Origin of the sequence: Corynebacterium gottingense, from assembly GCF_007559235.1 — a bacterium.
Lineage (GTDB): Bacteria > Actinomycetota > Actinomycetes > Mycobacteriales > Mycobacteriaceae > Corynebacterium > Corynebacterium gottingense.
This window is the reverse complement of record NZ_VMHH01000011.1, coordinates 1-57389: the sequence shown is the minus strand read 5'-3', so window position 1 is coordinate 57389 and position 57389 is coordinate 1. Positions and strand designations below refer to the sequence as shown.

Annotated in this window: 53 protein-coding genes (1 of these 53 running past the window's edge); 22 read left to right on the top strand and 31 right to left on the bottom strand. The window is 66.7% G+C overall.

The genetic code is table 11. From position 1 onward, the window contains the following. From FPH17_RS12165 to dnaA, 4 genes are all read right to left on the bottom strand, one after another. Positions 1-510 carry the 5' portion of a DciA family protein gene (locus FPH17_RS12165; protein ID WP_154880435.1) on the bottom strand. It extends 114 nt beyond the left edge of the window, so 510 of the gene's 624 nt are visible here — the first part of the coding sequence; the start codon lies at positions 508-510; the stop codon falls past the left edge of the window. Continuing rightward, positions 491-1675, bottom strand: coding sequence for a DNA replication/repair protein RecF (gene recF, locus FPH17_RS10545; RefSeq protein ID WP_154880433.1), 1185 nt, complete (start codon positions 1673-1675; stop codon positions 491-493). The genes FPH17_RS12165 and recF overlap by 20 nt, the downstream gene beginning before the upstream one ends. Positions 1676-1742: 67 nt before the next feature. Continuing rightward, positions 1743-2942 carry a DNA polymerase III subunit beta gene (gene dnaN / locus FPH17_RS10540; RefSeq protein ID WP_095278663.1) on the bottom strand — a complete coding sequence of 400 codons (1200 nt, stop codon included), beginning with the start codon at positions 2940-2942 and terminating at the stop codon, positions 1743-1745. Positions 2943-3535: 593 nt separating this feature from the next. Next, on the bottom strand, positions 3536-5164 hold the full coding sequence (gene dnaA, locus FPH17_RS10535; protein WP_154880431.1) for a chromosomal replication initiator protein DnaA: 1629 nt from the start codon (positions 5162-5164) through the stop codon (positions 3536-3538). Positions 5165-6106: 942 nt separating this feature from the next. Here dnaA and rpmH point away from each other — a divergent pair. From rpmH to FPH17_RS10490, 9 genes are all read left to right on the top strand, one after another. Further along, positions 6107-6244 carry a 50S ribosomal protein L34 gene (rpmH, locus tag FPH17_RS10530; protein ID WP_095278661.1) on the top strand — a complete coding sequence of 46 codons (138 nt, stop codon included), beginning with the start codon at positions 6107-6109 and terminating at the stop codon, positions 6242-6244. Between the two features lie 36 nt (positions 6245-6280). Then, entirely contained in the window at positions 6281-6661 is a 381-nt protein-coding gene (gene rnpA, locus FPH17_RS10525; RefSeq protein WP_095537778.1) for a ribonuclease P protein component, read from the top strand. Continuing rightward, entirely contained in the window at positions 6661-7011 is a 351-nt protein-coding gene (yidD, locus tag FPH17_RS10520; protein ID WP_203085440.1) for a membrane protein insertion efficiency factor YidD, read from the top strand. Before rnpA ends, yidD begins: the two co-directional genes overlap by 1 nt. Positions 7012-7020: 9 nt before the next feature. Further along, on the top strand, positions 7021-8001 hold the full coding sequence (yidC, locus tag FPH17_RS10515; RefSeq protein ID WP_154880429.1) for a membrane protein insertase YidC: 981 nt from the start codon (positions 7021-7023) through the stop codon (positions 7999-8001). A gap of 169 nt (positions 8002-8170) precedes the next feature. After that, positions 8171-8791: a 16S rRNA (guanine(527)-N(7))-methyltransferase RsmG gene (gene rsmG, locus FPH17_RS10510; protein WP_244288106.1), complete on the top strand. Its 621-nt coding sequence runs from the start codon at positions 8171-8173 to the stop codon at positions 8789-8791. Positions 8792-8803: 12 nt separating this feature from the next. Next, on the top strand, positions 8804-9805 hold the full coding sequence (locus tag FPH17_RS10505; RefSeq protein WP_122085942.1) for a ParA family protein: 1002 nt from the start codon (positions 8804-8806) through the stop codon (positions 9803-9805). A 3-nt stretch (positions 9806-9808) separates the two neighbouring features. Further along, positions 9809-11017: a ParB/RepB/Spo0J family partition protein gene (locus FPH17_RS10500; protein ID WP_154880425.1), complete on the top strand. Its 1209-nt coding sequence runs from the start codon at positions 9809-9811 to the stop codon at positions 11015-11017. A 28-nt stretch (positions 11018-11045) separates the two neighbouring features. Continuing rightward, positions 11046-11738: a hypothetical protein gene (locus tag FPH17_RS10495; protein ID WP_167496818.1), complete on the top strand. Its 693-nt coding sequence runs from the start codon at positions 11046-11048 to the stop codon at positions 11736-11738. Between the two features lie 207 nt (positions 11739-11945). Further along, on the top strand, positions 11946-13181 hold the full coding sequence (locus FPH17_RS10490; RefSeq protein ID WP_244288105.1) for an RNA/DNA-binding domain-containing protein: 1236 nt from the start codon (positions 11946-11948) through the stop codon (positions 13179-13181). Between the two features lie 53 nt (positions 13182-13234). Here FPH17_RS10490 and FPH17_RS10485 read toward each other — a convergent pair whose 3' ends face one another. From FPH17_RS10485 to FPH17_RS10455, 7 genes are all read right to left on the bottom strand, one after another. After that, a complete protein-coding gene (locus tag FPH17_RS10485; protein ID WP_154880422.1) occupies positions 13235-14416 on the bottom strand; it encodes an N-acetylmuramoyl-L-alanine amidase in 1182 nt (393 codons plus the stop codon). A 102-nt stretch (positions 14417-14518) separates the two neighbouring features. After that, complete coding sequence (gene trxA, locus FPH17_RS10480) at positions 14519-14842, bottom strand: thioredoxin (protein ID WP_095554444.1); 324 nt, start codon at positions 14840-14842, stop codon at positions 14519-14521. Between the two features lie 145 nt (positions 14843-14987). Then, a complete protein-coding gene (trxB, locus tag FPH17_RS10475) occupies positions 14988-16016 on the bottom strand; it encodes a thioredoxin-disulfide reductase (RefSeq protein ID WP_154880420.1) in 1029 nt (342 codons plus the stop codon). A gap of 113 nt (positions 16017-16129) precedes the next feature. Next, positions 16130-16684: an RNA polymerase sigma factor gene (locus FPH17_RS10470; RefSeq protein ID WP_154880418.1), complete on the bottom strand. Its 555-nt coding sequence runs from the start codon at positions 16682-16684 to the stop codon at positions 16130-16132. 124 nt (positions 16685-16808) lie between these two features. Then, positions 16809-20528 (bottom strand): murein biosynthesis integral membrane protein MurJ, encoded by a 3720-nt coding sequence (locus tag FPH17_RS10465; RefSeq protein WP_154880416.1) that lies wholly within the window; start codon positions 20526-20528, stop codon positions 16809-16811. 13 nt (positions 20529-20541) lie between these two features. Then, positions 20542-23187 (bottom strand): hypothetical protein, encoded by a 2646-nt coding sequence (locus FPH17_RS10460; protein ID WP_154880414.1) that lies wholly within the window; start codon positions 23185-23187, stop codon positions 20542-20544. Next, the gene (locus FPH17_RS10455; RefSeq protein WP_154880412.1) at positions 23184-24164 is read right to left on the bottom strand and encodes an NUDIX hydrolase; all 981 of its coding nucleotides are present in this window, start codon (positions 24162-24164) and stop codon (positions 23184-23186) included. Before FPH17_RS10455 ends, FPH17_RS10460 begins: the two co-directional genes overlap by 4 nt. 155 nt (positions 24165-24319) lie before the next feature. On the opposite strand from FPH17_RS10455, the gene FPH17_RS10450 reads away from it, so the two are divergent. The 8 genes from FPH17_RS10450 (at position 24320) to FPH17_RS11960 (ending at position 30556) form a co-directional block, all read left to right on the top strand. Continuing rightward, positions 24320-25744, top strand: coding sequence for a CCA tRNA nucleotidyltransferase (locus FPH17_RS10450; protein WP_414437243.1), 1425 nt, complete (start codon positions 24320-24322; stop codon positions 25742-25744). 39 nt (positions 25745-25783) lie between these two features. Beyond that, positions 25784-26500 (top strand): AzlC family ABC transporter permease, encoded by a 717-nt coding sequence (locus FPH17_RS10445; RefSeq protein WP_238397036.1) that lies wholly within the window; start codon positions 25784-25786, stop codon positions 26498-26500. Continuing rightward, positions 26500-26838 carry a branched-chain amino acid transport AzlD family protein gene (locus tag FPH17_RS10440; RefSeq protein WP_154880410.1) on the top strand — a complete coding sequence of 113 codons (339 nt, stop codon included), beginning with the start codon at positions 26500-26502 and terminating at the stop codon, positions 26836-26838. The genes FPH17_RS10445 and FPH17_RS10440 overlap by 1 nt, the downstream gene beginning before the upstream one ends. A 165-nt stretch (positions 26839-27003) precedes the next feature. Next, positions 27004-27438 (top strand): hypothetical protein, encoded by a 435-nt coding sequence (locus FPH17_RS10435; RefSeq protein WP_154880408.1) that lies wholly within the window; start codon positions 27004-27006, stop codon positions 27436-27438. A 497-nt stretch (positions 27439-27935) separates the two neighbouring features. Then, complete coding sequence (locus tag FPH17_RS10430) at positions 27936-28142, top strand: hypothetical protein (protein WP_154880406.1); 207 nt, start codon at positions 27936-27938, stop codon at positions 28140-28142. A 311-nt stretch (positions 28143-28453) separates the two neighbouring features. Beyond that, positions 28454-28915, top strand: a complete 462-nt coding sequence (locus FPH17_RS10425; protein ID WP_154880404.1) for a hypothetical protein — start codon at positions 28454-28456, stop codon at positions 28913-28915. Positions 28916-29246: 331 nt separating this feature from the next. Continuing rightward, positions 29247-30419: a hypothetical protein gene (locus FPH17_RS10420; RefSeq protein WP_154880402.1), complete on the top strand. Its 1173-nt coding sequence runs from the start codon at positions 29247-29249 to the stop codon at positions 30417-30419. Next, entirely contained in the window at positions 30383-30556 is a 174-nt protein-coding gene (locus tag FPH17_RS11960) for a hypothetical protein (RefSeq protein WP_167496817.1), read from the top strand. Before FPH17_RS10420 ends, FPH17_RS11960 begins: the two co-directional genes overlap by 37 nt. A 5-nt stretch (positions 30557-30561) precedes the next feature. Here FPH17_RS11960 and FPH17_RS10415 read toward each other — a convergent pair whose 3' ends face one another. Continuing rightward, positions 30562-30882 carry a hypothetical protein gene (locus tag FPH17_RS10415; RefSeq protein WP_095278643.1) on the bottom strand — a complete coding sequence of 107 codons (321 nt, stop codon included), beginning with the start codon at positions 30880-30882 and terminating at the stop codon, positions 30562-30564. A 6-nt stretch (positions 30883-30888) separates the two neighbouring features. After that, positions 30889-31863, bottom strand: a complete 975-nt coding sequence (locus FPH17_RS10410) for a bile acid:sodium symporter family protein (RefSeq protein ID WP_154880400.1) — start codon at positions 31861-31863, stop codon at positions 30889-30891. A 23-nt stretch (positions 31864-31886) separates the two neighbouring features. On the opposite strand from FPH17_RS10410, the gene FPH17_RS10405 reads away from it, so the two are divergent. Continuing rightward, the gene (locus tag FPH17_RS10405) at positions 31887-32987 is read left to right on the top strand and encodes an NADH:flavin oxidoreductase/NADH oxidase (protein WP_238397035.1); all 1101 of its coding nucleotides are present in this window, start codon (positions 31887-31889) and stop codon (positions 32985-32987) included. A 79-nt stretch (positions 32988-33066) separates the two neighbouring features. Here the strand turns inward: FPH17_RS10405 and FPH17_RS10400 are convergent, their stop codons facing one another. The 8 genes from FPH17_RS10400 to FPH17_RS10365 form a co-directional block, all read right to left on the bottom strand. Next, complete coding sequence (locus tag FPH17_RS10400) at positions 33067-33441, bottom strand: Rieske (2Fe-2S) protein (protein ID WP_095278640.1); 375 nt, start codon at positions 33439-33441, stop codon at positions 33067-33069. Next, complete coding sequence (gene trpA / locus FPH17_RS10395) at positions 33438-34295, bottom strand: tryptophan synthase subunit alpha (protein WP_154880396.1); 858 nt, start codon at positions 34293-34295, stop codon at positions 33438-33440. The genes FPH17_RS10400 and trpA overlap by 4 nt, the downstream gene beginning before the upstream one ends. A 1-nt stretch (position 34296) precedes the next feature. Then, positions 34297-35544 carry a tryptophan synthase subunit beta gene (gene trpB, locus FPH17_RS10390; protein ID WP_154880394.1) on the bottom strand — a complete coding sequence of 416 codons (1248 nt, stop codon included), beginning with the start codon at positions 35542-35544 and terminating at the stop codon, positions 34297-34299. After that, positions 35537-36958, bottom strand: a complete 1422-nt coding sequence (gene trpCF / locus FPH17_RS10385; protein WP_154880446.1) for a bifunctional indole-3-glycerol-phosphate synthase TrpC/phosphoribosylanthranilate isomerase TrpF — start codon at positions 36956-36958, stop codon at positions 35537-35539. Before trpCF ends, trpB begins: the two co-directional genes overlap by 8 nt. Before the next feature lie 10 nt (positions 36959-36968). Next, positions 36969-37997: an anthranilate phosphoribosyltransferase gene (gene trpD / locus FPH17_RS10380; RefSeq protein ID WP_154880392.1), complete on the bottom strand. Its 1029-nt coding sequence runs from the start codon at positions 37995-37997 to the stop codon at positions 36969-36971. Next, entirely contained in the window at positions 37984-38610 is a 627-nt protein-coding gene (locus tag FPH17_RS10375; protein ID WP_154880390.1) for a glutamine amidotransferase-related protein, read from the bottom strand. The genes trpD and FPH17_RS10375 overlap by 14 nt, the downstream gene beginning before the upstream one ends. Then, positions 38607-40193, bottom strand: a complete 1587-nt coding sequence (locus tag FPH17_RS10370; protein WP_154880388.1) for an anthranilate synthase component 1 — start codon at positions 40191-40193, stop codon at positions 38607-38609. Before FPH17_RS10370 ends, FPH17_RS10375 begins: the two co-directional genes overlap by 4 nt. A 312-nt stretch (positions 40194-40505) precedes the next feature. Continuing rightward, positions 40506-40967, bottom strand: coding sequence for an SdpI family protein (locus tag FPH17_RS10365; RefSeq protein WP_238397034.1), 462 nt, complete (start codon positions 40965-40967; stop codon positions 40506-40508). A 233-nt stretch (positions 40968-41200) separates the two neighbouring features. Between FPH17_RS10365 and FPH17_RS10360 the strand changes: the two genes are divergently transcribed. Beyond that, positions 41201-42427: a dicarboxylate/amino acid:cation symporter gene (locus FPH17_RS10360; RefSeq protein WP_154880386.1), complete on the top strand. Its 1227-nt coding sequence runs from the start codon at positions 41201-41203 to the stop codon at positions 42425-42427. 44 nt (positions 42428-42471) lie between these two features. Here the strand turns inward: FPH17_RS10360 and FPH17_RS10355 are convergent, their stop codons facing one another. The 9 genes from FPH17_RS10355 to FPH17_RS10315 all read right to left on the bottom strand — a co-directional run bounded on the left by FPH17_RS10355 (position 42472) and on the right by FPH17_RS10315 (position 52270). Continuing rightward, the gene (locus FPH17_RS10355; RefSeq protein ID WP_154880384.1) at positions 42472-43230 is read right to left on the bottom strand and encodes a chymotrypsin family serine protease; all 759 of its coding nucleotides are present in this window, start codon (positions 43228-43230) and stop codon (positions 42472-42474) included. A 64-nt stretch (positions 43231-43294) separates the two neighbouring features. Next, positions 43295-44053: a chymotrypsin family serine protease gene (locus FPH17_RS10350; protein ID WP_154880382.1), complete on the bottom strand. Its 759-nt coding sequence runs from the start codon at positions 44051-44053 to the stop codon at positions 43295-43297. Positions 44054-44406: 353 nt separating this feature from the next. After that, entirely contained in the window at positions 44407-45030 is a 624-nt protein-coding gene (locus FPH17_RS10345) for a MusI family membrane protein (protein ID WP_414437242.1), read from the bottom strand. Positions 45031-45433: 403 nt separating this feature from the next. Beyond that, a complete protein-coding gene (locus FPH17_RS10340; protein ID WP_095548014.1) occupies positions 45434-46333 on the bottom strand; it encodes a carbohydrate ABC transporter permease in 900 nt (299 codons plus the stop codon). Positions 46334-46337: 4 nt separating this feature from the next. After that, positions 46338-47183, bottom strand: coding sequence for a carbohydrate ABC transporter permease (locus FPH17_RS10335; protein ID WP_095278628.1), 846 nt, complete (start codon positions 47181-47183; stop codon positions 46338-46340). 18 nt (positions 47184-47201) lie between these two features. Continuing rightward, the gene (locus FPH17_RS10330; RefSeq protein WP_154880378.1) at positions 47202-48557 is read right to left on the bottom strand and encodes an ABC transporter substrate-binding protein; all 1356 of its coding nucleotides are present in this window, start codon (positions 48555-48557) and stop codon (positions 47202-47204) included. Between the two features lie 100 nt (positions 48558-48657). Further along, on the bottom strand, positions 48658-49932 hold the full coding sequence (locus FPH17_RS10325) for a DUF4032 domain-containing protein (RefSeq protein WP_154880376.1): 1275 nt from the start codon (positions 49930-49932) through the stop codon (positions 48658-48660). A gap of 9 nt (positions 49933-49941) precedes the next feature. Next, positions 49942-51060 carry an ABC transporter ATP-binding protein gene (locus FPH17_RS10320; RefSeq protein ID WP_154880374.1) on the bottom strand — a complete coding sequence of 373 codons (1119 nt, stop codon included), beginning with the start codon at positions 51058-51060 and terminating at the stop codon, positions 49942-49944. 142 nt (positions 51061-51202) lie between these two features. Then, positions 51203-52270, bottom strand: a complete 1068-nt coding sequence (locus tag FPH17_RS10315; RefSeq protein ID WP_154880372.1) for an LLM class flavin-dependent oxidoreductase — start codon at positions 52268-52270, stop codon at positions 51203-51205. 101 nt (positions 52271-52371) lie between these two features. On the opposite strand from FPH17_RS10315, the gene FPH17_RS10310 reads away from it, so the two are divergent. The 3 genes from FPH17_RS10310 to FPH17_RS10300 all read left to right on the top strand — a co-directional run bounded on the left by FPH17_RS10310 (position 52372) and on the right by FPH17_RS10300 (position 55558). After that, a complete protein-coding gene (locus tag FPH17_RS10310; RefSeq protein ID WP_238397033.1) occupies positions 52372-53850 on the top strand; it encodes a DUF5129 domain-containing protein in 1479 nt (492 codons plus the stop codon). Positions 53851-53983: 133 nt separating this feature from the next. Beyond that, positions 53984-55279 (top strand): inorganic phosphate transporter, encoded by a 1296-nt coding sequence (locus tag FPH17_RS10305; RefSeq protein ID WP_154880370.1) that lies wholly within the window; start codon positions 53984-53986, stop codon positions 55277-55279. A gap of 24 nt (positions 55280-55303) precedes the next feature. Continuing rightward, the gene (locus FPH17_RS10300; RefSeq protein WP_154880369.1) at positions 55304-55558 is read left to right on the top strand and encodes a hypothetical protein; all 255 of its coding nucleotides are present in this window, start codon (positions 55304-55306) and stop codon (positions 55556-55558) included. Positions 55559-55979: 421 nt separating this feature from the next. Here the strand turns inward: FPH17_RS10300 and FPH17_RS10295 are convergent, their stop codons facing one another. After that, positions 55980-56921 carry an acrylyl-CoA reductase family protein gene (locus FPH17_RS10295; RefSeq protein ID WP_154880367.1) on the bottom strand — a complete coding sequence of 314 codons (942 nt, stop codon included), beginning with the start codon at positions 56919-56921 and terminating at the stop codon, positions 55980-55982. Positions 56922-57389 lie beyond the last annotated feature (468 nt).

Sequence of the window (57389 nt, the reverse complement as noted above, 5' to 3'; positions counted from 1 at the left end):
CTCCGAGATCGCGCGCAGAATCGTGGACTGCATGTACTTGAGGTTGGAGGCCCAGGCTGTTGAGTCGCAAGTAATGTGAACCTCCCCGTTTTTGATCATCTCCACCTTTGTGTGCTGCGCAATCTTCGCGCCAACCAGTCCCTCCCAATTGCCCATCACCCAGCCGTACGCAATATTTTCGGTCCAATCGCGCTGCCGCACCTCTTTGCCGAGCAGAGCGCTAAACGACGCCACCTCATACCCCCGCGGCAACGCCCGCCCATCCTTGCCCGTGGGCCGGCCGCGGCGCACCCACGGCCTGCGGGCCTGCTCCTCAAAGTGGAGTCCGGGCACGGCCACCTCCTCGCCCTCCCCGGGCGCGCTCGTCGTCCCCGCCGTGAGCGCGCGCTTGCCCACGCTGCGGCGCGGCGTCACGTTCGCGCCCTGTTTCCGCAGGTTGGGCAGGCGGCGACCGCTGCGGCGCACCGTCTCGCGCAGCTGGTTGAAGGTGTCACTGACCAGATCGCTCAATGTGCGACTCCCCCTCCTCCATCGTCACCGCGTAGCGCGCGGAGACCGCGTCGTCCAAGTTGCCGGGCAGATCGTCGCCAACCGCTGCCGTAATGAGCACCTGCTCCGCGTCCTCCGCGACCCGCACGAGCCGCTGCCGACGCTTCGCGTCCAACTCCGCGAACACATCGTCCAAGATGAGGACGGGGTCCGCGCCGTCCGCCGCGAGCAGCCGGTACTCCGCCAGGTGCAGCGCGAGCGCGTACGACCAGGTCTCGCCGTGCGAGGCGTACCCCTTCGCCGGCTGCTCGCCCAGGCTGAGGACCAGGTCGTCGCGGTGCGGGCCCACCAGCGTGGTCCCGCGGTCCAGCTCCTCGCTGCGGCGGCGGCCCAGCTCGCTGAGCATCGCGGCCTCCAAGATCGCGGGGTCCTCCGAGGGGCCATCATTGAGCGTCCGGACCGCCGCGTCCAGGGTGGAGCTGTACCTGATGTGCGCCGGCCGCGACTCCGGAGCCACCGAGTGGTAGGACTCCGTGACGTGCGGCGCGAGCTCGCCCACCAGGCGCATCCGCCCCGCCGTGAGCTGCGCGCCTAACGACGCCAACTGCCCGTCCCACACGTCAAGCGTGCTCAGCGCGCTCGCGCCCTGCGGGTCCTCGTAGCCGCGGCGCAGCACCATGTTGGACCGCTTGAGCAGGGCGTTGCGCTGGCGCAGCACCTTGTCATAGTCCGCCTTCACCCCGCCCAGGCGGCGCACCCGGAGCGCGGCGAGCGCATCAAGGAAGCGCCGGCGCTCGGCGGGCTCGCCGTTAACCAAGCGCAGGTCCTCCGGGGAAAACATCACCGTGCGCAGGACGCCGGCGAGCTCGCGCGGCGACTTGAGCCTGGTGCGGTTGATCTGCGCCTGGTTGGCGCCCGAGGCCTTGAGCAGCAGGTGCGTGGTGAGCGCCCGGCCCTCGTTGACCGTGGTGGCGGAGATACGCGCGTTGCTCGCGCCGCCGCGGACCAGCGGGCCGTCCGTGCTCACGCGGTGGCTGGACAGGACGGAGGTGTAGTAGACGGCCTCGACGATGTTGGTCTTGCCGTGCCCGTTGCGTCCGGCGAACACGGTGACCCCGGGCTCCAGCTCCAGGTGGAGCGAGGGCCACGAGCGGAAATCGCGCAGGTCAAGTTCGCTAACGTACAACGTTTCTTCTCTGAGTCGGCAAGGTCGGCTTAGGGGGCGCGTTGGGGGCCGGACGAGTAGGCGTCGATTAGCCCGGCAGGCGCACTGGCATCAGCAGGTAGGTGAAGTGGGTCTCCGGGGTGGGGAACGTGCCGTCCTCGTTGGCCTCGGGCAGGTCCTCCGGCTCCGGGATCATGATCGCGGGGCGCGAGGCCTCGGTGAAGCCGAAGACGACGCGGTCGGTGCCGATGACGGACAGGCCGTCGCGCAGGTACCCGGCGTTGAAGGCGATGAGCAGCTCGTCCGCGCCGGTGAATGCGGCCGGCAGGGACTCGCTCGCCTCGCCCGAGTCGACGCCGGAGGCGAACAGGCTCACCTCGCCCTCGCGGAAGTGCAGGCGGATCTGCGCGTTGCGGTCGGCCACGAGGGAGACGCGGCGGATGGACTCGAGCAGCGGGGCGACCTCGACCGTGGCCATCGAGGTGTGCGCCTTGGGCAGCAGCGGCTCCACGTTGGGGAAGTCCGCGTCGAGCATGCGGGTGGTGGTTTCGCGGTTGCCCACGTGCATGCCAAACAGGCCCTCGGCGCCAACGTTGTCCTGCGCGCCGACCGCGATCTCCACCGGGTCCTCCAGCTGGGTGTCCAGCGTGCGGGCATTGTCCAGGAGGGTCTTGGCCGGGACCAGGAGCTTCGCCTCCACGTCCGGGCTCTGCGGCTCCCACTCCAGGCTGCGGATGGCAAGGCGGAAGCGGTCCGTTGCGGTCAGGCGCATCTTTGCGCCGCGGATCTCCACGTGGATACCGGTGAGCATGGGCAGCGTGTCGTCGCGGCCGGCGGCGGAGGCGACCTGGGAGACCGCGCGGGTCAGCGACGCCGGGGCGATCGTGCCGGTGGTCTCCGGCAGGCTGGGCACCTGCGGGTAATCATCCAGCGGCATCAGCGGAAGCTCGAAGCGGGCCTTGCCGCCCACCAGCTTCATGGTGTTGTTGTCCGTGGTCACCTCAACCGGTTGGTGGGGCATGTTGGCCACGATGTCCGAGAGCAGCTTGCCGGCCACCGCGACCCTGCCCGGCTGGTCAACCTCGGCGCCGAGGCGGACGCGGGTGGACACCTCGTAGTCAAAGCCGGCGAGCTCCAGGCCCTCATCGTCCGCGGTGATCACAATTGCGCGCAGGATCGGCTGCGTGCTCTTGGTGGGCAAGGCGCGAGCCACCCACGCCACGGCGTCAGAGAGGTCATCTTTGTGGACGCGGAATGACAGGGTGTTCTCACCGATGCTCTCGACCATAACGGCGTAAGGCTCCCTTGCTTGTAGTCGTGATGTTGAAACCGTTGCGCGGCTACCCGCGGTAACCAGGATCTGTAATTACGTTCTCACTCTAGGCGGGGCGCCGGGGCTTCGCCATATCGCCCCGGGGCGAAAGCGGGTTTTGTAATTCCAAGAATCGGGCTGTCCGAGCGGACAGCGGGCGGGTCATGCACAACCTCTCTTTCTGTAGAAGGAATTACAAGTAAAAGAGTTGGTAACTGCAGTAGGTGCTGTGCAATCTGTGGAATCCATGGGTTTCGCGGTGGTGGTGGCGCGAAACAGGGCTGTGATTCGGGGTGTGGAGTTTCTGTGGATATCTCCGCGCGGTTGTGGATAACTTTTCGGGCGCGATTTTGTTCCACAGCAGGTCGGACGTTGTCCACTGGGCTTTCACAAGATTTGCACGGTTATCCACAGGGCGGATCTGGGGGCTTGCGTCAGGTGCCGTGTGAGCAAGATCGCCAAATTACAACGGCGTAATTACACAGGTGTGGAGAAGTCTGTGGAGAGTGGTAAGAGAGTGACTTCTGGGGTTTTTGTGATCTTGTGGGGCGGAAAAGCGGGCCCACGGCCTAGCCCATGCGCGCCTTGTTCTTGATCATCTGCGTGAGCTCCTGGATCTCGTCGTAGGTGCCACGCTTCTCCGTCATCTCCTTGCGGATCTTCCGGTCCGCGTACATGACGGTGGTGTGGTCCTTGCCGCCAAACTCGTCGCCAATCTTGGGCAGCGACAGCTCGGTGAGCTCGCGGCAGAGGTACATGGCGATCTGGCGCGCGTGCGCCACCTGCCGGGCCTTTCCGGCACCGGTGAGCTGCTCCAACGAGAGTTTGAAGTACTCCGCGGCCGCCTGCTTGATGGCGTCCGCGGTGATGTTCACGTCGGCCTCGTCCGGCAGGATGTCGCGCAGCGCGTGGTGCGCGGCCTGCAGGTCAACCGGCTTGTTGGACAGCGACGAGTACGCGGACACGCGGATGAGCGCGCCCTCCAGCTCGCGGATGGAGGACTGAAACTGCGACGCGATCAGCTCGAGGACGGAGTGCTCGACCTCGGTGCCGTCGGCAGCCGCCTTCTTCATCAGGATGGCGATGCGGGTCTCCAGGTCCGGCGGCTGGACGTCGGTAATCAGCCCTCCCTCGAAGCGGGTGCGCAGGCGGTCCTCCAGGGTGGTGAGCTGCTTCGGCGGGCGGTCCGAGGACAGGATGATCTGCTTATTCGCCTGGTGCAGCGCGTTGAAGGTGTGGAAGAACTCCTCCTGCGTACCCTCTTTACCCTGCAGGAACTGGATGTCATCCACCATGAGGATGTCCAGGTTGCGGTAGCGGCGCTTGAACGATTCCTGCCGGTCATCGCGCACGGAGTTGATGTAGTCGTTGGTGAACTCCTCCGAGGACACGTACTTGATCCGCAGCCCCGGCTGCAGCACCTGCGCGTAATTCCCTGCCGCGTGCAGCAGGTGCGTCTTGCCCAGGCCGGATCCGCCCCAGATGAACAAGGGGTTGTAGGCGCGGGCCGGTGCCTCGGCGACCGCGAGCGCCGCGCCCGCCGCGAAGCGGTTGGACGAGCCCGTGACGAAGTTTTCAAACGTGTACTTCGGGTTCAGGTTCGCCGCCCGGTCCGGGTCGTGCGCCGGCTCCTCGCGCGGGATGCGCCGCGGCACGGTCGGGTGGCCCTGCCGCTGTTTTTGCTGCTGCGCGTGCATCTGCGCAAGCTCGTCTAGCCCCATCGGGATCTGCTCGCCCGGCCCCGCATCCTGCGCAAATTCCTCGGGCACGGAGGGTGCGTAATCGCGCTGCGGGGGCATGCTTGTCGACGCCACCGGCCCCGGCGTCTCCGGCATCTCTGGCACCCCTGACTCAGCAGGTTGTGGGGGCTGCGGCGCGGCGGGCGGCTCAGCGGCAGGAGGCGGCGTGCTCTCCGCCGCTGGTGCGACGGACACCGCGAGGATGCACGGCCCGCCGAGCTGGGCGGCGAGCAGGTTGGTGATGTGCGGTGCCAGCGAATCCTCAATCACCGTCTTCGCCGCGTGGTGGGGGACGGAGAGGACCGCGTAGCCGTTGACCAGCATGACCGGGGTGACCAGCTGCAGGTAGGAGCGCTCCTTGAAATTGAGCTGCGGGACCGAAGAGTCGGGTCGCTCTGAGAGCTGCAGCAGCTGGGTGACGGTGTCACGCCAGAGCGATTCGATCTGTTGCTCGGCCACGGTTACTCCTGTTCTTTCCTCGACATGGGGCTATGGGGCTCTTGGGGTCTGTATTGGTACTGCGGGGCGCAGGAGGAATGCGCGGCGTGGCTTATGCAACTTTGTGAAATTACAAAACCCACCGCGGAATCCACCGAATCCGGCGGTGCCTCCACAGGCTGGCGGGGGCCGGGATGGGCCCTCACCTGTTGTTCCACAACTTTATCCACAGGTGTGGATAGCGCCACCGTAGGGTTCTATCCACAGGTGTGTGCGCAAACTGTGGATAACATTTCTTAACCCTAAAGTTGTGGTTGAGCTGGGGTGATGGCGGGTCCCCCGGAGAAGTCTCAACTCATACTTCACAGTTATCCACAGGCTTGTGCACTGAATGCTTGTGAAATTGTGGTGATAAGACATTGTTACCCGCTGTCACCTCAGCGTGTCTAACGGTGTCGCGCCGGAGAACCTGTGGAATTCGAAAACGGATCGAACACGTGTCAGCGACCCGCTCCCCTCCCCGCCCGTTGAGCCCCACGTTGCCGGGCCGATTGGGCCGACTACCTGCGAAAAAACACAGTCATGTAATTTCGGGTGCCCCCGTTCGTCCCCGCGAATCCTGTCGGAGTGTCGATTTGTCGCCCGGAGGAAAAATCACGTACCCTAGTGGAGTCTGTCGCGCTAGTCGCACTGGCCGTTGCCCCGCGCAACGCCTTGCACTCGCGCGCTTGAGAGCACTACCCGCGCCGAGAACCGGGCCCCCGCAAGGGCGAGTCAGCGCAGGTAGCGCATGCGGCCTTCACCCAGTACGCGGTGAAGCGCGATCTCAACAACATTTTTCTACCGGAGGCGGCCACTGCCCCGGGAGGACGGGAGCACTGCTCACGGATGCTCTGCACAGAACATCCGTGCCGCGTAGTGCCCCCGACCGCTGGTCGCCGTGACGCATACAAGGAGTCCACCGTGTCCAAGCGGACTTACCAGCCCAACAACCGTCGTCGCTCGCGCAAGCACGGCTTCCGCGCCCGCATGCGTACCCGCGCCGGCCGCGCCATCGTTTCCGCGCGCCGCAAGAAGGGCCGCGCAAAGCTGACCGCGTAGTCGCGCCGTAGCTGCACCAATTCAGGGTTCACCACCGTGCTGCCGCGCCCGCTGAAGCTTGCGTCATCCAGCGACTTCCGTCGCACGATGCGCAAGGGGACGCGGGGCGGCTCCCGCACACTGGTGGTGCACCTGAGAGCCCGAACCGACACCGCCGTGCGCGGCGGACCTCGGTTCGGGCTCGTGGTGTCTAAACAGGTGGGGAACGCGGTGACCAGGCACGCGGTGTCCCGCAAACTCCGGGCCGTCGCGCGCACGCAGGCGGAGGCGCTGCCGCGCGAATTCGACGTGGTCATCCGAGCGCTTCCGGTGTCGGCCACGGCAACGAGCGCCGAGCTGGCCGGAGACCTCGAGCGCGCGGTCCGCAAGGCGCGCGCCAAAATCGCCAAACCACCACAAGAGCGGACAACCCGCTGATGGCGTACTACAACTTCGCCGGCGGCCGGATCCCCAGCCCTCCCGGGCCGGCGGCGGCCGCGCTGGTGAAGCTGGTGCGCCTCTACCAAAAGTACGTGTCACCCCTTAAGCTGGGTGGGACCTGCCGATTTTTGCCCGTTTGCAGTGCGTACGCACTCGAGGCGGTCGCGCGGCACGGTGCCGTGAAAGGCACCGCGCTCGCGGCCGCCCGCGTGTGTAAGTGCGGGCCGTGGCACCCAGGTGGCTACGACCCTGTGCCGGGGAGTATTCCGGCGGGGGCGGGGGCGTCGACAAGCGCCCAAAGCTCCAGCGTGCAGGTAACGGACATACGACAAACCGATGAGGAGTAACTGCCAAAAGTGCTGAATTTCATTTATTGGCCGATTTCATGGGTGCTGTGGGCGTACCACAAACTCTTCGGCGCAATTCTCTCGCCAGATTCAGGCATGGCCTGGGCGCTGTCCATCATCATGCTGACGGTGACCATCCGTGCGCTGCTGATCAAGCCGATGGTCAACCAGATGCGCTCCATGCGCCGCATGCAGGAGATGCAGCCGCGGATGCAGGAAATCCGCGCGAAGTACAAGAACGACCAGCAGAAGATGGCCGAGGAGACCCAGAAGCTGTACAAGGAGATGGGCACCAACCCGCTCGCCTCCTGCCTGGTCCCGCTCGTGCAGATGCCGGTGTTCATCGGCCTGTTCCACGTGCTGCGCTCGTTCAACCGCACCGGCAACGGCCCGGATGCGCTCGGCCTGTCGGTTGAAGAGAACCGCAACATTGCCAACTACGCCTTCTCGCCCGAGGACGTCCGCTCCTTCCTGGACGCCAACATCTTCGGCGTCCCGCTGTCGGCGTACATGTCCATGCCAGAAGACGCGTTCGCCGCGTTCACCGGTGTGGAGGACCTCACCCGGACCAAGATCATCGCGGTCTGCCTGCCGATGGTCATCCTGTCCGCGCTGTTCACCCACCTGAACGCGCGCATGTCCATTCAGCGCCAGCAGGCCCGCCGCGCGGCCGGCAAGGTGAACAAACCTCAGGGCGAGAACGCGCAGATGATGGACCAGCAGATGCAGATGATGAACAAGATGATGCTCTGGTTCCTGCCGGCCATGATCCTGTTCACCGGCTTTGTCTGGCACGTCGGCCTCCTGTTCTACTCGCTGTCCAACAACATCTGGACCTTCTTCCAAACCCGTGTCGTGTACGCGAAGATGGACAAGGAAGAAGAAGAGGAAGAGGCCGCCAAGCGCGAGGCCAAGCGCGCCTCCGCCCCGGCCGTCGGCGCCCGCAAGGTGGACAAGCGCACCAAGAAGCAGCGCAAGCAGGGCAAGTAAGGGTTGCTCACTCAAACCCGTCGCCAGTTGGCGGCGGGTTTTTTCGTGCCCGATTCCAGGCGGCGAATGGGGTTGGCGAAAGTGAACGCGCACAATTGCCCCAATGTTGGGCGCGTTTACTAGAGTCGGAGTGCAAACAATTCCCCTTTGTGTAAAGGAGCGCACAGCCGTGTCGGAACAGACCCCCGCTATCGCGCGCACCGTCTTCGGTGACCGCCTGGGGCTCGCGGAGCAGTACCGCGAGTCGCTGGCCACCGTGGCCGCGCAGCGCGGCTTCATCGGGCCGAAGGAGGTGGACCGGCTCTGGGGCCGCCACATCCTCAACTGCGCCGTCGCCGCCGAGGCGTTCGCGGAGGGCGCCCGCATCGCGGACATCGGCTCGGGCGCGGGCCTGCCGGGCATCCCGCTGGCCATCGCGCGGCCGGACCTGGACGTGACGCTCATCGAGCCGCTGCTGAAGCGCTCCACCTACCTCGGCGAGGTGACCGAGCAGCTGGGGCTGGACAACGTCACGGTGATCCGGGGCCGCGCCGAGGAGCAGCAGCGCAGCCAGTTCGACGCCGTCACCTCGCGGGCGGTGGCGCCGCTGGGCAAGCTCGCCGGATGGTCCTTGCCGTTGGCCAAGCACGGGGGCGTCATGGTGGCGATGAAGGGGGCGTCGGTAAGCGAAGAGCTCGAGCGAGACGCCGCGGAAATCCGGAAGGCGGGCGGCGGAGAAGCCACCATCTCCCAGGTCGGCGAGGGCCTGCTGGAGCAGCCGACCACCCTGATTACAATCGTGCGAAAGTAAGGGGGAGCGAATATGGACGAGCAGAATTTCGACGACACCCCGATCATGGCCGCGGCGCACCGGGCCACCCAGATGACGTCTGGGCGCGCGAAGCTGCCTAAGCCGGAGCAGCCGCGCGTGCTCACCATTGCCAACCAGAAGGGCGGCGTGGGCAAGACGACGACGGCGGTGAACATGGCGGCGTCGCTGAGCAAACAGGGCCTGAAGGTGCTGGTGATCGACCTGGACCCGCAAGGCAACGCGTCAACGGCGCTCGGCGCCGAGCACACCTCCGGGACCGTGTCCAGCTACGAGGTGCTCATCGGCGAGGCCGAGGCCGACGACGCCGTGCAGGCGCACGCGGAGAACCCGAACATCTTCTGCATCCCCGCCACCATCGACCTGGCGGGAGCCGAGATCGAGCTGGTCTCCATGGTGCGGCGCGAGTACCGGCTTCACGACGCTATCCGGCGCGGGTTCCTCGACGAGCACGGCTTTGACTACGTGTTCATCGACTGCCCGCCGTCCCTCGGCCTGCTCACCATCAACGCAATGACCGCGGTTGACGAGGTGCTTATCCCCATCCAGTGCGAGTACTACGCGCTCGAGGGCGTGGGCCAGCTGCTGGGCAACATCGGCATGATCCGCGAGCACCTGAACCACAACCTGCACATCTCCGCGATCCTGCTCACCATGTACGACGCGCGCACGCGCCTGGCTGCCGACGTGGCCGCCGAGGTGCGCGACCAGTTCGGCCAGGTGGTGCTCAACAACGTCATCCCGCGCTCGGTCAAGGTGTCCGAGGCCCCCGGCTACGGGCAGACCGTGATTGATTACGATCCCGGCTCCCGCGGGGCGCTCGCGTACTTCGACGCGGCGCGCGAGCTGGCCAACCGCGGTGACTACCAGCCGCACGAGACAACCGGGCCGATCGGCGTGAGCCCCGAAGTGTTCGCGGAGCTGGATAGCGACGGGGACGCGGGGGAAGATGCTGAGGGATCAGCAGGTACAGAAGGCACTGAGGGCGAGGAGTAACACATGGCACAGCAACGCAAAGGCGGACTCGGGCGAGGCCTGGCCGCACTGATCCCGTCCGCGCCGTCGACGACGGACACGACCGGGAAGACGGGCGCGATTGGCAACGGCGCCTCCGACATCATCTTCGGCGACGGCAAGGCCTCGCAGCGCGCGCAGGCGCCGAAGCCCGGCGAGGAGATGAACAACGGCAGCACCGGAGCGGGCCCCAATGCCGGCGCCGATGACGCTGCGAACTCAGGCAACCCAGGCAATTCGGGCAAGAAGAACAAGAAGGACAAGCAGCGCAAGAAGGTCAAGGGCGCCCCCACCGTGGGCGGCTCGCCGCGAGGGCCGATCGCCGGCGCCCCGACTGTCTCCGCCGCGAAGGACAACGTCATGCAGCCGGTGCCCGTGGGCGCCCGCTACCAGGAAGTGCCGCTGGGGCAGATCATCCCCAACCCGAAGCAGCCCCGCCAGGTCTTCGACGAAGACGAGCTGGCCGAGCTGGTGCACTCCATCCGCGAGTTCGGCCTGCTGCAGCCGATCGTCGTCCGCGACACCCAGGACGGCTTCGAGCTAATCATGGGCGAGCGCCGCTGGCGCGCGGCCTCCAAGGCCGGCCTCAAGCACATCCCGGCGATCGTGCGCGAGACTTCCGACGAGGACATGCTCCGCGACGCCCTCCTGGAGAACATCCACCGCGTCCAGCTCAACCCGCTGGAAGAGGCCGCCGCCTACGAACAGCTGCTCAAGGAGTTCGGCGTTACCCAGGAGCAGCTGGCGGACAAGCTGGGCCGCTCCCGCCCGGTGATCACCAACGCCATCCGCCTGCTGCGCCTCCCGGTGGATGTGCAGCGCCGCGTCGCCGCGAACGTCCTGTCCGCAGGCCACGCCCGCGCCCTCCTGGGCGTGAAGCTGGAGAGCGACGAGCAGACCTCCGCCGCACAGAACGAGCTGGCCAACCGCATCGTCGCCGAGGGCCTGAGCGTGCGCGCCACCGAGGAGGCCGTCACGCTGCTGAACAACAACGGCGCGCTGCCCGAGAAGAAGAAGCGCGAGCCGCAGCCGCAGCCGGAGTTCCTCACCAACGCCGCGAACTCCCTCGCAGACGCCTGGGACACCAAGGTCTCCGTGACCATGGGTAAGCGCAAGGGCAAGATCGTCGTCGAGTTCGGCGACAAGGACGATTTTGACCGCATCATGGGCCTGATCCAGGGCGAGCAGGACTGAGAGGACCGGCGGAACGTCAGGGGGACGGGTGCCAACGCAACCACGCGCGCAGCTCGTGCCGGTGCACGCCGGCACACTCGCCCGCATCCACCGGCGCGCCGCCGACACCGTCTTCTGGGAGCTCGACCCGCCGAGCCCCTCCTCTCGCCACACCGACACCGAGTTCACCGTTCAGCGCTCTGAGCTGGACAAAGAGGCCTGGCTCGTCGCGCGCTGCTACGAGCAGTACCCCATCGGCCACTCCATCGCGGAGGTGAGCGCCGACGAGGGCGCGCTGGCCACCATCCTCTTCTGCCCGCCGGAATTCGCCCCGGGCGCCTCCCGCTTCCCCACCGCACCCATTAGCCAAGACGCATGGGTCATCACGAGCCTACACATCGACGCCCGCGCTCAGCGCCGCGGCTACGAATCGGTGCTCCTCGACGCCACCATCGCCGCCGCCACCAGCGCCGGTGCACAGGCCCTCGAAGTCTTCGGCCTCCAGGAGTCCGCCGCGCGGGGCTCAACGCTTGACGACGCCACCGCGCAGGCCCACAGCCCCATCGCCCGCCACGCCGCCGCAATCGGCTTGACAGCGGTGCCCATCCTCGAGTCTGCCGGCTTCCGCATCGTGGACGACCACCCGCTACTGCCCCGCCTCCGGCTCTCGCTGCCGCCCGTATTCGACCTCATGGCGGACCAGGAAATCGCCGACCTGTTGGCGGAAGCGCCGGCCGTCTGATTCCATCACCTCACCAATTCCGCCTAGCTGTGTGCCCACATTCCATCATTCAATCAGGCGGTGCCGGACGAATCGAACCGGCGAATACCAATGATGTAAGCTATCGGCATGCGCGCTGAGGAAATGGCTGATCAAATCGCCCTAGGGCAGGGAATGACCAGGGCGTTTGCGCGTCGTAAATCTGCCGCTTTCATCAACGAGCGGCGCGTGATTGAAACGATGGCGTCCATGGCCAACGCTGAGGGCGGCACCCTTTTCATCGGCGTGGATTCGGACGGTTCAATCAGTGGCTGCTATCCCTTCCACGGTGATCGAACCGACCCCGCGCAGCTGGCCATGGCGGTGCGCCGCTACACCAACCCGCCGCTGGAGGTCGATGTGAGCGCCGCGCGGCTCGGCGGCGCTGAGGTGATCGCGGTGCGGACCGACGCGCACCCGAGCCCCGTCGCCACCGCGTGGGGCACCTACCGCACGCGGCGCCTCAATGAGCGGGGCGTGGCAGAGGCAGTCGGCATGGACCCGACGTATCTGTTCACGCGCTACCGCGACGCCAACGGGGTCGACTGGGCGCTCTCCCCCGCCCGCGGTGCCGCCCCGGACGACATCGACCCGGAGGCGATTGCGAGCTTCCGCGAACTGGCGGCGAGCCACGGTGGCGACGCGCTTGCCGCGCAGCGCTCCGACGAAGCGCTCATCCGCGCGCTCGGGTTCCGCACCGACGCGGAGCACCCGCTGACGCTCGGTGCCATCGCGCTCTTCGGCCGCACGGAGGCGATCCGTACGCACCTGCCGTACCACCAAATGGTGTTCTCGGACCGTCGGGTCTCGCACCGGACGTCGCGAAGCGTGGCCCCCTTGGCCACGATGCTCAGCGCGCTCACCGAGCACCGCGCTGCGCTCGGCCCCGCGTTTCCGCTGGTGATCAACGCGCTCGTCCACCGCGACTACTCGCTGCCCGCGCCCGTCTACGTGGCGCTGGAGGAAGACTTCACCAGCATCTCAAGCCCCGGCGGCCTGCCGCGCGGGGTGGACGCGGCGGCGCTCGCGGAGGGCCGGCCCGTCTACGCGCCGCGCTCGCTGCACCTGAGCACCGCGGTCTCGCTCACCGGGCTCACGCGCGGCGCCGGAACGGGGTACCCGGAGGTCGCGCGGACGCTGTCCGCCGCAGACCTGGACCCGGTCAGCTTCGCGGGCACCCACGGGCAGGGCGTGACGGTGACGGTGACGCAGCACTCAAGCGCCCCGCTTGCGGTGAAGGGGAATGACGCGCTGGCGTTAGGCGCGGTGCAGCGCGCGGGCCGTGCGGGCCTGGCCAGCGGCGACGTCGCCGCCATCACCGGCTTGAGCCAGCAGCAGGCGTACCGCGCGTTGCGCAAGCTTGTCGACGCCTCCCTGATCCGCAAGATCGGCTCGACCCGGACCACCAGGTACTACGCAAAGTAGCCCAGGCGCGGAACCCCCGAAACTTTCCCCCGAAACTTTCCCCCAGCAGGAACCTACGCGCGCTCCTCGCGCAGCAGGTCCTGGAACGAGTAGCTGCCCGTCGGCTGGTTATCGGATTCCAGCAGGTAGAGGCGCTTGACGGCGACGACGATGGACTCCGCGATCGCGTCGCGCTGCGCGGGATCCGTGAGCACGGCCAGGTCGCCCGGGTTGCTCAGGTAGCCGGCCACCACTTCCACCGACGGCATGCGCGTCATGCGCAGCATTTCCCAGGTGCGGGCGTGGTTGTGGCAGTTCCGCAGGTTGGTGCGGGCGGCGATCTCGCGCTGGATGTAGCCGGAGAGCGTCTCGCCCGTCATGGAGGAGCTGCCGATTTCGGACCCGAAGTAGAAGGTGGCCACGCCGTTGGCCTTTTCGTTTGGGTAGTGGTCCAGCTGTAGCGAGATCACCAGGTCGGCCTTGAACCCGTTGGCCAGGTCGGCGCGCGCCTTTGCGGACGGGTTGTCGCCGCGGGTGCGGGAGATGATGGTCTCCACGCCCGCGGCAATCATGCGGCCTTCAACGCGCTGCGCCAGGTCCCACACGATCTCTTCTTCGGTGATGGGGCCGTACGGGCCCTGGACGGTCACGCCTGTGTCGGCGCCGCCGAGGGCGGGGTCAATGACCACGCGCTTGCCGGTCAGGTGCGGTCCGGCCTGGCGGACGTGCTCGCGTTCGCGGATGGCGTTCGCGGAGCCGCCGGTGATGCGCCGGCCCAGCAGGCTCAGCGCGTGGAGGGTGTCGGGGCCGCAGAGCCCGTCGTCCTCGAGGCCGGAGTTGAGCTGGTAGGTCATCACCGCTTCGTGGGTGCGGCGGCCGAAGCGGCCGTCGATGCGGTGCGCGTAAAAGCCCAGCTCGTGGAGTTGGGTCTGCAGCTGCGCGACATCGTCGCCCACGAGCTCCTGGCTCGGCTGGTAGCTCAGGACGCGGTTGCCCAGCTTGTACGACGCCTGGCGGAGCTCGCGGAGCGTGAGGTCATCGATGTTGCCGGTGGGCATGATGCCGCGCGACTGCTGGAAGGCTTTGATGGTGTCGGCCAGCGTGGCGTCGAAAAGCATCTCTTCCTGCGAAAACTGGCGGGAGTTCCACTCATCGATGGAGCCCTCGTAGCCGCTGAGCAACCCTAGACGCGCGAGTGTTGAGCGAACCTCAGCAACTCGGGCACTGGAGTCGCCGACGCGAAGAGTTGCACGCACTGGGAGCCTTTCTGACGAAGCGGTTGACACGTATACCTACTACATCCTACGTGGGTGAGGCGGCCGCGCGCGAAGCAGCACGTCGGCGCGCCGCGGACCCAGCTAGAGCAGCGGCTCGATGCGGGAAAGGATCTCCTGTTTGGGCCGGTAGTTGGTAAACTCGTCGACCTTTTCGCCGTCCTTGTACAGCAAGACGGTGGGGATGCTGAACACCTGAAACATGGCGGTCAGGGTGCGCTCGGTGTCCGCGTCGATCTTGACCACCTTGAGCTTGCCGTCGTACTCGGCGGCGATCTCGTCCAGCACTGGGGCGAGCCGCTGGCAGGGCTGGCACCACTCGGCAGAAAAGTCCACGAGGACGGGCAGCTCCGACTCGATGACCTCGGACTTAAAGGTTTCCTGGGTGACGTCCACTGGTGCGCTCACGGTGCAACTCCTTTACGTGTTCTCGGTTCCGACTTCCCTACTCTAGTCGCCACCGCTGAATGCCCGGCCCGCGCGCCCGCCCGGCGAAGTAACAGAACCATTACAGCTTGCCGGGCCACGCTTCACGACGCCCACGCGCCTCGACCTACAGCGTGTTGAGGTAGTGCTGCGCATCGATCGCGGCGCGGCAGCCGGAGCCGGCGGCGGTGATGGCCTGGCGGTAGATGTGGTCCACCACGTCGCCCGCGGCGAAGACACCCGGGACGCTGGTTTTGGTCGTCGGGTCCTCCACCTGGATGTAGCCGCCCTCGTCAATAGCGACCTGTCCCTCCAGGAAGGCGGAGCGCGGGTCGTGGCCGATTGCCACGAAGAGCGCTGTGGCGTCCAGAACGGACTCCTCGCCCGTCTGGGTGTTGCGGACCTTCAGGCCGCTGACCTTGCCGTCCGCCTCCTGCACCTCGTCGACGACGGTGTTGGTGATGAACTCGATCTTCTCGTTGTCGCGGGCGCGGTCCAGCATGATCTGGGAGGCGCGGAAGTTCTCCGAGCGGTGGATGATGGACACTTTGGAGCCGAAGGTGGTGAGGAAGGTGGCCTCCTCCATCGCGGAATCGCCGCCGCCGACCACGGCGATGTGGTGGTCCTTGAAGAAGAAGCCGTCGCAGGTCGCGCAGGTGGACACGCCGCGGCCGGTGAGCTCCTCCTCGCCCGGGATGCCCAGGTGGCGCGGCGCCGCGCCGGTAGCGAGGATGATTGCGTGGGCCTTGAACTCCTCGCCGTCGACGTAGACCTTCTTCACGTCGCCGGAGAAGTCGACGCGCTCGACCAGCTCGGGGCGCAGCTCCGCGCCGAACCTTTCTGCCTGGGCGCGCATGCTGGACATGAGCTCGGGGCCCATGATGCCGTCCTCAAAGCCGGGGAAGTTCTCCACCTCAGTGGTGTTCATGAGCTCGCCGCCGAACTCGTAGCCCTCAAACACCAGCGGGGACAGCTCCGCGCGGGCCGCGTAGAGGGCGGCGGTGTAGCCGGACGGGCCGGAGCCGACGATGATCACGTCGTAAACCTTCTCATCGCCGCTGCCCTTCGCCGGTGCGGCCTCCGGCTCGCCCTTCTTCTCGGCGGGCGTATCGCCCAGCACGTTCATAGAAAGCAGGTTGAAATCTGGCTTTGTCATGCGTCCTCCGCCTCATCATCGCGATTGTGGTTGTAGCCGTAATCTCGCAACAGTCTACTGCCCCACGCAACGCGCCACGCCCGCGGGAGATTCCCGCAGTTCAGCGCGCGACGTTAGCCGCGCGTCAGGAGTTGGTCCGCGACTGCGGACCGGGCGCGGGAGCGGCGCGACTTCACCGTTCCGGGCTTGACGCCCAGTTCCTTGGCGGCGTGTTCGACGGAGAGCCCGTGGACGTCGATAAGCAAGAGGGCCCCTCGCTGCGCGCGTGGCAGCGCGGCGACGGCGTTGCGCACGGTCATGTAGGAATCGAGCGCGCGCAACGGGTCGTGGGCGAGGCTGGCGTTGCGGTCTCGGTCGACGGCCTCCTCGTTGTCAATGCTCACCTCGAAGTCCTTGCGCGACGTGCGGCGCAGGTGGTCGATGGCGGCGTTGACCGTCATGCGGTGCAGCCACGTCCCCAGCTTGGATTCGCCGCGGTAGCGGTGCAGGTTGCGGTAGGCCTTCAACAGCGCCTCCTGCACGATGTCCTGCGCGTCCTGGTCGTTGTGCGTGTGCGTGCGCGCCACGCGGTAGAGCTGCGGGCCGTGCTTGCGCACAATATCCGTAAACGCAGCCGGGTCCCCGGTTGCGTGCGCGCGGACGAGCTCGCGGTCAGTCCGATATGACATGTTTCCCCCAAAATTCCCCCGAATGATGTGTTCCCGCGCACAATTATGCCCGATCCGCCCCCGTTGCGGGGAGGGACCGGGCAATAATATTCAGCGCTTGAGCTTAACGCTTATCGACGCCACGTCACCGCAGCTCCGTGTAGCCAATCACGGAAACCTCTTTGACCTCCACACTGTTCGACTTCTCAAACGCCGGCAGCTGGAGGATGACGCCGCGCAGCTTCACGTCGTCGGTGACGTCGACGCTGTTCTGCCCCGGGTGGAACTTGCCCTCCGCGAGCTTGGGCAGCGACTGTACGTCCAGCGCGCCCTCCTGTTCTGCGGGGAAGTCCGCGGGCACGCCGTAGATCTCGTAGGGGCCGCCGTCGGAGGTGGTGTCAATGAGCATCTGCTCCACGTTGACGGCGCCGGCGGACTCCGGCGGGGCGAGCTTGACGCCCTCGCCGCGGGTGACGGTCGCGCTGGTCGCGCGGTCGCCGTCGACCACCGGCGAGAGGTCGGTGCCTTGCGCAGTGTCCTGCGCAGTGCCGATCGCCGTGGCCTCGAGCGGGCCGATGATCACGGGCAGCCCGACGGACCCTGTGGACCCTGCGGATTCAGTGGCCTCCTGCGCTTCCCGCTCCAGGTTTTCCGCGCCCTGCTCGACCGAGTTTTGCGTGACCGGAGAGTTGATGTCGTTGCCGGAGAACAGCCCGACCAGCGAGGTGGTGAGGATCGCAATGAGGACCACGGCGCCGACCGCGATGGCCGTCAGCAGCGTGACCGTGATCGTGCCGTAGCGGCGCGAACCGAAGCCGCCGGGGACCTCGTCCGGGTCGTGGGTGGTCTCCGCGATCGGCTCGACAAGCTCGTCCTCGGTGGCAGTCTCTTCGGACGCCTCGTTGCCGGACGCCGCGGCGGTGGCGACGACGGTCGAGCCGCCCCGGTTGGCGGAGGTGGGCTCCTCCCCCGGGGCCGGCAGGTTCGCCTCGCGGCGCAGCGCGTCCTCGAGGTCGTGGAAGTCGCTGTTTTCGATCGCGTCGGCGTCGACAAGCGCCCTGGTGCGCTGCGTGATGCCGTCGAGCGCGTCGGAGTTGACGTTGGTGGTGAGCAGCTGGAGCGCGGACGCGAAGGCCTCGGCGTCGGCGGGGCCGGACGCATCCGGAAGGACGGCGGGGAACGCGAGGCGGACGTGGCCGTCGGTGTCCACGCGCAGCCGCTGGCGGTTGTCCAGGCCGAGCGGGATGCCCTGCTCGTGGGCGGTGGCCAGCGCCCCGGCGAGCGGCGCCAGCGCGTTGGCCACGGCCTCGGTGTGCAGTGTCTGGCCGCTCTCCGCGACCGCCTTCACCGAGGAGCCCTCGATCCAGTCCGCCACGATCAGGGCGCCGGAGCGGTAGGACAGGATCTCAATGTTGTCGGCGATCGCAGGGTGGCCCAGGCGCGCGAGCTTGCGGGTGCGGCGGGCAACGCCGGCGGCCTGCAGGGCGGCCTCGCGCGGGGTGACGGGCGCCATCGGTGCGGCGCCGGTGGTGTCCACGAAGGTGAGCGCTACGGGTGCGCCGGTGGACAGCTCGCGGGCCTGCCAGAAGCGGGCGCCGGTGGTGGCGCCGTGGTCGCGGATGAGGCGGAAGCGGCCGTCGGACACGTTCGCGCCCGGCACGAGGCGCGGGCCGCGGACCACGCCGGCGGACATCGGCGGCGGGACCGGGCTGGCGTTGAAGGTGTCGGCCACGAGGAACTGGGTGGACACGTCGCGCGGGTCCACCTCGCCGACCTCGATGGCGGCGGTGTCGTCCGGCCGGATGAAGCGGCCCAGGCCAGGGATGCGGGTGAGCGCGCGGCCCAGGTTCTGCACCTCGGGCAGCTTCGAGCGCGAGAGCACCAGGCCGGTGACGATGAGGAAGAGGATGCCCAGGATGGCCACCTCGATGAGGAATCCCAGCGAGGGCAGGCCGATCAGCGAGCCCAGCGCGCGCGGGACGTTGATGCCGACGACGTCGCGGACCAGCCAGCGGATGAGGAACGTGACGGCGATGCCGACCACGCCCGCGCCGGCGGCCCACAGCGAGGTGCGCATGACGGTGGCTGCCTCCAGCGTGCCGAGTTTGCGGCGTAGCAGGAACGCACCGATGAGCGCGCCGGCGATGAAGCCGAAGCCGTTTGCAGCGCCGAGCAGCACCACCACGGACTGGGTGGAGTCCGCCACCATGGGCGCGAGGTAGCTCAGCACGATCTTCGTGGCCGTGATGCCGGCGATGATCATGGTGGGCGTCCACGCCTCCTCGCGCGCGTAGAACACGCGCAGGTGCAGCATGACGAGCGCGTACGGGATGAGCGTGAACGCGGAGAAGCTAATCGTCAGGCCGAGGGTGCGGGCGGTGTCGCCGTCGAAGTTGCCGTAGGCGAACAGCGCGTGCCCGATGTCCGGGCCCAGCGCCGTCATGAAGACGATGATGGGGATCAGCGCGATGAAGGTCAGCTTGGTGCCCAGGGTGAGGTCGCGCACGACGGCCTCGTCGTCGCCGTCGGCGGCGTTGCGCGACAGGCGCGGCATGATCGCGGTGAGCAGCGTGACGCCGATGATGCCGTACGGCACCTGCAGCAGCATCCAGTGCTGCTGGTAGATGATCGGCGCGGCCTCGCTCGCCGTCGAGGCGATGCGCGTGGTCACGATGTAGCCCGCCTGGCTGATGGCCACGTACGTAATGATGGCCAGCGCCATGCCGCCGAACTGCTTGAGGCGATCGTCGATGCCCCACAGCGGCCGCAGGTCAATCCGCAGCTTCCGCAGCGCGGGCATCATGATGAGGCATTGCACCACCACGCCGAGCGTCGTGCCCAGGCCCAGCAGCGCGACGTGCGGATTGCTTATCGACGCCGGCGCCGCCGGATTCAAACTCCCCGGCAGCAACATGTAGAGCAGGAGCACCGCGATGGAGACCACGTTGTTTGCCACCGGCGCCCACGCACCGGGCCGGAAGTGCTCCTTCGTGTTCAGGATCGCCATGAACAGTGAGAAGAGCCCGTAGAAGAAGATCTGCGGCAGCACCAGGAAGGCGAACGAGGTCGCCTGGACCACGTTGACCTTGCCCTCGTCGTCCAGGAAGAGCCGCGTCAGCAGTGGCGCGCACGCGACGGCGAGCACGGTGACCACCGTCATGAGCGTGACGGTGAGGGTGAACAGCTGTCGGATGAAGCGGGCGCCGTGGTCCTCGTCTTCCTTCTCGGCGCGCACCAGCACCGGCACCACCAGGGCGGTGAGGACGGAGCCCAGCACGATCTCGGTGATGATGTTGGGCAGGGTGTTGGCCGTGTTGAAGGCGGAGGCGACCGCGGGGCCGAGCGCCGCGCCGATGAGCACGGTGCGGATGAAGCCGGTGACGCGGGAGATGAGGGTGGCCACCGCCATGGAGCCGGTGGCGCGCACGACCGAGGTGTTGCTCGTGCCCTCCTCGCCGTCGCCGGTGTCCGCGGCGCTGGTGCCGCTGTCTTTCTTGGTTGGGGCCTCGAGCGTTGCGGTCGCCGCTGCGGCGCCTGCTCCGGCCCCCGCTGCCCCGGCGGGTGCGTCCGGGTCCTCGTCGTCGATGTCGACGACGTGGATCGTGTCCGTGGAGGCTGCGTCCTTGCTCTCCTTGTGGTCCCTGTTGTCCCTAGCGCTGCCTCCGGGCTGCCCGGACTGCGCGGCGTCGGACTCGCTGCTTTCGCCCTTGGGGCTGGTGGTCAGCATCGATTTGTCGGGCTGGTTCGGGTCCTCTTCCGGGCCCTGAACCTTGGCCGGTGGTTGCGGCACCGGGGCGGGCGGCGCCGGGGTGACGATGCGCCGGCGTAAGCCAGCGGTGCGCTCGGCGTCATCCTGCTGTGTCACGGATGTTCTCCAATCACGGGTTTGGTGGTTCGTCCGGGTTCTGCGGCTGCCTGTTTGGCGGCTGGGTGGGTGGCGCCTGTGGCGGCGGGTCGTTCCCGGTCGCCGCCGGCGCGTGCTCGCCCGAGTTGGGGGCCCGCGAGCGTCGCTTCCGTCCGACCGTGAGCGCGAGCAGCACCGTCACGACGGCGCCGAGCGCGGCGACGAACACCCACCCGCGCACGGCGATCGCCGCGGTGCGCACGGTGATGTCCACGGGCTGCGACATCGGCGCGCCCTTCGGCCCCGCGAGGAACAGCTGTAGGTCGGTCCCCCGCTTCGTCTCCGGCAGGTCCGCCGTCATCTGCACAGTGACGGAGCCCCGCGCGGGAATCCGCATCTCGCGCGGCACGTTGAGCGTCGCGCCCTCGGGCCCGCGGTACTGAATCGACGTTTGCACGGGCAGCGGCATGCCGTTTTGGGCGACGATGAGCAAGGGGCTGCTTGGCGACGTCCGCGTGTACACATTCCCCGGCGGAATCAGCGCAACCGAACTGCGCAGCTCTGTCAGCGTGTCCCGGGAGCCGGCGAGTCGGCCGCTCGCCGCGGCGGCGGCGTCGGAGTACCCGTGCACGCTGCGCCGCTCACCCGTGCTCAGCGCGGTGATGAGGTCGCGGCGCAGCGGGAGCGTGTACCCGTAGCGGGTCAGCGCGATGGAAGGGTCCGGCGCGAGCAGCTCGGTGAGGTCGTTGGTAAACCTCGCCTGCTGCGTGGTGGCCATGATCTCGGAGTCGGTGAACGCACCCGGGTCGGAGTACGGGGTGCCCACGTTCGCGGCGGCCGGAACTTCCGCGGGCGCGTCCAGGTAGGCGTTGAGCGAGACGGGCTGCGCCCCGCCGTTGGTCACCAGGTCCGCCACTGTGCCCAGCAGCACCGACGCGGCGTCCGCGTCCCACGTCGCGGGCGGGTTCACCAGCACCGGCTCCGTCGCCGGTTCGCCCTCCCACGTCCACGCCTGCTGTGCGGCGAGGCGGATGGCCGATGCCGCGTTGACCGCGCGCGAGTGGTTGGAGTCCATGGCGTAGTCGAAGCGGGTGACCTCGGGGGCGTAGGACACGGTGGTCGGTGCGGGACCGACGGTGGCGAGCACCGACGCCAAGTCGTCCTGGTAACCCACCGCGAGGACGTTCGGCGCGGCCCACGCGAACCGCTGCGCCGCGGGGCCGTCCCCTTCCGATGTTTCACGTGAAACATCGCCGGCGGGTGAGCCGGACGCGATCGTGTTGCCGGGGAGCAGCACGCGCACGGTCTGCACGGGCTTGGGCGCCGCGGCGGAGCTGGCGGAGCCGGGCGTGTTCGCCTCCAGGGCGTCGACGCCAGGGTGCTCGGCGGCCGCCTGCGCCGCGAGCGCCTCGGTGCGCTCCCACGCGGCCTGCATCCCCTCCTCGGCGACGGTGGACCGGGAGTGGTCCGCCCACCCGAGTGCCGGAATGCTCTCCCCCTCCAGCGCCGTATTGCCGGGGACGACCGTGTTGAGCATCCCCGCGTTGCCCAGGATGCGCTCCAGAACGGTCGGGCCGCGCTCGATCGCCTCGCGCATGAGCCACGGGTCCCCAGTGCGCGCGACGGCGTCGAGATCGGCGTTCGCCCACGGCAGGGCCACGGTGCAGCTTTGTGCAGACAGCTGCCGCAGTTTTTCCAGGAACGCGGCCGCGTCGTCCTGGCCTGGCCCGGGGGTCGGCGACCAATCGTCGTTGTGGGAGCCCCAGGAGTCACGGAGCCGTTGCGGCTCCTTCACCACCGGCTGGCGCTCCTGCGAGATGACGTAGCCGCGGCTCATCCGGTCGACGGTGTCCACGAGTGCCGGGTCGATTGCGGCACACGTGGCCTCGCGGACCGCGGGCGTCTGCGTCGCGACGAGGTAGCCGTCCACGAGCTGGTCCAGCCTTCCGCCGGGCGCGATCTCGGTGGCCAGGGCGTCGGACGCGAGGACCAGTTGGGGCTCCTCGGGCGCCTCGCCGGTCTCCCCGGGGACGATGTCCACCGGCGCGGCAATTGGGTACAGGGCGGTCACGCCGCCGGGGGCGGCGCCGTCGGCGCGCCCGCGCACCGTGAGGTGGAAGCGCTCGGAGTCGAGCGGGGCGCCGTTGGCGTCGACAAGCACCAGGCTCACGGGGTACGTGCCGAGCGCGCTGAGGCCGAGGGAATCGCTGTGCAGGTCGACGTCGATCTCGGCGGACTCGCCCGCGGCGATACGCTTATCGACGCTCACGCGCTCCCCCGCCACGCCGTACTCGCCAGTCGCCGCGATCGTGGCCATGCGCTGGTCCGCGACGGAGCCGGTCAGCGGGCCGCGGCGGGGCACGATGCTCAGGCCCTCGAGCGTGCGCTCGGACGTATTGGTGACGCGAAGTTTCACGTGAAACGGATCGTGCGCCTGGACTGAGTCCGGTGCCTCGATCGCGGCGAGCCTGGCCAGCGCTCCCTCCCCCTCGCGGACGTTGGGGTTGACCCACTGGTCCGTCACCGACGGGTCGGACGGGTCGGTGGGCACGGGGAGCGTCGCCGGGATGCCCGCGGCGGACAGGCCCGGTGCGCCGACGACGAAGAGGGCCGCCGCGCCGAGCGCGCCGACCGCCCGCGCGTGCATGGGTCTGGTGCTCTCGCCGTGGCCGTGGGTCATCGCGGGGTGACCCTTCCGGCCTCAAACTCTGCACGCGCCAGGTCCGGGAGACGGTCGTACGCCACGCGGGCCAGTTTGCGCTCGTCCGCGTAGGCGAGCCGCTCGATGAGCTCGCTCAGCGGCACCCAGGCCACCTCGGTGACTTCGGGGTCCTCGTCGTTGAGGATGCCGTCGACGTAGCGGAGCAGGTTGTGGTGCACCGTCTTGTGGATGCGCACCCCGTCAGAGACGAACCAGTAATCGATCGTGCCGAGGGTGTCGAAGGCCTCGCCCACGATGCCGGTCTCCTCCCACACCTCGCGCTCCGCAGTGCGCCACTGGTGCTCGCCGTCCTCCACGTGGCCCTTGGGCATGGACCAGAGGAGTCGCCGGCGGCGGTCGAGGCGCCCGATCAGCGCCACGTATAGCTGCGACATGTCCACCTTCTTGGTGTCCGGGTTCACCGCCTCAGCGAGCCCGGACACGACGAGGCCGCCCGCCGACGTCTCGTCCCGCGTGACCATCCCCGAGTTCTCGTGGTGGCTGTAGTGCGATTGACGACGATTCCCGCCCCGGCCCCGCTTCCGCCGCGCAGCATTCTTGCCGCCCTTGGTGTCGTCCTTCCCGTTGGACTGGTTCTTCGGCTGGTTCTTGGCCTGGCCTCCGCCGCGCCCGCGGTGGCGGCGACGCCGACCCCCACGACCGCGGTTGCCGTTGCCGCCGCCGTTGTCGCTTTGCTTGGCCTGGCCGCCCTGCTGGTTGCCCTGGCCCTGGCCGCTCTGCCCGTCCTGGCTCTGCGCGCTCTGAGCGCTCTGGCCTTGGGTGCTCTGGCCACTCTGGCCGCGCGAGCGGCGCCGGCGGCGCCGACGCCTCGGCCGTCCGCCGTTGGAATCCGCTCCCCTGGCGCCGCCGGCGCCACCGCTACCGCCGGCGCCGTTGGGACGGGCGTCGGTGCGGTTGGGTGCGGAGCCCTGGGAGGGCCGTGTGTTCTCGTTCATCCGCCTTATCGTATCGGTCAGCGGGCCGTTTGTGGTATTTAACAGGCCCTTACGGTCCTCGGGACCGGGCAGGTATCGTGTGACGGGTGACTACGCCGAAGACTTACCCTCCCCTGTTCGACCTCCCCGACGCTGACGACCCCAACGCGGCGGCGGTGTTGTTGGCGCGTGCGCAGGGGGGCGTCGATAAGCTTGCTCCCTTTTTGACGCCGCTGGCCGCTCGTTTCGCGGAGCGCGGCGAGACCTTATATATGGTCGGCGGGCCGGTGCGCGATGCGATGCTGGGCAAGCTCGGGCACGACCTCGATTTCACGACGTCGGCGCGCCCAGAGGTGACGCAGGAGATCCTGCGCGATTGGGGCGAAAACACGTGGGACGCGGGCATCGAGTTTGGCACCGTCGCCGCGGTGAAGCACGGCAAGCAGGTCGAGATCACGACGTTCCGCGCCGATCTCTACGACGGCGTGACGCGCAACCCCGAGGTCACCTTTGGCGACACGCTTGAGGGCGACCTGGTCAGGCGCGACTTTGCCTGCAATGCGATGGCGATCGAGCTTTCGCTTGTCGACGCCACCCTCACCCCCACCTTCCACGATCCCGTCGGCGGGCTCGACGATCTGCTCGCGCGCCGGCTCGACACGCCCCAGGCGCCGGAGATCTCGTTCCGGGACGATCCGCTGCGCATGCTGCGCGCCGCCCGCTTTGTCTCTCAGCTCGGCTTCGAGGTTGCGCCGCGCGTCTTCGACGCGATGCGTGCGATGGCCGGCGAGATCGGCCGCATCACCGTCGAGCGCGTGCAGGCGGAGCTGGACAAGCTCATGCTCGGCGCACGCCCGTGGGAGGGCATCGATCTGCTCGTGCAGACCGGACTGGCCGATGAGGTGCTGCCGGAGATTCCAGCACTGCAGCTGGAGCAGGACGAGCACATGCAGCACAAAGACGTGTACCGCCACTCGCTGACGGTGCTGCGGCAGGCGACCGAGCTGGAGGACGAGGGCCCGGACCTGAAGCTGCGGTGGGCGGCGCTCATGCACGACATTGGCAAGCCGGATACCCGCGCGGCCAAGGAAGGTGGTGGCGTAAGCTTCCACCACCACGAGGTGGTCGGGGCAAAGATGACGCGCAAGCGCATGCGGAAGCTGAAGTACCCGAAGCACGTGATTGAGGACGTGGGTCAGCTCGTGTTCCTGCACATGCGCTTCCACGGCTTCGGCGAGGGTCAGTGGACCGATTCTGCGGTGCGTCGCTACGTCACTGACGCGGGCGACCTCCTCCCCCGGCTGCACAAGCTGGTGCGCGCCGACTGCACCACGAGGAATCCCAAGAAGGCACGCCGCCTGCAGCGTACTTATGATCATTTGGAAGAGCGCATCGCGGACATCGCGGCCAAGGAGGACCTTGCCCGTGTGCGCCCTGACCTTGACGGCAACGAGATCATGCAGATTCTCGGGCTCGAGCCGGGCCCCCAGGTGGGTAAGGCGTGGAAGTATATGAAGGAACTGCGACTCGAGCGCGGCGAGCTCGACCACGACGAGGCAGTCGCGGAGCTCAAGGCGTGGTGGGCGTCGCAAAGCGAATAGCGGGCTGACCCGGCCCACGGGAGGGCAGGTGGAGCAACATTGCATGTTTCACGTGAAACATTGGATGAAGTCCGCGCGGGCATCAAGGACACGTGGCTCGTTGGACTGGGGTTGATCCCGCTCGGCCTCGCATTCGGCCTCCTTATGACCCAATCCGGCTTCGCCTGGTGGTGGACGCCGATCTTTTCTGTGGTCATCTACGCGGGGTCGATGGAGTTCCTGGCCATCAATATGATCGCGTCCGGGATCGGGCCGCTGTCTGCGGCCGTCACCGGCTTCATGGTCAACTTCCGCCACATCTTCTACGGGCTCACCTACCCGCGCCACCTCATCCGCTCGTGGTGGGGCCGCCGCTACTCCGCGTACGCGCTTACCGACGAGACCTACGCCATCGTCTCCGCCCGCGGCCCCAACGCCCCGGTGAGCGGTCGCCGATTACTGACCATCCAGGTGGTGTGCCAGCTGCTGTGGGTCATCCCCGGCATCGTCGGCGCGCTGGCCGGTCAGATCATCCCGCCGGACGTGAAGGGGATGGAATTCGCGCTCAACGCGCTGTTTATCGTCCTGGCGTACGAGGCCCTGCAGTCTTCCCGGGACTTCGGGGCCGTCGTGCTTGCAATGGGGATGGGCATTCTGGCGATGGTGCTGGTGCCCTCCTCGATGCTCATGGTGGCACTGATTGCGTACTTCCTCCTCTTGCTCGTGCGCTACTGGGTTCCGGCGTTGGACAAGAAACTTACGTGGAGGATGCGCTAATGGGACTGCCTGAAACCGTGACTCCGGGGATGGTCTGGGCGGTCCTCATCCCGGTCTGTTTCGTCACAGTGGCGTTACGGGCCCTCCCCTTCTCCTTCCTCAAACTGCTCAAGGGCGGCCCGTTCATCGAGTTCCTCGGGCTCTACATGCCCGTCGGCGTGATGACGGTCCTCGTGGTGTACACGATCGGCGGTGCCGCAGATGCGCCCGGTGGGATCGCCGCCGCCCTCATCGCGAGCGCGGTCACACTTGGGCTCCACGCTTGGCGACGCTCCCCCGGTCTCTCCATCTTCGGCGGTACAGTTTTGTACATGTTGCTGGTGAACGTCGTTGTTTAGCGCGTGGGGAGTGCTTCGACTGTAAGCACCTGGACTCGAGAATTCTCGGGGCCCTATTTTTCCCGAAATGTCTGTAAATCCATTGACCAATACATATTGGTAGCGGTACGCTTGCCTCCATTGTCGAACCTCGACATGCGTAGAGAATCGAAAAGGAGCCTTCTGATGAAACGCATTGTTGCAGCAGGCGTTGCTGCCGCTACCGCCCTCTCCCTCGCCGCTGTTCCGGCGCAGGCTGCGGAGGAGTCGAACGAATTCATCGAGGATGTGCGTAAAGCCGTCGAAGGACCGAAGGGCATCGTGGAAGATGCGCTCGAGGGCGCCGAAGAGGGTGCTCGCCAAGGCGTGGAAAAGCGCAAGCTCGACAAGAAGCTCGAGGATGAGGGTTACGGCGCTGCCCCGAAAACCGATGGTGCGAAGGGCATGATGGTTGGATCCGTAGAGCAGGGTTCCAGTGCGGATCAGGCGTACCAGGCTACGCAGGCGGGCTGGATCGCCACCTGGATCGCCGTCGCAGCTGCTGGCCTTGGTGCGATTGGTTTAGTCGCCGACCAGGCTGGCGTGCTGCCTGCTGGCATGATGCCGAAGCTGCCGTTCTAGTTCCGCAACTATTGAGGGGCCGCAGCCCTGGCTAATCTGTCGAAAATCCCCCACCTCACGTACGTCGTTCCATTGACGTGAGTTGGGGTTTTCTGGTTTCGCAGTTGTCTGGTTCCGCGTGGGTAGATCTGTGAAGCTAGAGCTTGACCCTCGGGCACGTGCGAAACGCGGCTTGATGCGCCCGTCGTCGTAATCGGATGGGCAATACGGGTTTTACCGGTGTCAACGCGTGATGAAAATTAGTCTATAGAATTCCGGACAAATCCACCGCGCTGGAATATCATTAAGCTAGCTGCCAAACAATTGGCACTGAATCCCAAGATTGTAAGGAGATCCCCATTAAGCGAATTACCGCCGCATCCGTCGCCGCCGCGACTGCACTGACCCTCGTTGCCGCCCCTGCGCAGGCGCAGGCGCCTAATAACGAGCTGGAGGAGGCGCGTCAGGGGGTTGAGGCACTCAAGCTCGTCGGTATTATCGCAGATAAGGGCGCTGGCGTGGTTCCCAAAACTGATGCAGCAGGCGAAATGATGGCTGGCTCCGTCCAGCAGGGTTCGTCTGGTGAGGAAGCATGGCGGGCCTCCCAGGCTGGCTGGGCGCTGACCTGGATCGCCGTCTCTGCCGCTGGTCTTGGGATTATCGCATTTGGGTTGGATAAGGCTGGCGTTCTCCCGCCGTCGATCTCCGCAAATCTGCCGTTCTAAGCAGATGGCTCGCGTGTTCGCGCGAGGCTGCCCACACCCCTAGCTTTTCATCGCATCGAGGGCTAGGGGTGTTTTCGTGCGTGGTTGCGCGGAGCATCGATACACTTGGGCGACGATGTGATAGACAACACAGCGGAATATTGATGGGATCGGGGTAACGCTGTCTACCAAGGGCTCGATACGTTAATTAGTAAGCCCTTGCCAAAGGTTTCTATGGCAAATGCTTGCGAGCCTGGAACTCCGCGTTCTAGGTTGTACCCCACATCGAGGTACACACCGTACTTCGACCCCCGATAAGAGAGGAACTTCTTATGAAGCGCACCGCTACCGCTGCACTGGCAGCTGCTACCGCAATGTCTCTGGCCGTCGCTCCGGCGTTCGCTGAGGAGAGCGCTCCGAACGGTGAGAACGACACGACCCCTAATGCTACCGACGAGGAGAATGGCGGTTCGTCCTCCCAGGGCGAAAGCAAGGAAGGCGAGAAGACTGGTTCTTCCGACATCTCCGACGAGGCCGCCAAGGATTACTTCGACGCCAACAAGGACAAGGCCACCGGCATCGTGAAGTCCTCCACCGAGGGCAAGGAGGGCGAGGACCCCAAGGAGCTCAGTGACGCCTTCCTGTCCTCCATCAAGAGTGACAAGGCGAACGAGTGGGAGCCGGGCAAGACCGCGAACATCCTGCTCGGCACCGGCATCGGCGCTGTCGTTCTCGGTCTGCTGGCAGCTGTTGCTGCTGGTGGCGTGATCCCGGGCTTGAACCTTCCGTTCTAAGCTTGATTGCTTCGAACTGAGGTAACTCTCGCCTCCGGGCCCATCGCAACACGCGATCGGTCCGGAGGCGTTTTGCTTATCCAGGGCAATCGCTAAAGTGTCTTACGCCTAAACCGTGAAATATAACACCATATAGAGGGTTGCATATCGCGGAATAGGCGCTCATGCTCGAGTGCAGTGGACGACACGAGGTCGGCACGTCGACAACGTGAACTGCCCAGGATAGGGCGGTGGGCTGAACGTGGCCGGACGGCCAGGTGGATTCCGGAACCTCTGGGGTCGGTGCATACACAGTCGTGTGTTGAACACCCCAACAGGCAAGGAATGCACCATGTCTGTAGACACTCAAGACAAACCCGTCACCTTCAAGGTCGAGCTGCGCAACGACGCCAACGTCGGCCCGCTCTACCGCATCGGCGTCGCGCTGACGACCAAGAATCTGGTCGACCTCATAAGCATCGAGGATCTGGCGGCAAACCCCCGTCGTCCGAAACGCACGACGATTACCGAGGACATCATGCAGACGATCCAGACTGCGCCGGAGATGCTCCCCTTCTACTCCAAAGGCATCCTGATCGGATCCTCGGACGTGGTCGAGCGCGATCGCGACCGCTTCCAGCTCCACTTCGCCGACCCGGACCGCGAAGGCGTCCTCGGCGGCGGCCACAACCTGATGGCTATCGCGCTGGTGCTCCTCGGCGAGGTCGGCGTGAGCGAGAAGGCGCTGCGGAAGGTGAAGTTCTGGGACCAGCTCAAGGAAGTCTGGGCCGAACACACTGCGGCGCTCAAGGCACTGCGCCAGGACACCTCCCCCACCCTCGACGCGCTCGTGCCGCTGGAGATCATCGCGCCTCTCGCGGGCCCGGAGGTCGGCGACGGCCTCGCCGAGTTCAACAACCTCATCATGGGTATCTGCGCGAACCGCAACCAGAACGCGCAGTTGGCCGCCGACGCGATCGCGAACAAGAGCGGCGTTTTCGACTTCCTCAAGGAGTCCATGCCCGCCGAGCTGGCCGACCAGGTCACGTGGAGCACCAACGACAACAAGCGGATCGACCCCCGGATGCTCGTCTCGCTGCTGTGGGTCTCGCTGGGCAAGGTGCCGACGCTCGGCAACTACGGCATCAAGCCGATCACGCCAACCTCCGCGTACTCCAGCAAGGCGGCGTCGCTGCAGCGCTTCACCGACCTGGTCGAGGCGGACGGCGCGGTCGAGAAGACAGACGACGGGAAGAGCTACGTGGTGCTCGACGGCTACATCTACACCGGCTTCAAGGACGCCTATAACGAGAACGGTGGGTCATTCGGGCGTATCGGCGCGGTGAAGAAGACGTCGAAGGGTGCGAACCGCACCTTGGTCACCAACCAGCTTGTCGAGCACGAGGTGCCGCCGGCCGGCTACCTCATCCCGCTCCTGTTCAGCATCCAGGCGCTGATCAAAGACGACGCCGAGGCCGGGCGCCTGACATGGCACAAGCCGCCGCTGGAGTGCCGGGCAACCTGACCAAGCTCGTCGGCGCGCTGAAGCCGATCATCGAGATGGCCAACTGGAACCCGCAAACCGTCGGCAAGAATTCGGCCTCATACGAGGTCACCTACGCCAAGCTCAGGGAGCTGCTTTTCGACGACCTGCTCGGGTAGCTCCCCTACCCGATCTCCGGGAACTTCACCTTCGCCTCGCCCCAGAGCCCCTCGAACTCCATCCGGGTCAGGCGAGTGGAGGTGATGCCCTCCAGCGCGTCGTAGGAGTCGGGGTGCGGGACCGCGCCCATCGGCTCGTTGGCCTGGCCGATGACGCGCCCCTCCGTGTACACGCCGGTGATGGTCTCGTTCGGGTCGAGCTCGATCATGCGGACCATGGTGCAGCGGTCGCTCGAGATCTCCTCCAGTTCCGCAATGTTGAGCAGCTCTCCCCCGAGCTCCGGAACCTGGTAGTGGATGCGCACGTAATGTTTCACGTGAAACATCTCCTTCTAGTGTTGCGATTCGTCTGCACCAGCGTAGCGCGAGACGTAGGAGGAGCAGATCACCAGCTGCGTCATGTGGTAGATCATGAGCGGAATAATGAGGGTGCCCAGGGTCGCCCCGCCAAACATCACCGAGGCCATGGGCAGGCCCGTGGCCAACGATTTCTGCGTCCCGCACTGCTGGATGGCCACGGTGTCCGCGCGGTTGAACCCGAGCTTGCTCGGCACCCAGCCCGTCACCCACAGCATTGCCACGACGAGGGCCGCCGCGAACACGATGAGAAACAGAATCTGCCAAAGCGGCAGCTGCGTCCACACTCCGGCGACAACGCCTTGGGAGAACGCCGAGTAGACGACCATCCAGATTGACCCGCGGTCCACGATCTTGGTCGCCTTAGACGCGGCGATCTCGCGGATCGGGGGCTGGAAGTTGTGGGCCAGTTGGCCGAGGAGGAACGGGAGGAGGAGTTGGATGGAGATGTCGAGGAAGACGGAGGCGTCGATAAGCACTCCCCCGCTCGAGCGCATGAGCAGCATGGCGAGGAGCGGGGTGGCGACCACGCCGACGAGCGATGAGAGGCTCGCGGCGACGACCGCGCCGCTGACGTTGCCGCGCGCGATGCCGGTGAGCGCGACGGAGGATTGGACTGTCGACGGGACGAGCGTGAGAAAGAGGATGCCCTGGTAGAGCTCCGGCGAAACGACCGCGGAGAGCGGGCGAAGGAGCATGCCGATGAGCGGGTACACGACGAACGTGCACGCGAGGATAGCGGCGTGGAGCCTCCAGTGGGTCAGGCCGTTGAGGGCCTCGCGGGTGGAGAGGCGCGCGCCGTAGAGAAAGAAGAGGAGCGCGATCGCAAGCTTGACCGCGACGCTGAATCCGTCGGCGAATGCGCCCCGCGCGGGCAGGACGAACGCGATGAGGGCCGAGACGATAATGCCGGCGACTAGGGGGTCGATGCGGGTGCGGAATTTTGGCATGGTTGAAGTCTATGCTGGGGCGCATGCGATTGAGCGACAAATTGACACTCCGGGACTTGGAAATCCGCAACCGCATTTGGCTGCCGCCGATGTGCCAATACCAGGCGAGCGGGCGCGACGGCATCCCGCGGTCCTGGCACATGGTGCACTACGGGGCGCGCGCCGCCGGCGGCTTCGGGCTCATCATTGCGGAGGCCTCCGGCGTGGTACCCGAGGGACGCATCTCCCCGTTCTGCGCGGGTATTTGGTCCGACGAACACGCGAAGGCCTGGGCGCCGATCGTGGAGTTCGTGCACGAGATGGGTGCGGCGATGGGTATCCAGCTGGGCCACGCGGGCCGGAAGGCGTCGACCTACCCCATGCTGCCCGACAACAAGGGTCGCGGCACGGTGCCGCCGGAGGAGGGTGGCTGGGAAACGCTCGGCCCGAGCGCGATCGCAGCGGACGGGCAGGCCGTCCCCCGCGCGATGACGCTGGAGGAGGTTCGCGCAGTGCCCGGCGAGTTTGCCCAGGCCGCGAAGCACGCTGTCGACGCCGGGTTCGACCTCGTGGAGATCCACGGCGCGCACGGTTACCTGCTCCACCAGTTCCTCTCCCCGATGTCCAACGAGCGCGACGACGAGTACGGCGGCGACTTCGACGGCCGCACCCGCCTCCTGCGGGAGGTCGTCGACGCTGTCCGCGCGGCCATCCCCGAGGGCATGCCGCTGCTCGTGCGCCTCTCCGCCACCGACTGGGTCGAGCCCGACGGCTGGCGCGCGGAGGACTCGGAGCGCCTCGCTCCCCTGCTCGCTGAGGCAGGCGTGGACCTCATCGACGTCTCCACCGGCGGCAACGTCCCGGCCGACATCCCCGCTGCGCCCGGGTACCAGGTCGACTTCGCCCGCCGCGTGCGCGAGGCCTCCGGACTCCCCACCGCCGCGGTGGGCATGCTTGTCGACGCCACCCAGACCCAAGCCATCCTCGACCGCGAAGAGGCCGACGCGGTCCTCATCGGTCGCGCGGCGCTGCGCAACGCCGAGTGGGCCATCGACGCGCTGCGGGAACTCGGTGTGGCGCCCGAAGAACTGCCGTACCCGGATTCGTACTTCCGCGGATGGGACCGGGCGGCACTACAGGAGTAAGTGCGCCGAGATAGTTGAGATCCCCAACGATTGGAATGCCAACCGTTGGGGGTCGCTGTAATGGGGTATCTGGGTGAAACTAGACCTGGCCGTCGGTCGCCACGAGGTTTTCGCCCTGATCCTCCAACGGCACTTCTCGCAGCCCCGCCACGGAGGGGCCGGACACCTTCTCACCCGTCGCGGTATTGAACACGGAGCCGTGCGCAGTGCATTTCACGTTCTCGCCCTCTACGACGGTGATCTTCTGCTGCTGGTGCGGGCAGACCGAAGAATAGGCGACGTACTCGCCGGCGGTCGGCTGGGCGATGATGAAGTGGTCGAGGATGACCGAGCTGCCCACGGGGACCGCGGTCTTGGCTACCTCCTCGCTCGGGGGCTCGCCGCAGGCGGCGAGGAACGCGCCGGCGAAGGTGGTGGCAGTGCCGAGGAGGAAGAGGCGTCGTGAACAAGTCATGCCTTTATCGTAGCCTCTTTCATCTGTGCGACGTAGGCGGATAGTTCCCTGGTGAGCGCGTCGATGTCTGTAATCCGCGCCGGCTCGGGGTGTGCGTGCTCAGTGTACTTGGCCACGATGTTGGCGATAGCGGAGCCGGTAATCGCGCCTGCCGCTCCGGCCGCGATCGCGTCGGCGACGTGCTGCGGAGTTGAGATGCCGAAGCCAAGCAGCACCGGCGCCCCACCGTACGACTGCAGGTTGTCCACCACCTCGCGCAGACCCTCCACCGATGCGGCCTTGTCGGCCCCGGTCACGCCGTCACGGGAGATGGCGTAGATGTAGCCGCGGGACTGCGCCGCCACCCCCTCGAGCGTCTGCGCGGTCGCCTTTGCGGGTGCGATGTAGATCGGGCAGATGCCCGCCGCCTCCGCCGCCGCGCTGAACGCTGCCGACTCGCGCACGGGCACGTCGGGCAGGAGCACGCTATCCGCGCCCGCCTCGCGGAACGCCGCGTAAAACTCGTCCAGCCCCCGCACGTAGGCGACGTTGGCGTAGACGAGCATGCCGATGGGGAGATCCGGGTAGCGCTCGCGGATGGTCCGCACTTGCGCGAGAGCCTTATCGATGCTCGCGCCTCCGTCCAGCGCACGCACGTGGGCCGCCTGGATCGCGGGGCCGTCCGCGACCGGGTCGGAGAACGGAACGCCGAGTTCCAGGGCGTCGGCTCCGGCGTTCACGACGGCGTCGATAATGCGCAGCGCGTCCTCGGGAGTGGGGTCGGACAGCATGACGAAGGGGACGAACGCCCCCTCGCCCTTCGCCTGTAGTGCCGCGAACGTTGAATCGTAACGTGACGTAGTAGGGGTGGGCATCTTAGTTGGTCTCCTTCCGTGCAATCACCCAGTCCGGGTGGTCCTCCAGGGTCGCGCGGACGTGCGCGACGTCCTTGTCGCCGCGGCCCGAGAGCGACACGAGGATAGTCAGCGGCTCTGCATCGCGCGGGTGCGAGGCGGCGCGGTCGAGCGCGTACGCGAGCGCGTGCGAGGACTCGAGGGCCGGGATGATGCCCTCGTACCGAGACAGCATCTGGAACGCGCGCAGCGCCGCCTCATCGGTGACGGGGACGTACCGAGCGCGCCCGGACTTGGCCAGGTGCGCGTGCTCGGGGCCGACGGCGGGGTAGTCAAGCCCGGCGGAGATGGAGTAGGACTCCTCCACTTGCCCGTCGGCGTCGCGGATAAGGTATGAGCGCGTGCCGTGGAGGATGCCCACGGTGCCGGCGGCGATCGCGGCTCCGTGCTTGCCCACGCCGACACCCTCTCCCCCGGGCTCAACGCCGACGAGCTCGACGGCGGGCTCGTCGATGAAGTCGGCGAACATGCCGATCGCGTTCGAGCCGCCGCCGACGCAGGCGCAGACCACATCCGGCAGCGCGCCAACGCGCTCCTGCATCTGCGCCTTCGCCTCGGCGGAGATGACGCGGTGGAACTCCTTCACAATCTTGGGGAACGGGTGCGGGCCCGCCGCCGTGCCGAGCAGGTAGTGGGACTCGTGGAAAGTGGCGGTCCAGTCGCGGAGCGCCTCGTTCACCGCGTCCTTGAGCGTGCCGGCGCCCGTGTCCACGCCGATGACTTCCGCGCCCATGAGCCGCATCCGGTAGACGTTGGGCTCCTGGCGCGCCATGTCGACCTTGCCCATGTAGATCACGCAGTCCAGGCCCAGCAGCGCGCACGCGAGCGCCGTCGCGGTGCCGTGCTGGCCGGCGCCTGTCTCCGCGATGATGCGGGTCTTGCCCATCTTCTTGGCCAGGAGCGCCTGGCCGATCACCTGGTTCGTCTTGTGCGCGCCGCCGTGGACGAGATCTTCGCGTTTGAGAAAGATCCGCGCGTTGGCGCCATCGAGCGGGAGGTTCCGGCACTCCGTCAGGGGCGTTGGGCGCCCGAGGTAGTCGCGCAGCAGGCCGCGGTACTCCGCCATGAACGCTTCATCTGCAAATGCGTCGACGAAGGCGCGCTCGAGTTGGTCGAGCGCGGGGAGGAGCGACTCCGGCACGTACTGGCCGCCGAACTCGCCGTAGTAGGCGGGCAGAATCGTGCTGCCGCCGTGTGTGTAATCACTCATTATCCGTCCTTGGGTAGTGGTAATTGCCAATGATGTCGAATGCGCGCCGCAGCGCCCCTGCGTCCTTCCGCCCGGCCCACGCGCCGGCGCCCGCCGGGTACTCCACCCCGGAGTTCAGGTCCACGCCCGCGCAGCCAACGCTGAGCGCGTCCTCGAGGTTGCCGGGGTGGAGACCGCCGGCGAGCAGCGCGTCGCCGCGTACTTCGGCCGGGATGTCGGCCCAGCGGAAGGTCTCGCCAGAGCCCCCGTCGCGCGCGTCGAGCACAAGCTTGTCCGCGCTCCCCTGCAGCCCCAGCGCGACTTCGCCCCCACCGCCGGCGCTCATGGAAACCGCGCGCCACACCTCGATGCTGGCGCCGACCTCCCCGCGCACGCGGCCGACGAGGTCGCGCTCCGCCTCGATCGACCCTTGAAAGGGCGCGTGGACCTGGACGGCGGCGATGCCGGGCTGGATGAGGTCGCCGTACCCGGAGGTCCGCCGCGACACCGCCACGTACTTCAAGCCCGGCTCGTGCGCGATAATGTCCGCCGATGTTTCACGTGAAACATTGCGGGGGCTCGCCTGCTCGAAGATGAGGCCGCCGTAGACGGCGCCCGCCGCCTTGGCCGCCTGCGCCGCCGACCAGGAGGTGAGGCCGCAGACCTTGTTCGGCCCGTACACCAGCTCGCGGGCGGCGAGGTCGACGTCCGCCTGGCCGGTCAGCTGCGAGCCGACGAGGAAGCCGTCGGCGTGGATGCCGAGATGGCGCACGGTCTCGGCGTCGCGGATGCCCGACTCGGCAACTACCGCCGCCCCCTCGGGCGCGAGCGTGGCCAGCCGCGCCGAGCGCGTGAGATCGATGGACAGATCGTGGAGGTTCCTGTGGTTGACGCCGAAGATGCGCGCCCCGAGCCGGGTGGCGCGCGCCGCCTCCTCCTCGTCGATCACCTCGGTGAGCACGTCCATCCCAAGCGAGCCCGCGAGCGCGGACAAGCGGGCATAGGTGGCGTCGTCCAACACCGACAGCATGAGGAGGATGGCGTCCGCGCCGTAGTAGCGGGCGGCGTAGACCTGGACCTCGTCGATGATGAAGTCCTTGCACAACACCGGCAGGTGGGTGCTCGACGCCACCGTCGCCAGGTGGTCGTAGTCCCCGCCGAAGCGGTCCGGCTCGCACAGCACCGAGATGCCGGCGGCGTACCGGGAGTAGATGCGCGCGATAGCGCCTGGCTCGTAGTGGTCGCGGATCAGGCCCAGCGAGGGTGAGGAGGACTTGCACTCCATGATGAAGCTTGTCCCCTCCTGCTTGAGGTTGTCGTAGAGGGAGCGCTCCGATTTGGGTAACGTGTCGAAATCGACGTGGCCGACACGCTGCCGGATTTCGTCAAGGTGACCCTTTCGCCCCTCGACAATATCCTCTAGCACCGTGGGCATCCCGGCAGGCTTAGGCACTGTAGTCAGCCTCCTCGTGGCGGCGCAACCAGGTGTGCACGGTGGCGTCGGCAAGCAGTGCGAGCGCGTGCTGCACGCCGTCGGCGATGGTGTCGGTGGTGCCGTAGAGATAGAACATGGCGCCAGCGGTGGCGGCGACGGCGTCGCGGTGCGCCTGCGGGCCTTCGCCGGCAAAGGTGGCGCGCATCGCCGCAGCGTTCGCTTCCCCGTCGCCGCCGCGCAGGTCCTCCAGCGAGTGCCGCGCGAGGCCGAGCTCCTCCGGGGTAACGGTGGTGTGGGTGATCGTGCCGTCGCGGTCGAGCTCCCAGATTTGCGACTCGCCGTGGACCGCGAGCTCGTCGGTGCCCGCCCCGTGGACGACCATGGCGCGGCCGCGCCCGAGCTCGCGCATGGTTTCCGCGATGAGCTGGCCTTGCGCCGGGTTGGCAATGCCCATGATTTGGAACTCGGGACGCGCCGGCGACAGCAGCGGGCCCATCGTGTTGAAGAGCGTGGACACGCCGAGCGCCTTGCGCACCGGCTGCACGTGCGCGATCGCCGGGTTGTACGCCGGCGCGAACAGGAACGTGAAGTTGGAGGACTCGAACTGGCGCACGGCGCGCTCCGGGTCCAGGTCCAGCGGGATGTTCAGCGCCTCGAGCACGTCGGCCGATCCGGACTTGGACGATACCGAGCGGTTGCCGCACTTGATCATCTTCACCCCGCCCGCGGCCGCGACCAGCGAGGCGGCCGTGGTGATGTTGATGGTGTTCGCGCCGTCGCCGCCGGTGCCCGCGGTGTCCATGAGCCCCTCCCCCGTCACGGGGAACGGCCGGCCGGCCGCGAGGAACGCGCGAGCCGCGCCCGCCACGTCGGCGAAGGTCTCGCCGCGGGTGCGGATGGTGGCGAGCAGCGCAGCGATGTGGACGTCGTCGTAATCGCCCACCGTGAGTGGGGTGAACGCCTCGACTGCCTCTTCCAGCGAGGGTGCATGGTTGTCCAGGAAGCGCTTGAGGATTGCGAGCGATTTATCGGTTGCCATTGTTCGTTCCTTTCTTCAGTAGCAGGTCCACGCTGCGCCGCAGCATCGTCGGCCCTGCCGGGGTGAGGATGGATTCGGGGTGAAACTGCAGGCCAAGGGACATGCCGTCGTCGCTCGCCGCGGTCATGACCACGTCGCCGATGTCGGTGGCGGTGTGCGCGAGGGCGTGCATCCCCGCCGGCACGGCGGTGGCGCCCAGCGAGTGGTAGCGCGCCACCGGCACGAGCCGCCCACGCTGCCCCGGGATGTCGTCCACGGTCATGCCCGCAAACAGCGGCGAGACCTGGCCGGCGTCCGTGAGGGCCATGCTTATCGACGCCCCATGCACCGGCCCGCACGGCCGCACCGCTCCCCCGAAGTGCTCGACCAGGGCCTGGTACCCCAGGCAGATACCGAGGATGGGGATCCGCCCCTGAGCCCGGTCGATGAGCTCGGCCATGCACCCGGCGTCCGCGGGGTAGCCGGGCCCGGGCGACAGCACTATTAAGTCCGGCTCATTAGCGAGCACGGTGTCGGCGCTGACGGTGTTGCGGAACACGGTTGAGTCATACTCAGCGAGCGCGTCGACCAGGTTGTACACAAACGAGTCCTGGTTATCCAGCAGGGCGATCATTTCTCCACCTCCAGTTCGGCATCGGCCGCCAGCGCGATCGCGTTGAGCACCGCGTAGGCCTTGTGCAGCGTCTCGTCGGCCTCGGATTGCGGGTTGGAATCGCGCACCACACCGGCCCCGGCCTGCACCACGGCGGTGCCGCCGGATACGTAGGCGGAACGGATTACGATGCAGGTATCCATGTCGCCGTTGCCCTGCAGGTACCCGACCGCACCGCCGTAGGAACCGCGGCGGTGCCCCTCCAGCTCGCGCAGCAGCGAAGTCGCGCGCAGCTTCGGGGCGCCGGTGAGCGTGCCCATGTTCATGCAGGCGCGGTAGGCGTCGAGGGCGTCGAGGTCCCCGGCCAGCTCGGCCGTGACCCGCGAGACCAGGTGCATCACCCGCGAGTACCGGTCCACCTGCAGCAGATCGACCACCCTGCGGGTGCCCGGAGCGGCCACGCGGGCGGCGTCGTTACGCGCCAGGTCCACCAGCATGGTGTGCTCCGCGACCTCCTTGGCGTCGGTGCGCAGCTGCAGCTCCATGCGCGTATCCAGCTCGTGGTCGATCGAGCCGTCCTCGGCCAGGCCGCGCGGGTGGGTGCCGGCGATCGGGTACAGCTGGACCTCGCGGTTGGCCTGGGTGTACTTCAGGTTGGACTCCGGCGAGGCGCCGAAGAGCTCGTACGCCTCCCCGCGCGTGTCCACGCCCCGGAGGTAGAACATGTACGGCGACGGGTTGGTCGCGCGCAGCTGCAGGTAGGCGGCGAAGGCGTCGGCGCACTCGGTGATAAAGCTGCGCGCCGGCACCACCTGGTAGATGTCGCCGTTGGCAATGTTGCCTTTGAGCTTATCGACGTCAGCGCAGAACCGTTCGTCCGAGATGTCGGTACGCACGCGCAAGGTGCCGGCCGCGCTCGGGGTCGGCTGGTACGCGTCGGCGGTGCCGGGCTCGGCGGCGTCGATACGCGCGGCGAGGTCGTCGAGGTCGATGCCGTCGCCGGCCGCGTCCACCCCTGCGAGGTACGCGGTCTGGGATTGGTGGTCGATGCGCAGCAGGATCTCCGCGAGCACGTACTGGTAGTCGGGGTACGTGTTTGCGCCGTCGGCAACCCGTGGCAGGTCCTCGAAGGTCTCGAGGTAGTCGTAGGCGAAGCCGCCGGCGAGCAGCGGGAAGTCCTCGTCGCCGTACCCGGCGCCGGTGGTCAGCGCGCGCAGGACCTCCACCGTGGAGGTGGCGGTGAGGCGTTCGCGCTCGTCCGCGGCGTCGGAGGCGGGGAACGCGTAGACGTCGGCCCCGGAGCCCGGGGTGAGGTACTCCCCCAGCTGCTCGCGGAGCCGCGCGGCAAGCACTCGGCCGGACTCGGTGAGCGGGAGTGCGGTGACGCGGTCGCCCTGGCAGGTCACGCGCAGGGAGGCGCGCAGCACCGCGACGGACTGGAGCCCGGAGCGGGTGGTGATGTCGGCTGACTCAAGCAGCACGGAGTCGGGCGTGGTGGTGCCGCCGAGGTGGGCGAACAGGCTTGCGGCGTCCGCGTGGTAGCGCACGTCGCGGCGCGTTACCCGGGGCGCGGCGCCCGGCGGAGTATTCGGGGGGTTGCTCATTGTCGTCCTTCGTGTGTGCTGACACCGAGGGCTCTGGAGCGGAAAGGCCCGCGGTGCTTGAGTTGGTCCAAGCCGGCGGGCCGTGAAATGGGGAACCTACAATCGGTGGCACGCCGTCTACGCGCGCCACCACCAGTAGGTCAGAGTCATGTAAGTCACAAGGGCTACGGTAGCGGGTCGGCGCGCGATCCGCAGCAGTTTGGTGAAAGTCCTGCGTGGGCGTGAAAGTAATTCCAGTGCGCGCCGCCGTGCGCGGGCAAACAAAAACCGCAATGTTTCACGTGAAACATTGCGGTGCGGTGGTGCGGGGCGCTACTCCTTGCCGTCGGCCTTTCCGGCCGCGCGGCGCAGCGCGTCCAGGTTCACCTGGGGCGCCGGCGCTTCTTCGGCGGGCTCGTCGGGCTCGTGCAGTGCGGCGTCGGCAAGCTTGGCTGCCTTCGTGCCGTAGTTGCCGCCGACGGCGAACGCGGCCACCGCCGCGATGAGGGCGACGGCCGGCGCGACCCAGACCCAGCCCTCCGCGATGAAGGCGAACGCCGCGCCGATCGCCATAGCGACGCCGGCCAGCAGGGCGAAAGGCCCGACGACGCGGTGGGCGGTGACCCACGTGCTCTCGTTCTTGCGCACCTCCGGGAGGCGGAGGCCGATGACGTTATTGCCGGGAAGCTTGCCGGCGGTGGCCATCGCGCCCGGGATGAGGAAGAGGAGCGCGCCAATGATGAACAGGATGCCAAGGACGATGTTCAGCGTGGTCATGGTTGCAAACGGGGACATAGGGATAGGATAAACCGGTCCGGCTGTGGGGCCGAATTCTTGCGGCGGCTGGGTGGGGCGTGGGGGCGTCGATAAGCGACTGCCCGCTGGCGGCCGAAAAGATTTTGCGAAAGTTCGCAATTCGGGCCGTGAATAAGGAACAATAACATTCAACGGACAGGCACAACGCCCTGTCCGTTCCCTGTACATCTTCGGGTCCGTCCACGGTCCCGTGACTGCAAAAGGTTCCAACCATGAAATCGAACGTTTTGAAGTCATTGCTGTTTTGGGTTGTCGTGGCCATCATCCTCGGCTTCCTGTGCAGCTTTGTCTTTCCCGACTGGCTGGCACGCGTTTTTGTCACGTTCAACGGCCTGTTTTCCAACTTCCTCGGATTCTTCGTCCCCGTCCTGATCTTCGCGCTGATCGCGCCCGCCATCGCGGGTCTCGGCCGCGGCGCGGGGAAGTGGCTCGGCATTACCGCCGGGGTGGCGTACAGCTCCACCATCATTTCCGGCCTGATTGCGTGGGGCACGGCCACCGTGGTCTACCCGCACCTGCTCAAGGGGTCCGAGCTGATTACCAACGTGGACGACCCGGAGGCCGGCGGGCTCAGCCCCTACTTCGAGGTGGAAATGCCGGCGCCGTTCGAGGTCATGTCGGCGCTGCTGCTCGCGTTCTTCATCGGCATCGCCATGACGCAGGTGAAATCGACCGCCATGTACGAGGTACTTGACGAGCTCAACGGCGTCATCATGAAGATTGTGAAGAGCTTCGTCGTGCCGCTGCTGCCGCTCTTCATCTTCGGGACCTTCCTCAACTTGGGGATGAACGAGAACTTCGGTTCCACCATGGCGGCGTTCGGCAGCGTCCTCGTCCTCTCCATCCTGATGACGCTGATCATCCTCATGCTGCAGTACCTGGCCGCCGGCGCGATCGCGGGCCGCAACCCCTTCGTTGCGATGAAGAATATGATGCCCGCCTACTTCACCGCGCTGGGCACGTCCTCGTCTGCCGCGACGATCCCGGTGACCTACAACTCGACGCTGAAGAACAAGGTCGACGAGGACGTCGCCGGCTTCATCGTCCCCCTCTGCGCCACGATCCACCTGTCCGGCTCGATGATGAAGATCATGCTCTACGCCCTGGCGGTCGTGTTCATGGGCGGCCTCGACGTCTCCCCCGGCCAGGTCGTCGGCTTCATCTTCCTGCTCGGCATCATGATGATCGCCGCGCCAGGCGTCCCGGGCGGCGCCATCATGGCCGCCGTCGGTCTCCTGCAGGCCAACCTCGGCTTCGACGAATCCATGGTCTCGCTGATGATCGCCGCGTACATCGTCGTCGACTCCTTCGGCACCGCCGCCAACGTCACCGGCGACGGCGCGATCGCCATGGTGATCAACAAGTTCGCCCACGGCAAGATCAAGGGGCAATCGCCTGACAACGCCACCGTGACCCCCTCCCCCGCCGCAAACTCCTAGCCGCTGGGCCGCTGGGTTGCTTTTTGGGGGGCGGGCCGTGGTCGCTACAGCGCGCTGGGGTGGGCGAACGCGGTGCGCTGGCCCTTCGTCCCCGCGACGTTTTCGGACAGCGAGGAGTTCACCCCGATAAAGCCCTTGCCGGGGATCCACGCCGGGCCGCCGGAGTCACCCGGGCGCAGGCCGCGGTGGAAGGCGTAGGTGGTGTCGCCGTTGACCTTGTCCACCGAGCCGCAGTACACCTGCTGGCTCTTCGCGCCGACGGCGCACACCTGATCGCCCGGCTGCACCTCCCAGATCGGCGCGACGCGATCGCCCGTAAACGAGTTCGCCCCGGGGACGACGCCGGGGATGAAGCGGATGCGGGCGACGTCTGCAAGCGGCCCCTTCGAGGCGAACTGCAGCGCCGCCGGGAAGAACTGCGCCAGGTAGCTGAGCGGGATGTCCAGCGCCGGCAGCAGGTGATGCGAGTTCTCGTAATAGCCAATGACCTGGTTGTTCGCGTTAAGGACGGGCTCGCCGGCGAAGCCGCAGTGCCCGGCCGTGTAGCCGACCCCCGCGCCCCGATCGACGTACCCGAGCGTGCAATCGTCCAGCCACATGCCGTGGAAGACGCTGATCAGGTCCCCCTGGTTCACCACGGTGCCCGCGGGCGCGTTGAAACCGAGCGCACCGCTCGCCGCGGATGAACCCATCGTGCTGTTCGGCGGCAGCGCCGCGGCGTTCGCAGGTGTGGTGGTCGCTCCGGTGCCCGCGCCAACGAGCGCGAGACCCGCTGCGACCAGGCTGGCTATTTTCTTCTTCATTGCACCAACTTTATCCGGTGCGCTGGAAGAACGCTCGGTTGCGTGTGTGGTTGCGGCTCCGTTCCTACAGCGCCCGCGGGTGCGCGAACGCCTCCCGGTACCCCTCGGTGCCGGCCATGTTGGTGGACCCGCCGCTGTTCACGCCGACGAACCCCTTCCCCGGGATCCACGCGGGACCGCCCGAGTCGCCCGGGATCAAACCGTGCTGGAACGCGTAGGTGGTGTCACCGTTGACCTTGTCCACCGTGCCACAGACCACGCGCTGGCTCTGCGCGCCGACGGCACAGATCCGGTCGCCGTGTCGCACCTCGCCGAGAGGCACGACCCGGTCGCCACTAAACGCGTTGCCACCCGCTACGACGCCGGGGTTGAAGCGGATGCGGGCGACGTCGGCAAGCATGCCCCGAGACACTTGCGGCATGAGCGACGGCACGACGTCCGCTGCGTACGCCAACGGGATGTTCAGGTTCATGGAGAGCCCGTTCGATGCCTCGAAATGACCGATGATCTGGTAATTCGCGTTGAGCACCGGCTCGCCGGGGAGCCCGCAATGCCCGGCCGTGTATCCAACGCCCGCGCGCGGATCGACGTAGCCGAGCGTGCAGTTGAAGTCCCACAGGAGTCGCTGCACTCGGATCCTGTCGCCTTGCTTCACCGCGGTCCCCTGTGGCGCATTCGCCCCGAGCATCGCACTGATCGTGGACGAACCCGCGGTGGCGCCCGGCGGCAACGTGGACGCATCCGCGGTTCCTGCGCTGCCGCCGACGCCAGCTCCGGCGAGCATGAGCGCTGCCGCGGCGATGCTGGCTGTGCGCTTCTTCATGACGGCCTCCCTTTTGAGGCTCATTCTATTCTTGGGTGGTGCTGCTGCGATACGTATTCGTCGTCAGGTGCGTGGTGTGGCGGGGCGCGGCCTCACTCATGTGCTCACTACTGTCACTCATGTCCTCACTCATGTCAGTGAGGCTGCTCGAAAGATTGCACATCGTGAACGGCGACAACGTTCCAATTTCGAGCCCCCTTTCTCTAAGGACCACTCCTTCCACCCCTTCTTGTCCTTGACGCATTCGCCGCAATGCTCCGACGAAGATGGCGTATCTTCTGCCGCGAAAGCAGGGGCGACGGTCATCGTCAGGGCGGTGCTGGCCGTCGAACCTTCAAGTTTCAAGATTCCCGCTACTCCCCCAGCGTCTGCCCGAGCGGCTGCGCGAGCACCAGCCGGATGACGTACACGCACAGGGCGGGCACGGCGAAGAACACAGCGGGTACGGCAACGACCAGGGGCAGGAATCGCACGAGCGATACCCCCATCCACAGCACGGCGAGGGCGCCGAGCGTGTATATGAGGTGCTTGAAGGTCATTATGATCGCGAGTGAGAAGGGGGATGCGGAGGCGTCGATAGGCGAAGGCAACGATTCGAGCGCGAAAAACCACACGGAGATCGCGGCGAGCACCATCGCGCCGGACAGCGCGAGCGCTTGGAGTGCGAAGAGCGCGGCGCCGTCGATGCCGGCCTGGAAGAGGACCCATTGCTCGTAGACGAGGACGGCGGCGGCGACGAGCAGCACCAGCCACCACAGCGTGGCGGGGCGCGCTTGTCGACGAAACTCCCTCAGGTATTGCAACGCATACCGCGAACCGAGGCCCTGGATCATGTCGCCGACGACGACGTTTGCGGCGCGGAGCGCGGCGCCGCCGGTGACGATGGGCAGGCTCGACAGGATCATGAGCATGTTGAGAATGACAATGTCCGCCATCAGCGTGAAGGCGGACATGAAACGCGAGTCCGGGTTAAACATGTTCACCCGGACCAGCGTAGTTGGTGGCGCCGGACCAGTCAGGCGCGGATGGCCGCGGATCGGCGGGGCGGCGGCTGGGGCTGACTGGCGGGGCGCGGCCGGAGGCGGCGGCTCGGTGCCGGTACTGTGCCGCGGGCGGTCTAGATGGAGCTAGCTCCGTTTGGCCCGGCCGGCCATCTAAAACACCTGGTCGCGAACCACGGCCTACTGCAAATGGAGCTAGCTCCGTTTGGCTCCCGCCACCACCCAAAACCCCTGGTCGCGCTCCGGCAGCGACCGCAAATGGAGCTAGCTCCGTTTGGACCCGACCGCGACAACCAGCCACCAACAGCAAAGGCGCCGGGACCGAAACCGATCCCGACGCCAACAACCAGCCAAACCAGCCAAGCCAGCCGAACTCGACCTACCCCTTCACTGCACCGGCGGCGACGCCTTCGACGATGTGCTTCTGCGCGGCCATGTAGAAGATGATGATCGGCAGGATCGCCAGCACGAGCATGGCCATCATGGCGCCGAGGTCGCGGTCGCCCTGGGAGCCGATGAACTGCTGGATCACGACCGGAATCGTGCGGTACGGCGTGGACAGGCCGACGACCAGGTACGGCAGGAGGTAGTCGTTCCAGATCCACATGGCGTTGAGGATTGCCACGGTGATCGCGGTCGGCTTGAGCATCGGCATGACGACGCGGAAGAAGGTGGAGACGGGCGAGCAGCCGTCGATGGTCGCTGCTTCCTCGATCTCCAGCGGGATCGACTTGATGAAGCCGGAGAACATGAACACGGACAGTCCGGCGCCGAAGCCCATGTACAGCACGACCATGCCCAGCGGGTTGGCCAGGCCGAGGCGGTCGGCGATGACCACGGTGGGGAACATGACCATCTGGAACGGGATGACCATGGAGAACACAAACAGGTAGTACAGCGCGCTGGTCCACCACGTCTTCACGCGCGTGATGTAGTACGCGGTCATGGAGGAGAAGAACACGATGGCCACGACGGACAGGATCGTGATCACGAAGGACCACACGATCGCCCAGCCGAAGCCTTCGCCTTGCACGCCGGTGATGTAGTTGCTCAGGCCCGCCCACAGCTCGCCAACCGGCAGCGCGAAGGGGTTGGTGGAGATGGCGAAGCGGTCCTTGAAGGAGTTGAGCAGGATGAACAGGATGGGCCCGAGGAACACGATGGTGAGGAAGATCAGCACCGCGTAGATCAGCGTTTTCGCCCCGCCGGAGACCTTGGCCTCGCTGGCGGCTTTTTGCTTATCGACGCCCCGCTGTCCCTTACTTACTTTCGTTGTCATTGTCCTATGCCTCCACTTCCCTGCTGCGGGTGGCGCGCAGCTGGAACATTGCGATCACAACCACGACGACGACGAAGATCACGGCCTTCGCCTGGCCGACGCCCTCGGCCCCGACGCGGTTGAACATGGTGTTGACGATGTTGAGGGCGACCATTTCGGTCTCTTGCCCGGGTGCTCCGTCGGTAAGCGCGAGGTTCTGGTCGAACAGCTTGAACGTGTTCGAGAGCGTGAGGAACAGGCAGATAGTGATGGACGGCATCATCATCGGGATGGTGACGTGCCGCAGCATCTCCCACTTGCTCACACCGTCCAGCTCGGCGGCCTCGATGAGCTCCGGCGGTACATTCTGCAGGCCGGCGATGTAGATGATCATCATGTAACCGATGAGCTGCCAGTTCATCAGGATGACCAGGCCGGCGTAACCGAACTTGCTGTCGGCGGCGATGGTGGTGTCGTAGTGGGCCAGCACCGCGTTGATCATGGACTGCCACGTGTAGCCGAGCACGATGCCGCCGATCAGGTTCGGCATGAAGAACACCGTGCGGAAGAAGTTGGTGCCCTTGAGTTTGCGGGTCAGCGTCCACGCGATGGCGAACGCGATCACGTTGACGGTGATGATGGACACGATCGCCACGGCAATGGTGAAGCCGAAGGCGTGGACGAATCCTTCGCGTTCCTCGAAGACGCGGCCGTAGTTCTCCAGGCCGACCCAGTGGGCGTCGGTAATCGTGGTGAATTTGGTAAACGAGAGGAAGAAGCCGATCACAAACGGGACCAGGAACGCGATGGCGAAGGCCAGCAGGGTCGGCAGGACGAAGACGGGGAAATACTTTTTCAGTGATGCTTGCATGGTGGTGTGCTCCTCTCCCTAGTCCAGCAGGGCAATCTGGTTGGCCATCTCGTACTCCCAGTCCTCTTTGAGCTTGGCTACCACGTCGTCCCAGCTCATGTTGCCAATCGCGTACTGGGCCAGGTTCTGGCCGTACAGGTCACGGAACTGCTGGTTGGGGCTGAACTGGAAGTCCCACGGGATGGTCTCGGAGTCCTCGTCCGTCAGCGCCGCCTGCACCTGGTGCGCCAGCGGATCGTCCGGCACGTCTTCGGGGCCGTAGTTCTTAAACGGGGCGATGAATGAGAGGTCGTTGACCACGTGCTGCTTGCCCTGGTCAGAGAGGAACAGCCAGTTGAGGAAGTCGCGCGTGGCCTGCTGGTCTTCCTCGCTGGCCTTGTTGTTCACGGCCATGTAGGCCTCCGTACCAATGTTCAGGCCCACGTTCTCCTCGTTGGGCAGGCCCATGTAGATGGGCATGAACTTGATCTTGTCTTCTTTGACAGCGGTCGAGCCTTCGCCGCCGATCTGGCTCCAGGCCCAGCTGCCGTTTTGCACCATGGCGGCCTTCCCGGTGGCGAATTCCGCCATGGAGTCGCTGGTGGAGCGCGACGCGGCCAGCGCGGGCTTGGTGGTCGAGTTGTTCAGGTACAGGTCCAGCATCTGCCTGTACTGGTCGCCGTAGATGAAGTCGATGGTGGGCATCTCGGTGAATTCGGTGATGCCGCGGTCCTGGATCTCGTAGTGGTACGGGCCGTTCATCAGGTGGTTGGTCCAGCGCCACTCCTCGCCGGCGATGAGGCTGGTCACCGCGAACGCGCCGTCGATACCCAGCTCCTCCTTCTTGGCCTGCATGTCCTCGGCGACCGCCTTGAGCGCGCCGAAGTTGTTCACCTCGTCCATGGAGGCCACGGCGGGGTTGGGCAGGGCGAAGTACCGGTCGAAGATCTCCTCGTTGTAGAGGATGCCGAACCCTTCCAGGGCGTAGGGGACGGCGCGGACGGCGCCGTCTTTGTCGGTGATCGGCTGCGCGTCGTCGTTAAGCTCTTGCACGACCTCGTAATCGGAGAGGTCGGCCAGGTAGTCCTTCCAAATGCCGTAGCCCTCCTGGCCGTTGACCTGGAACAGGGTCGGCGCGTTGCTCTTCGCCATCTCGGCCTTGAGCGTTTGCATGTAGGAGCCGGAGGCGGCGGTGACCACCTTGACCGGAATGCCAGTTTCCTCCGTATACTCCGCGGCGATCGTCTTGAATTGCTCGGCCTGCTCGGGCTTGAAGTTGAGGTAGTACACACTCGGCCCGTTGTCAGTTCCGCACGCAACCAAGCTTATCGACGCCACCATCACCGTCGCCACGGTCGCCAGCACTCGGCGAGCCGCGCGGGTTGTCGTACTCATCGGCGGTCCTTCGCTTTTAGGTTGTTCTTTACCCTCTCAAGGTTAGGACTACCTGGCAGGACCAACAATGCCTTCCATGCATAACACCTATACGGTGGTCTTAGCTGGTACTATCATCCTCACCCTCCGCGGGTTGGGGGTGATCCGGGGGTAAACTTAAACGTTGCCTGTAGACCATCGCCTCGTCCCGGTGCCCCGGAAGGACCCCCTGGAAGTAGGACTCCGCGGCCTGCATGAGCGGGACGAACCGGTGCTCGTTCTGGCTGAGGAACCAGCGGTGGTCCAGGATCTCGTGGAAGATCTGCGCGGGCTCCAGCTTCTCCCGCAACGGCTCGGGCGTGAGCGCCACCACCGGTTCGTACTCGCGCACCATCCATCGGTGCGCCACCGCCTCCAGCGGCAGCTTCCCGCCGTAGCGCACGGCGCGGTACACCTCCATCTCCCCCAGCAGCCGCTGCGCCTGCCGGTCCTGCACGTGCAGGCCGGTCAGCTGCAGGAGCTTCTTCTGGTAGAAGCCGGTGGAGAACACGGCCGGCTCGATGATGATGCGATAGCGGTTGCCCTCGTTCTCAATCTCCATTTCGCCCACGTCGAAGCCGAGCTCGTTGACGGCGGCGACGCGCTTCGCAATCGCGTCGAACGCGTCGCCCTCCACCACGAGCTCGCCGGTGACCAGGTCCCACAGCTCCAGGTAGACGGCCTCGATGGCGTTGCCGAGTGCGATCACGTCTGCCTCCGGGTCGATCAGCTCTGCGGCCTGGAGGTCCATGAGCTCGCCGATGATGTTGACGCGGGCCACGTCGACGTCGTAAAGCCTGCGGCCCTTTGAGAGCGGCTCGTGGAACTCTCCGGTCTCCGCGTCGACCAGGTAGGCCGAAAACTGGTCGGCGTCGCGGCGAAACAGCGTGTTGGACAGTGAAACATCGCCCCAGTAGAAGCCGAGCAGGTGCAGGCGCACCAGCAGCACCGCCAGGGCGCGGACCAGTTTGGACACCACCTCTGCCGCCGGCGTGCGCGAGAAGACGTCACGGTACGGCAGCGAGAAGCGGAGGTGCTGCGTGACCAGGCAGGGGGTCAGCTCCTCGCCGACGGCGTCCCGGCGGTGGCTGATCACCGCGACCGGCACGACGCACGGCGCGCCGAGTTCTTGCAGGCGGCGCAGGTTTCTGTACTCGTGGTAGGCCACGCGCTCGCCAATCTCCTTGACCGCGAAGGTCAGCCCGTCCGCCTCGATGAGGCGCACCGTGTGGCGCGAGATGCCACGCGGCAGGGCAGCGAGAAGGTCCGTGCTCCACCCTTCAAGCGGGGTGGACCACGGCATCTTCAGCAGTGTGGGCGCGAAGGTTGGCGAGAGAACGCTGAGTTTCTCTTGCACGCGTGGGCCTTAAATGCGCTGGCCGGTGGCCTTGGAGAAGGCGTGCAGGCCGCCCTCCGCAATCTGCGCGTGGACCACGTCGCCCTCGCGCACGCCGGACAGCGGTGCCGTGCGCACCACGATCTGGCCCGAAGTTTCCTCCTGCAGGCCCTCTTCCTTCCAGCCGCCGCCGGCGAGGTGGCCGTAGAGGAAGGAGTCGGAGCCCAGCTCCTCCACAAAGTCGATCTCTACCGGGATGGAGTGCTCCGCGTTCTCCACCAGCGTCAGCGCCTCGGGGCGGAAGCCCAGGATGATCTGGCCGCCGTCCGCCTCGGTGACGGCGGAGCTGACCTCCTGCGGCAGCGGGATGGACGCCTGGCCCAGGCGCGCGACGCCCTGCGCGTCCACATCAAAGGTGGACAGGTTCATCGCCGGGGAGCCGATGAAGCCGGCCACGAACACGTTGTTCGGGTGATCGTACAGCTCGCGCGGGGTTCCCACCTGCTGCAGTACGCCGAAGTTCAGTACCGCGATCCGGTCGCCCATGGTGAGGGCCTCGGTCTGGTCGTGGGTCACGTACAGGGTGGTGACCTTCATGCGGCGCTGCAGGTTGGCAATCTGCGTACGGGTCTGCACGCGCAGCTTCGCGTCCAGGTTGGACAGCGGCTCATCCATGAGGAACACCTGCGGCTCGCGCACGATAGCGCGGCCCATGGCCACGCGCTGGCGCTGGCCGCCTGAGAGCGCCTTCGGCTTGCGGTCCAGGTACTGGGTGAGGTCCAGCGTCTTCGCCGCCTCTTCCACGCGGCGGTTGATCTCGTCCTTGTCCTGACCGGCGATCTTCAGCGCAAAGCCCATGTTCTCGCGCACGGTCATGTGCGGGTACAGCGCGTAGTTCTGGAACACCATCGCAATGTCGCGCTCCTTCGGGCTGACGTTGGTGACGTCGCGGTCCCCGATCAGGATGCGCCCGTCGTTCGTGTCCTCCAGCCCGGCGAGCATGCGCAGGGCGGTCGACTTGCCCGAGCCGGACGGGCCGACAAGAACGAGGAACTCGCCGTCGGCGATCTCCAGGTCGAGCTTGTCCACGCTGGGTTTGTCCGCGCCAGGGTAGATGCGGGTTGCCTTGTCATAGGTCACTGAAGCCATGGTGTCCTCCATCGGCAGGTACGTGCCGAACGATCCGTAGTGGGGAAAATTGGTCGCCCACAAGGTTACCCCCGAAACGGGCGGGGGTGGGCATGGTTACCCGCGCGGGTGTGGGATCAGCTGGCTTCTTGCGCGCAGGGGGTTAGTCGATGGGGTAGCCGGTGACCGGGCCTTGCGCGTTCGGCTGCCAGCCGAGCGCTGGGGCGACGTGGGTGGCAAAGTTCTGCAGAATCTTCACGTTCACGTCCACCCCCATCCCGGTGGGGATGGTGAGCAGCAGGGTGTCGGCAGCCATGACGGCCGGGTCGGCCTTGAGCTGCTCGATGAGCGTGTCTGGTTCCGCCGCGTAGGTGCGGCCGAAGGTTGTCGTGCCCACGTCCGGCAGCGCGCCCACCTGGTCGGTGCCGGAGGCCTGCATGCCGAACCGCTGCATGTCCGCGCCATCGACGATGGGGAAGATCGAGCGGGAGACGGACACGCGGGGTGTCCAGTCGTGGCCCGCTTCCTTCCACGAGGCGCGGTAGCGGCTGACCTGGTCGGCCTGGATTTCTCCCAGGGTGTGGGCGGTGGTCTCTGAAACCAGGGTGGAAGACATGAGGTTCAGCCCGTCCTTCGCGGTCTGCTCCGCGGACGTATGCGTGCCCGAGCCGTAGAAGATGTGCTTGCGCAGCTCCGGCGCCGTGGGGAAGACGGGCAGGGCGGAGCCGGGCTGGAACATGTTGGGGTACTGCTTGTCCAGCGGTGCGGCGGTGGCGAAGCCCTTGCCGTCCACCGCAGCCATGAACGCCTCGAGGTGGCGGCGCGCCACATCCGCGCCGTTTGGTGCGTCGCCTTTGTAACCGAATGTTTCCCAGCCGCGCTCGGCGACTTCGGGGGCGCCGCGGGAGACGCCGAGGGCCACGCGCCCACCGGAGAGCTGGTACAGGGAAGCGGCCTCTTCGGCGAGGTAGAGCGGGTTTTCGTAGCGCATGTCAATCACGCCCGTGCCCACCTCGATGCGCTTGGTGGTGGCCGCGACGGCCCCGAGCAGCGGCATCGGCGCCGAGGCCTGCGGTACGAAGTGGTGCACGCGGAAGGAGGCGTTGTTCACCCCGATGTCGTCCGCCGCCTGGGCGACCTCCAGGTGAATCTGCGCGATCTTCTCTGCGGATGGGCCGCGCTGGCCGCCGAAGGCGTAGTGCCCGAAGCTTAGGAAGCCGAATGCTTTCATGGTTCACACTCCTCCGTGGTGACGTATCAACAAAACATGATAGCGGTCCGTCCCCGCCTGTGCTCATGTCCGTGCCCCAACGGCTCGCTATGCTTTGGTCTATGGCTACGAACCCCCACGCACGTAACACTCCCGAGAACATCGTGCCCGCGAAGGGCTCCGGCCTGAAGGACTGGGCGGTCGTGCTCGGTGCGACGGCGCTGCTCGCGGTGGGTGGCGGCGTGGCCAGTTTCGCCACGGCCGACGTCCCCGACGCTGCCGAGTTCGCCGTGTCTACCCAAACCGACGCTGCGAACCTGGTGATCTCGGACCCGCAGGACATCGTGAGTGCTGACGACGAGGCCCAGATGCAGCGCGACGCGGAGCGCCTCCCCCACCCCGACACGGTGCAGACGGTCCACTACATCTACCTCTCCGAGGGCCGCGACAACGTCAACGATTCGGTGGAGAACTTCCTGCGCGACAACTTCCCGGACGAGATTGGCAACGACACCTTCGCCGACGGCGTACTCATACTCGGCGCGGACATGGAGTCGCGCAACCACTTCGTCTTCGCAGGCGGGGACGTCGCCGACCAGCTGAAGCTGCGCAAAGGCCAGCGCCTGGAATCGGTGCTGGAGGAGATGAAGCCGGGGCTGCGCGACAACAACCTGCCCGCGGCCGTGTTCGCCGGCGCGAACCTGGCCATGGACGGGGACAAGGCCGAGCAGTGGGGCGTTAATGATGCGGAAGGCGGCCGCGTCGGCCGGACGGTGGCGGGAGCCGGCATCCCGGCGGGCGCGAGCCTGCTGGGCGGGACGATCGTGGCGGAGCGGAGGCGGAAGCGTCGAAAAGCGATCAACCAGGCGCGGGAAGACCACGCGCTGCTGGCGACTGAATACACGGGTCTGAGCCAGCGGCTGGACGAGCTGGACGTCCGAGCGAACTCGGTGTCCTCGGCCTTTGCCAACGCCGAGATGCGCGACGAGTGGGTCGAGGTGCGCGACCGCTTCCTCGCGCTGCACGACGTGACGCAGCGCAACAGCGTGGCCACCGACGAGCAGGCCTACGACAGCGCGAAGAACCTGCGCGAGGCGGCGCAGACCTTCGAGGACGCCGGCCACGCCGAGGACAACATCAACCGGCTCTTCGAGGTGGAGCGCGGCGACGGACCGGCCCGCCGCAACCTGCTCACGGACATCCGCGAGGACATCGTCCGCGCCCGCTACGAGGTCAAGGACGAGACGCTGCGCGGCGACCTTGCCCGGCTGCAGGAGCGCGTCGACGCCCTCGACGCCGCCCCGGAGACGCCCGACTTCCTCGACCGCTTCGTCCGCCTGCTCAGCGATTACCGCTTGCTTCTCGACGAAGTCAAGCGCCGCGAGTTCAGCGACGTGAAGGAATACAAGGAGCTCGAGCGCCCGACGCTGACGGACCCGGGCTACGTCTACTCCGGCTACGTGCCGTACGTGGCGATGTCCTCGTGGCACCACGACAACGTGCAGGCGGCGCAGGACGCGGAGTCGAGCAGCTCCGGCGGCGGGGTCAACACAGGCTTCAGTTCCGGGTTCTCCGGAGCGGGCGGGTCGAGCTCGTTCTAGGGTCGGCGAAGTTGTGGTCGGGGCCACAACTCGGCGGTGTATGGCAAACGTCGGGAAACGGAAAGTTTACCTTTACATGAATTCTCGCTTTTAGTATCGACAGCGTTACATAAGAGGCGCATACTTTCTTCCCGTGAGTATTACGATCCTGCTTGTCCTCATCATCGTCGTTGCTCTGTTCTTCGACTTCACTAACGGCTTCCACGACACTGCAAACGCGATGGCAACGTCCATCGCCACCGGCGCGCTGACACCCAAGGTGGCTGTCGCACTCGCCGGTATCCTCAACCTCGTCGGCGCGTTCCTCTCGGTCGCGGTGGCGAAGACGGTTGCGGGCGGCATCGTGGAGCTCGACGTGTTCGACCTGAGCAACCCAATTGACTCTGAAAGGCTCCTCCTTGTCGTCTTCGCCGGTCTCGGCGGCGGCATCATGTGGAACCTGTTCACCTGGCTCTTCGGCATCCCGTCCTCCTCCTCGCACGCCCTGTTCGGCGGCCTGATCGGCGCGGCCATCGCCGCCATCGGCTTCGACGGCGTCGTCTGGGTCGGTGTGCTGAACAAGATCATCATCCCGGCGCTCGCCGCGCCGTTCGTCGCTGGCCTGGTTGCCCTGATTGGTACCTGGCTGGTCTACCGCATTACCAACCACTCCGAGAAGGAGCACCGCGACCGCTACTTCCGCTGGGGCCAGATCGGCTCCGCCTCCCTGGTCGCGCTCGCGCACGGTACCTCCGACGCGCAGAAGACCATGGGCGTGATCTTCCTCGCCATGGTCGCCGCCGGCCAGTTCGACTCCGACCACCCGATGCCGTTCTGGATTCAGCTGGCGTGTGCGCTGGCCATCGCGATCGGCACCTACTCCGGCGGCTTCCGCGTCATCCGCACCCTGGGCAAGGGCCTCGTTGAGATCCACCCGCCGCAGGGCATGGCCGCTGAGACCTCCTCCGCCGCCATCATCCTCACCTCCTCCCACCTGGGCATGGCGCTGTCCACCACCCACGTGGCCACCGGCTCCATCATGGGCTCCGGCCTGACCGGCCCGAAGGGCGAGGTCCGCTGGTCCGTCGCCGGCCGCATGGCCCTGGCCTGGATCACCACCCTGCCGGTCGCGGCGTTCGTCTCCTTTGTCATCTGGTGGATCGGCAACGGCGCCGCTTCCGCGGGCAGCGACCTGGTGTGGGGCGGCGTCGCCATCGCCCTCATCATTGCCCTGGGCGGCGGCTACATGTTCTACCGCGCCTCCAAGGCTCCGGTGCACAAGGACAACGTCAACGAGGACTGGGACGAGGACGGCGGCGCCCTCGGCACCTCCGCTGACTCGGCTGACAAGAAGGTCTACGGCGAGCCGGCGGACTTCGTCGACACCAGCGCTGGCCTGGCGGGCGCAACCGCAACCCGCACCGCTGTCAACAACAAGCACCGCAAGTAAGCGCGACCAGAAAGGATTATCACCATGGAACTCATCAAATCCCTCTTCCTGGTCACCGCAGTTGGCATCCTGCTCGGTGCCGGCCTGCCGACCCTCTTCTCCCTGAGCATCCACTTCCTCTCCCCCACCGACGACGGCACCCCGGTGTCCGGCGGCAAGAAGGCTATCGCCTGGTTCTTCATGGCGCTGGTGCTCATCGCCGTGGTGGCGGCGCTCCTGCTCATCGCCCGCGAGCGCATTGAATACATCACGGGCTGGGACCCCTACCCGTTCCTCTAACGCTCCCTCCCACGCGCTGGGCGAAACCGCGCCGGGCCTTTTTGGTCCGGCGCTTTTTCGTGTCTACGCTGCGGGGTTATCGGTTATGGTGGGTGCGCGTAGATGGTGGGTGTTGACAAACCATTTACCGGAACCTAGTGTTTCTCAAATATGAACGGAAGGTAAACACGCCTTCCGCTAAGAGGAAAGGAGGTGAACCCGTATGAAGTTCCTGAAACGCTTCCGCGCGTGGTTCCGTGACGAGGAGCGGGGCATCCCCCCGCACACCGAAGTCTCCCCCATCGACGTCCTGGCACCCGTGCGCACGGACGCCTAACGGCCGATTCATATCGGGGGAAGAGAAAGCCGCCGGTCCAGCGCAGTGCTGGTCCCGGCGGCTTTCGTCGTGCTCGGCGCTAGAGCGCGGCGCTACGGTCCGGTGCTAGAGCTCGACGACCGTGCGGCCGCTGTGCTCGCCGGCGAGGACGCGGCGGCCCATCTCGGCGACGTCGTCCAGCCCGATCGTCTCGGTGCGGATCGTGGCGAGGTCGAGGGATTCGTCGAGGAGCTGCCACGCGGCGTCGCGAAGCGCATTCGGCGTATCCACCGAGTTGATGCCCACGAGCTGCACGCCGCGCAGGATGAACGGCAGCACGCTGGCGGGCAGGTCGTTGCCGGCGGCCATGCCGCACGCGGTGGCCACGCCGCCCCAGCGCAGCTGCGCGAGCGCGTTGGCCAGGATCGTCGAGCCGACCGTGTCCACCACGCCGCCGAGGCGCGCCTTCTGCAGCGGCTTGCCCGCGTCGGCGAACTCGGCGCGGTCCAGCACCTCGTTCGCGCCTAACTCGCGCAGCCAGTCGCCATGCTTATCGACGCGCCCGGTCAACGCCCACACCTCGTGGCCCCGAGCGGCCAGCAGCTGCACCGCGATGGAGCCGACGCCGCCGGTTGCGCCCGTGACCAGCACCGGGCCCTCGGCGGTGTCCTCGTACAGGGCCCGCTCGAACCCCGCCACCGACAGCGCCGCCGTGTAGCCGGCGGTGCCGATCGCGGCCGCGTCCGCCGCGCTGAAGCGCTCCGGCACGCGGATCACGTGGGTGGAGTCGATGCGCAGCTGCGGCGTGTACCCGCCGTGGCGGCGCTCGCCGATGCCGCGGCCGTTGACGGTGACCAGCGTGCCGTCATCAAGCGTGCCCACTGCGTCAATGCCCGGCACGGTGGGCAGGTGGCGCAGGACGCCGCGGTTGCCGCTCAGTGCCATCGCGTCCTTGTAGTTGATGGACGAGTGGCTGACGTGAATCAGCGTGTCGCCCTCGCCCGCGAACTCGTCGCGCGTCTCGACGATCTCCGGTCCTTGCTCTGTAACAATCAGCGTGCGTGTCATGCGGGCAAGTATACGGAGGTTTGACGCCTCGCCGCCTAAGTTGATGGGAGCGCGCAGATAGTGGGTGTTGACAAACGATTCCCGGTAACTTAAAGTTACCCCCGCATGAACGGAAGGTTAACAACCTTTCGCTGACACGGAAGGAGGTGAGCTTGTGAAGGCTCTCATTGACGGACTGCACAAGTGGTTCCGCTCGGAAGATCGTGGCATTGCCACGCTTTTCGACGCCACCCCCATCGCCGTCCTCCCGCGCGCCTAGGTTGCGCGGCGTTCGCGTCGGCGCTTGCGCTGGTGCGAATCCGGCCGCGAAAACCGGCCCCGCGGGCACGGCGATCGTGCAGAATGTAACTACGTAAGTGCGGCGGGCCCGCCCTGGAACGGAAGCCAGGGCGGGCCCGCTTTCGCGTGCGCGGGTTGCTGCCGGTGCTGCGTTTCGCCGCTCCCAACCGCCCCAAAACGGCCCCGACC

What these genes read in the sequence shown, in the direction of transcription:
- FPH17_RS10355 (WP_154880384.1), bottom strand. Translation starts at nt 43,230, where the DNA reads ATGAAGAAGAAAATAGCCAGCCTGGTCGCAGCGGGTCTCGCGCTCGTT.
- FPH17_RS10335 (WP_095278628.1), bottom strand. Translation starts at nt 47,183, where the DNA reads ATGCAAGCATCACTGAAAAAGTATTTCCCCGTCTTCGTCCTGCCGACC.
- trpB (WP_154880394.1), bottom strand. Translation starts at nt 35,544, where the DNA reads ATGAGTGATTACACACACGGCGGCAGCACGATTCTGCCCGCCTACTAC.
- trpCF (WP_154880446.1), bottom strand. Translation starts at nt 36,958, where the DNA reads ATGCCCACGGTGCTAGAGGATATTGTCGAGGGGCGAAAGGGTCACCTT.
- FPH17_RS10470 (WP_154880418.1), bottom strand. Translation starts at nt 16,684, where the DNA reads ATGTCATATCGGACTGACCGCGAGCTCGTCCGCGCGCACGCAACCGGG.
- FPH17_RS10440 (WP_154880410.1), top strand. Translation starts at nt 26,500, where the DNA reads ATGGGACTGCCTGAAACCGTGACTCCGGGGATGGTCTGGGCGGTCCTC.
- FPH17_RS10455 (WP_154880412.1), bottom strand. Translation starts at nt 24,164, where the DNA reads ATGAACGAGAACACACGGCCCTCCCAGGGCTCCGCACCCAACCGCACC.
- FPH17_RS10405 (WP_238397035.1), top strand. Translation starts at nt 31,887, where the DNA reads ATGCGATTGAGCGACAAATTGACACTCCGGGACTTGGAAATCCGCAAC.
- FPH17_RS10415 (WP_095278643.1), bottom strand. Translation starts at nt 30,882, where the DNA reads ATGTTTCACGTGAAACATTACGTGCGCATCCACTACCAGGTTCCGGAG.
- FPH17_RS10375 (WP_154880390.1), bottom strand. Translation starts at nt 38,610, where the DNA reads ATGATCGCCCTGCTGGATAACCAGGACTCGTTTGTGTACAACCTGGTC.
- FPH17_RS10370 (WP_154880388.1), bottom strand. Translation starts at nt 40,193, where the DNA reads ATGAGCAACCCCCCGAATACTCCGCCGGGCGCCGCGCCCCGGGTAACG.
- FPH17_RS10320 (WP_154880374.1), bottom strand. Translation starts at nt 51,060, where the DNA reads ATGGCTTCAGTGACCTATGACAAGGCAACCCGCATCTACCCTGGCGCG.
- FPH17_RS10435 (WP_154880408.1), top strand. Translation starts at nt 27,004, where the DNA reads ATGAAACGCATTGTTGCAGCAGGCGTTGCTGCCGCTACCGCCCTCTCC.
- FPH17_RS10500 (WP_154880425.1), top strand. Translation starts at nt 9,809, where the DNA reads ATGGCACAGCAACGCAAAGGCGGACTCGGGCGAGGCCTGGCCGCACTG.
- FPH17_RS10330 (WP_154880378.1), bottom strand. Translation starts at nt 48,557, where the DNA reads ATGAGTACGACAACCCGCGCGGCTCGCCGAGTGCTGGCGACCGTGGCG.
- FPH17_RS10345 (WP_414437242.1), bottom strand. Translation starts at nt 45,030, where the DNA reads ATGTTTAACCCGGACTCGCGTTTCATGTCCGCCTTCACGCTGATGGCG.
- dnaN (WP_095278663.1), bottom strand. Translation starts at nt 2,942, where the DNA reads ATGGTCGAGAGCATCGGTGAGAACACCCTGTCATTCCGCGTCCACAAA.
- FPH17_RS10360 (WP_154880386.1), top strand. Translation starts at nt 41,201, where the DNA reads ATGAAATCGAACGTTTTGAAGTCATTGCTGTTTTGGGTTGTCGTGGCC.
- yidD (WP_203085440.1), top strand. Translation starts at nt 6,661, where the DNA reads ATGGCGTACTACAACTTCGCCGGCGGCCGGATCCCCAGCCCTCCCGGG.
- FPH17_RS10315 (WP_154880372.1), bottom strand. Translation starts at nt 52,270, where the DNA reads ATGAAAGCATTCGGCTTCCTAAGCTTCGGGCACTACGCCTTCGGCGGC.
- trpD (WP_154880392.1), bottom strand. Translation starts at nt 37,997, where the DNA reads ATGGCAACCGATAAATCGCTCGCAATCCTCAAGCGCTTCCTGGACAAC.
- FPH17_RS10295 (WP_154880367.1), bottom strand. Translation starts at nt 56,921, where the DNA reads ATGACACGCACGCTGATTGTTACAGAGCAAGGACCGGAGATCGTCGAG.
- FPH17_RS10410 (WP_154880400.1), bottom strand. Translation starts at nt 31,863, where the DNA reads ATGCCAAAATTCCGCACCCGCATCGACCCCCTAGTCGCCGGCATTATC.
- FPH17_RS10340 (WP_095548014.1), bottom strand. Translation starts at nt 46,333, where the DNA reads ATGACAACGAAAGTAAGTAAGGGACAGCGGGGCGTCGATAAGCAAAAA.
- trpA (WP_154880396.1), bottom strand. Translation starts at nt 34,295, where the DNA reads ATGCCCACCCCTACTACGTCACGTTACGATTCAACGTTCGCGGCACTA.
- trxB (WP_154880420.1), bottom strand. Translation starts at nt 16,016, where the DNA reads ATGACAAAGCCAGATTTCAACCTGCTTTCTATGAACGTGCTGGGCGAT.
- FPH17_RS10300 (WP_154880369.1), top strand. Translation starts at nt 55,304, where the DNA reads ATGGAACTCATCAAATCCCTCTTCCTGGTCACCGCAGTTGGCATCCTG.
- FPH17_RS10350 (WP_154880382.1), bottom strand. Translation starts at nt 44,053, where the DNA reads ATGAAGAAGCGCACAGCCAGCATCGCCGCGGCAGCGCTCATGCTCGCC.
- FPH17_RS10310 (WP_238397033.1), top strand. Translation starts at nt 52,372, where the DNA reads ATGGCTACGAACCCCCACGCACGTAACACTCCCGAGAACATCGTGCCC.
- FPH17_RS10400 (WP_095278640.1), bottom strand. Translation starts at nt 33,441, where the DNA reads ATGACTTGTTCACGACGCCTCTTCCTCCTCGGCACTGCCACCACCTTC.
- FPH17_RS10365 (WP_238397034.1), bottom strand. Translation starts at nt 40,967, where the DNA reads ATGTCCCCGTTTGCAACCATGACCACGCTGAACATCGTCCTTGGCATC.
- FPH17_RS11960 (WP_167496817.1), top strand. Translation starts at nt 30,383, where the DNA reads ATGGCACAAGCCGCCGCTGGAGTGCCGGGCAACCTGACCAAGCTCGTC.
- FPH17_RS10425 (WP_154880404.1), top strand. Translation starts at nt 28,454, where the DNA reads ATGAAGCGCACCGCTACCGCTGCACTGGCAGCTGCTACCGCAATGTCT.
- FPH17_RS10420 (WP_154880402.1), top strand. Translation starts at nt 29,247, where the DNA reads ATGTCTGTAGACACTCAAGACAAACCCGTCACCTTCAAGGTCGAGCTG.
- FPH17_RS10505 (WP_122085942.1), top strand. Translation starts at nt 8,804, where the DNA reads ATGGACGAGCAGAATTTCGACGACACCCCGATCATGGCCGCGGCGCAC.
- FPH17_RS10460 (WP_154880414.1), bottom strand. Translation starts at nt 23,187, where the DNA reads ATGACCCACGGCCACGGCGAGAGCACCAGACCCATGCACGCGCGGGCG.